Origin of the sequence: Halolactibacillus alkaliphilus (assembly GCF_900115465.1) — a bacterium.
GTDB classification, from domain to species: Bacteria; Bacillota; Bacilli; order Bacillales; family Amphibacillaceae; genus Halolactibacillus; species Halolactibacillus alkaliphilus.
In genome coordinates, this window is the sequence record NZ_FOWN01000007.1 from 1 (window position 1) to 57,671 (window position 57,671).

General features: G+C 37.4%; 61 protein-coding genes, 6 tRNA genes and 3 pseudogenes. 15 read left to right on the plus strand and 55 right to left on the minus strand.

Annotated features, from left to right (window positions below):
* Together BM163_RS04410 and BM163_RS04415 are read right to left on the minus strand one after the other, a co-directional pair.
* The coding region (locus tag BM163_RS04410; protein WP_177200251.1) for an RRXRR domain-containing protein at positions 1–299 on the minus strand (299 nt) is incomplete at its 3' end.
* Between the two features lie 242 nt (positions 300–541).
* A complete protein-coding gene (locus BM163_RS04415) occupies positions 542–1,660 on the minus strand; it encodes a M20/M25/M40 family metallo-hydrolase (protein ID WP_089800652.1) in 1,119 nt (372 codons plus the stop codon).
* 275 nt (positions 1,661–1,935) lie between these two features.
* Between BM163_RS04415 and BM163_RS04420 the strand changes: the two genes are divergently transcribed.
* Positions 1,936–2,073: a DUF4044 domain-containing protein gene (locus BM163_RS04420; RefSeq protein WP_089800654.1), complete on the plus strand. Its 138-nt coding sequence runs from the start codon at positions 1,936–1,938 to the stop codon at positions 2,071–2,073.
* Between the two features lie 843 nt (positions 2,074–2,916).
* On the opposite strand, the gene BM163_RS04425 is transcribed toward BM163_RS04420, so the two are convergent.
* The 31 genes from BM163_RS04425 to BM163_RS04575 form a co-directional block, all read right to left on the minus strand.
* A complete protein-coding gene (locus BM163_RS04425; protein WP_089800656.1) occupies positions 2,917–3,870 on the minus strand; it encodes an aromatic acid exporter family protein in 954 nt (317 codons plus the stop codon).
* Positions 3,871–4,014: 144 nt separating this feature from the next.
* Complete coding sequence (locus BM163_RS04430) at positions 4,015–6,033, minus strand: methyl-accepting chemotaxis protein (protein WP_089800659.1); 2,019 nt, start codon at positions 6,031–6,033, stop codon at positions 4,015–4,017.
* A gap of 201 nt (positions 6,034–6,234) precedes the next feature.
* The gene (locus tag BM163_RS04435; RefSeq protein ID WP_089800661.1) at positions 6,235–7,479 is read right to left on the minus strand and encodes a dihydrolipoamide acetyltransferase family protein; all 1,245 of its coding nucleotides are present in this window, start codon (positions 7,477–7,479) and stop codon (positions 6,235–6,237) included.
* 21 nt (positions 7,480–7,500) lie between these two features.
* Positions 7,501–8,484 (minus strand): alpha-ketoacid dehydrogenase subunit beta, encoded by a 984-nt coding sequence (locus BM163_RS04440; RefSeq protein WP_089800663.1) that lies wholly within the window; start codon positions 8,482–8,484, stop codon positions 7,501–7,503.
* Positions 8,485–8,496: 12 nt separating this feature from the next.
* Entirely contained in the window at positions 8,497–9,480 is a 984-nt protein-coding gene (locus tag BM163_RS04445; RefSeq protein ID WP_089800664.1) for a thiamine pyrophosphate-dependent dehydrogenase E1 component subunit alpha, read from the minus strand.
* A gap of 21 nt (positions 9,481–9,501) precedes the next feature.
* A complete protein-coding gene (gene lpdA / locus BM163_RS04450; RefSeq protein ID WP_089800666.1) occupies positions 9,502–10,917 on the minus strand; it encodes a dihydrolipoyl dehydrogenase in 1,416 nt (471 codons plus the stop codon).
* Positions 10,918–11,121: 204 nt separating this feature from the next.
* Positions 11,122–12,474, minus strand: coding sequence for an aspartate kinase (locus tag BM163_RS04455; protein ID WP_089800668.1), 1,353 nt, complete (start codon positions 12,472–12,474; stop codon positions 11,122–11,124).
* A 108-nt stretch (positions 12,475–12,582) separates the two neighbouring features.
* Positions 12,583–13,362 (minus strand): sporulation transcription factor Spo0A, encoded by a 780-nt coding sequence (spo0A, locus tag BM163_RS04460; RefSeq protein WP_089800670.1) that lies wholly within the window; start codon positions 13,360–13,362, stop codon positions 12,583–12,585.
* A 153-nt stretch (positions 13,363–13,515) separates the two neighbouring features.
* Positions 13,516–14,676, minus strand: coding sequence for a SpoIVB peptidase (spoIVB, locus tag BM163_RS04465; RefSeq protein ID WP_089800672.1), 1,161 nt, complete (start codon positions 14,674–14,676; stop codon positions 13,516–13,518).
* 342 nt (positions 14,677–15,018) lie between these two features.
* Positions 15,019–16,740 carry a DNA repair protein RecN gene (gene recN / locus BM163_RS04470; RefSeq protein ID WP_089800674.1) on the minus strand — a complete coding sequence of 574 codons (1,722 nt, stop codon included), beginning with the start codon at positions 16,738–16,740 and terminating at the stop codon, positions 15,019–15,021.
* A gap of 24 nt (positions 16,741–16,764) precedes the next feature.
* A complete protein-coding gene (gene ahrC / locus BM163_RS04475; RefSeq protein ID WP_089800676.1) occupies positions 16,765–17,214 on the minus strand; it encodes a transcriptional regulator AhrC/ArgR in 450 nt (149 codons plus the stop codon).
* Positions 17,215–17,233: 19 nt separating this feature from the next.
* The gene (locus tag BM163_RS04480) at positions 17,234–18,055 is read right to left on the minus strand and encodes a TlyA family RNA methyltransferase (RefSeq protein ID WP_089800678.1); all 822 of its coding nucleotides are present in this window, start codon (positions 18,053–18,055) and stop codon (positions 17,234–17,236) included.
* Positions 18,056–18,086: 31 nt separating this feature from the next.
* Positions 18,087–18,668, minus strand: coding sequence for a hypothetical protein (locus tag BM163_RS04485; RefSeq protein WP_089800680.1), 582 nt, complete (start codon positions 18,666–18,668; stop codon positions 18,087–18,089).
* Positions 18,669–19,371: 703 nt separating this feature from the next.
* The gene (locus BM163_RS04490; RefSeq protein WP_229675505.1) at positions 19,372–20,253 is read right to left on the minus strand and encodes a polyprenyl synthetase family protein; all 882 of its coding nucleotides are present in this window, start codon (positions 20,251–20,253) and stop codon (positions 19,372–19,374) included.
* Positions 20,250–20,477 (minus strand): exodeoxyribonuclease VII small subunit, encoded by a 228-nt coding sequence (gene xseB, locus BM163_RS04495; protein ID WP_089800682.1) that lies wholly within the window; start codon positions 20,475–20,477, stop codon positions 20,250–20,252. The genes BM163_RS04490 and xseB overlap by 4 nt, the downstream gene beginning before the upstream one ends.
* A gap of 23 nt (positions 20,478–20,500) precedes the next feature.
* Positions 20,501–21,838, minus strand: coding sequence for an exodeoxyribonuclease VII large subunit (xseA, locus tag BM163_RS04500; protein ID WP_089800685.1), 1,338 nt, complete (start codon positions 21,836–21,838; stop codon positions 20,501–20,503).
* Positions 21,839–21,847: 9 nt separating this feature from the next.
* A complete protein-coding gene (folD, locus tag BM163_RS04505; RefSeq protein WP_089800687.1) occupies positions 21,848–22,705 on the minus strand; it encodes a bifunctional methylenetetrahydrofolate dehydrogenase/methenyltetrahydrofolate cyclohydrolase FolD in 858 nt (285 codons plus the stop codon).
* Between the two features lie 17 nt (positions 22,706–22,722).
* Positions 22,723–23,103 carry a transcription antitermination factor NusB gene (nusB, locus tag BM163_RS04510; protein ID WP_089800689.1) on the minus strand — a complete coding sequence of 127 codons (381 nt, stop codon included), beginning with the start codon at positions 23,101–23,103 and terminating at the stop codon, positions 22,723–22,725.
* 198 nt (positions 23,104–23,301) lie between these two features.
* Positions 23,302–23,694, minus strand: a complete 393-nt coding sequence (locus BM163_RS04515; protein WP_089800691.1) for an Asp23/Gls24 family envelope stress response protein — start codon at positions 23,692–23,694, stop codon at positions 23,302–23,304.
* A 41-nt stretch (positions 23,695–23,735) separates the two neighbouring features.
* A complete protein-coding gene (gene accC, locus BM163_RS04520) occupies positions 23,736–25,100 on the minus strand; it encodes an acetyl-CoA carboxylase biotin carboxylase subunit (protein WP_089800834.1) in 1,365 nt (454 codons plus the stop codon).
* Positions 25,101–25,116: 16 nt separating this feature from the next.
* Positions 25,117–25,593 carry an acetyl-CoA carboxylase biotin carboxyl carrier protein gene (gene accB / locus BM163_RS04525; RefSeq protein WP_089800693.1) on the minus strand — a complete coding sequence of 159 codons (477 nt, stop codon included), beginning with the start codon at positions 25,591–25,593 and terminating at the stop codon, positions 25,117–25,119.
* Between the two features lie 305 nt (positions 25,594–25,898).
* On the minus strand, positions 25,899–26,462 hold the full coding sequence (locus BM163_RS04530; RefSeq protein ID WP_089800695.1) for a SpoIIIAH-like family protein: 564 nt from the start codon (positions 26,460–26,462) through the stop codon (positions 25,899–25,901).
* A complete protein-coding gene (locus BM163_RS04535) occupies positions 26,459–27,052 on the minus strand; it encodes a SpoIIIAG-related protein (RefSeq protein ID WP_089800697.1) in 594 nt (197 codons plus the stop codon). Before BM163_RS04535 ends, BM163_RS04530 begins: the two co-directional genes overlap by 4 nt.
* Positions 27,045–27,551 (minus strand): hypothetical protein, encoded by a 507-nt coding sequence (locus tag BM163_RS04540; RefSeq protein ID WP_089800699.1) that lies wholly within the window; start codon positions 27,549–27,551, stop codon positions 27,045–27,047. Before BM163_RS04540 ends, BM163_RS04535 begins: the two co-directional genes overlap by 8 nt.
* A gap of 18 nt (positions 27,552–27,569) precedes the next feature.
* Complete coding sequence (locus BM163_RS04545; RefSeq protein WP_170243705.1) at positions 27,570–28,703, minus strand: stage III sporulation protein AE; 1,134 nt, start codon at positions 28,701–28,703, stop codon at positions 27,570–27,572.
* Positions 28,704–28,713: 10 nt separating this feature from the next.
* Positions 28,714–29,103, minus strand: a complete 390-nt coding sequence (locus BM163_RS04550; protein WP_143088182.1) for a SpoIIIAC/SpoIIIAD family protein — start codon at positions 29,101–29,103, stop codon at positions 28,714–28,716.
* A gap of 3 nt (positions 29,104–29,106) precedes the next feature.
* Positions 29,107–29,304: a stage III sporulation protein AC gene (gene spoIIIAC / locus BM163_RS04555; protein WP_062319188.1), complete on the minus strand. Its 198-nt coding sequence runs from the start codon at positions 29,302–29,304 to the stop codon at positions 29,107–29,109.
* Positions 29,305–29,361: 57 nt separating this feature from the next.
* Positions 29,362–29,862, minus strand: a complete 501-nt coding sequence (locus BM163_RS04560) for a stage III sporulation protein AB (protein ID WP_143088183.1) — start codon at positions 29,860–29,862, stop codon at positions 29,362–29,364.
* Positions 29,863–29,867: 5 nt separating this feature from the next.
* A complete protein-coding gene (locus BM163_RS04565; RefSeq protein ID WP_089800708.1) occupies positions 29,868–30,752 on the minus strand; it encodes an ATPase, T2SS/T4P/T4SS family in 885 nt (294 codons plus the stop codon).
* 121 nt (positions 30,753–30,873) lie between these two features.
* Complete coding sequence (efp, locus tag BM163_RS04570; protein ID WP_089800710.1) at positions 30,874–31,431, minus strand: elongation factor P; 558 nt, start codon at positions 31,429–31,431, stop codon at positions 30,874–30,876.
* 33 nt (positions 31,432–31,464) lie between these two features.
* Positions 31,465–32,526, minus strand: coding sequence for a M24 family metallopeptidase (locus BM163_RS04575; RefSeq protein WP_089800712.1), 1,062 nt, complete (start codon positions 32,524–32,526; stop codon positions 31,465–31,467).
* A gap of 179 nt (positions 32,527–32,705) precedes the next feature.
* Here BM163_RS04575 and BM163_RS04580 point away from each other — a divergent pair, with 179 nt between their 5' ends.
* On the plus strand, positions 32,706–33,068 hold the full coding sequence (locus BM163_RS04580; RefSeq protein WP_089800714.1) for an SA1362 family protein: 363 nt from the start codon (positions 32,706–32,708) through the stop codon (positions 33,066–33,068).
* Between the two features lie 74 nt (positions 33,069–33,142).
* Here BM163_RS04580 and mntR read toward each other — a convergent pair whose 3' ends face one another.
* Entirely contained in the window at positions 33,143–33,568 is a 426-nt protein-coding gene (mntR, locus tag BM163_RS04585; protein WP_089800715.1) for a transcriptional regulator MntR, read from the minus strand.
* Positions 33,569–33,771: 203 nt separating this feature from the next.
* On the opposite strand from mntR, the gene BM163_RS04590 reads away from it, so the two are divergent.
* The gene (locus BM163_RS04590; protein WP_089800717.1) at positions 33,772–34,179 is read left to right on the plus strand and encodes a rhodanese-like domain-containing protein; all 408 of its coding nucleotides are present in this window, start codon (positions 33,772–33,774) and stop codon (positions 34,177–34,179) included.
* 38 nt (positions 34,180–34,217) lie between these two features.
* Here BM163_RS04590 and BM163_RS04595 read toward each other — a convergent pair whose 3' ends face one another.
* Entirely contained in the window at positions 34,218–34,712 is a 495-nt protein-coding gene (locus BM163_RS04595; protein ID WP_089800719.1) for a shikimate kinase, read from the minus strand.
* A 207-nt stretch (positions 34,713–34,919) separates the two neighbouring features.
* Here BM163_RS04595 and comGA point away from each other — a divergent pair, with 207 nt between their 5' ends.
* From comGA to BM163_RS04630, 7 genes are read left to right on the plus strand one after another with little or no spacing between them, the layout of a single operon-like run.
* Positions 34,920–35,897 carry a competence type IV pilus ATPase ComGA gene (comGA, locus tag BM163_RS04600; RefSeq protein ID WP_089800721.1) on the plus strand — a complete coding sequence of 326 codons (978 nt, stop codon included), beginning with the start codon at positions 34,920–34,922 and terminating at the stop codon, positions 35,895–35,897.
* Positions 35,884–36,921 (plus strand): type II secretion system F family protein, encoded by a 1,038-nt coding sequence (locus tag BM163_RS04605; RefSeq protein WP_170243707.1) that lies wholly within the window; start codon positions 35,884–35,886, stop codon positions 36,919–36,921. Before comGA ends, BM163_RS04605 begins: the two co-directional genes overlap by 14 nt.
* A gap of 12 nt (positions 36,922–36,933) precedes the next feature.
* Positions 36,934–37,248, plus strand: a complete 315-nt coding sequence (comGC, locus tag BM163_RS04610; protein ID WP_089800725.1) for a competence type IV pilus major pilin ComGC — start codon at positions 36,934–36,936, stop codon at positions 37,246–37,248.
* The gene (gene comGD, locus BM163_RS04615) at positions 37,241–37,693 is read left to right on the plus strand and encodes a competence type IV pilus minor pilin ComGD (protein WP_089800727.1); all 453 of its coding nucleotides are present in this window, start codon (positions 37,241–37,243) and stop codon (positions 37,691–37,693) included. The genes comGC and comGD overlap by 8 nt, the downstream gene beginning before the upstream one ends.
* The gene (locus tag BM163_RS04620; RefSeq protein WP_089800729.1) at positions 37,671–37,997 is read left to right on the plus strand and encodes a hypothetical protein; all 327 of its coding nucleotides are present in this window, start codon (positions 37,671–37,673) and stop codon (positions 37,995–37,997) included. The genes comGD and BM163_RS04620 overlap by 23 nt, the downstream gene beginning before the upstream one ends.
* Positions 37,981–38,394, plus strand: coding sequence for a competence type IV pilus minor pilin ComGF (locus tag BM163_RS04625; RefSeq protein WP_089800731.1), 414 nt, complete (start codon positions 37,981–37,983; stop codon positions 38,392–38,394). Before BM163_RS04620 ends, BM163_RS04625 begins: the two co-directional genes overlap by 17 nt.
* Positions 38,395–38,404: 10 nt before the next feature.
* Complete coding sequence (locus BM163_RS04630; protein ID WP_089800733.1) at positions 38,405–38,743, plus strand: competence type IV pilus minor pilin ComGG; 339 nt, start codon at positions 38,405–38,407, stop codon at positions 38,741–38,743.
* A gap of 24 nt (positions 38,744–38,767) precedes the next feature.
* Here the strand turns inward: BM163_RS04630 and BM163_RS04635 are convergent, their stop codons facing one another.
* The 6 genes from BM163_RS04635 to rpmG form a co-directional block, all read right to left on the minus strand.
* Positions 38,768–39,385: an MBL fold metallo-hydrolase gene (locus BM163_RS04635; RefSeq protein WP_089800735.1), complete on the minus strand. Its 618-nt coding sequence runs from the start codon at positions 39,383–39,385 to the stop codon at positions 38,768–38,770.
* Positions 39,386–39,474: 89 nt separating this feature from the next.
* On the minus strand, positions 39,475–41,337 hold the full coding sequence (locus BM163_RS04640) for an LTA synthase family protein (protein WP_089800737.1): 1,863 nt from the start codon (positions 41,335–41,337) through the stop codon (positions 39,475–39,477).
* 131 nt (positions 41,338–41,468) lie between these two features.
* Positions 41,469–42,428 (minus strand): ROK family glucokinase, encoded by a 960-nt coding sequence (locus tag BM163_RS04645; protein WP_089800739.1) that lies wholly within the window; start codon positions 42,426–42,428, stop codon positions 41,469–41,471.
* Positions 42,425–42,637 (minus strand): YqgQ family protein, encoded by a 213-nt coding sequence (locus tag BM163_RS04650; RefSeq protein ID WP_089800741.1) that lies wholly within the window; start codon positions 42,635–42,637, stop codon positions 42,425–42,427. The genes BM163_RS04645 and BM163_RS04650 overlap by 4 nt, the downstream gene beginning before the upstream one ends.
* A 332-nt stretch (positions 42,638–42,969) precedes the next feature.
* On the minus strand, positions 42,970–43,518 hold the full coding sequence (locus BM163_RS04655; protein WP_089800743.1) for a 5-formyltetrahydrofolate cyclo-ligase: 549 nt from the start codon (positions 43,516–43,518) through the stop codon (positions 42,970–42,972).
* 105 nt (positions 43,519–43,623) lie between these two features.
* On the minus strand, positions 43,624–43,773 hold the full coding sequence (gene rpmG / locus BM163_RS04660) for a 50S ribosomal protein L33 (protein WP_089800746.1): 150 nt from the start codon (positions 43,771–43,773) through the stop codon (positions 43,624–43,626).
* 366 nt (positions 43,774–44,139) lie between these two features.
* Here rpmG and BM163_RS04665 point away from each other — a divergent pair, with 366 nt between their 5' ends.
* Complete coding sequence (locus BM163_RS04665; protein WP_089800748.1) at positions 44,140–45,858, plus strand: IS1634 family transposase; 1,719 nt, start codon at positions 44,140–44,142, stop codon at positions 45,856–45,858.
* Positions 45,859–45,924: 66 nt separating this feature from the next.
* Here BM163_RS04665 and BM163_RS14190 read toward each other — a convergent pair.
* From BM163_RS14190 to BM163_RS04680, 5 genes and pseudogenes are all read right to left on the minus strand, one after another.
* Positions 45,925–46,443, minus strand: a pseudogene (locus BM163_RS14190) (IS3 family transposase); the annotation flags it as partial.
* Between the two features lie 123 nt (positions 46,444–46,566).
* Positions 46,567–46,752: a hypothetical protein gene (locus BM163_RS14195; protein WP_371859498.1), complete on the minus strand. Its 186-nt coding sequence runs from the start codon at positions 46,750–46,752 to the stop codon at positions 46,567–46,569.
* Positions 46,753–46,969: 217 nt separating this feature from the next.
* Positions 46,970–47,161 carry an HTH domain-containing protein gene (locus BM163_RS14200; protein WP_371859499.1) on the minus strand — a complete coding sequence of 64 codons (192 nt, stop codon included), beginning with the start codon at positions 47,159–47,161 and terminating at the stop codon, positions 46,970–46,972.
* 343 nt (positions 47,162–47,504) lie between these two features.
* Positions 47,505–48,035 (minus strand): putative periplasmic lipoprotein, encoded by a 531-nt coding sequence (locus BM163_RS04675; protein ID WP_089800750.1) that lies wholly within the window; start codon positions 48,033–48,035, stop codon positions 47,505–47,507.
* Positions 48,036–48,050: 15 nt separating this feature from the next.
* The gene (locus BM163_RS04680; protein WP_089800752.1) at positions 48,051–48,785 is read right to left on the minus strand and encodes a hypothetical protein; all 735 of its coding nucleotides are present in this window, start codon (positions 48,783–48,785) and stop codon (positions 48,051–48,053) included.
* Between the two features lie 436 nt (positions 48,786–49,221).
* Here BM163_RS04680 and BM163_RS14235 point away from each other — a divergent pair.
* The 4 genes and pseudogenes from BM163_RS14235 (at position 49,222) to BM163_RS04695 (ending at position 51,905) form a co-directional block, all read left to right on the plus strand.
* Positions 49,222–50,173: pseudogene (locus BM163_RS14235) on the plus strand (IS1634 family transposase).
* Between the two features lie 335 nt (positions 50,174–50,508).
* A pseudogene (locus BM163_RS13990) lies at positions 50,509–50,613 on the plus strand (IS200/IS605 family transposase); the annotation flags it as partial.
* Positions 50,614–51,038: 425 nt separating this feature from the next.
* A complete protein-coding gene (locus tag BM163_RS04690; protein WP_089800754.1) occupies positions 51,039–51,374 on the plus strand; it encodes a hypothetical protein in 336 nt (111 codons plus the stop codon).
* Between the two features lie 21 nt (positions 51,375–51,395).
* Positions 51,396–51,905, plus strand: coding sequence for a hypothetical protein (locus tag BM163_RS04695; RefSeq protein WP_089800757.1), 510 nt, complete (start codon positions 51,396–51,398; stop codon positions 51,903–51,905).
* A gap of 69 nt (positions 51,906–51,974) precedes the next feature.
* Here the strand turns inward: BM163_RS04695 and BM163_RS04700 are convergent, their stop codons facing one another.
* From BM163_RS04700 to BM163_RS04740, 9 genes are all read right to left on the minus strand, one after another.
* Positions 51,975–54,053, minus strand: a complete 2,079-nt coding sequence (locus tag BM163_RS04700) for a peptidoglycan D,D-transpeptidase FtsI family protein (RefSeq protein WP_307725330.1) — start codon at positions 54,051–54,053, stop codon at positions 51,975–51,977.
* 113 nt (positions 54,054–54,166) lie between these two features.
* On the minus strand, positions 54,167–54,778 hold the full coding sequence (locus BM163_RS04705; RefSeq protein ID WP_089800759.1) for a superoxide dismutase: 612 nt from the start codon (positions 54,776–54,778) through the stop codon (positions 54,167–54,169).
* Positions 54,779–55,070: 292 nt separating this feature from the next.
* Positions 55,071–55,143, minus strand: a tRNA-Phe gene (locus tag BM163_RS04710).
* A gap of 15 nt (positions 55,144–55,158) precedes the next feature.
* Positions 55,159–55,251, minus strand: a tRNA-Ser gene (locus tag BM163_RS04715).
* Positions 55,252–55,275: 24 nt separating this feature from the next.
* Positions 55,276–55,352 (minus strand) — tRNA-Ile (locus tag BM163_RS04720).
* 4 nt (positions 55,353–55,356) lie between these two features.
* Positions 55,357–55,432: transfer RNA gene (locus tag BM163_RS04725), tRNA-His, on the minus strand.
* A 24-nt stretch (positions 55,433–55,456) separates the two neighbouring features.
* Positions 55,457–55,533, minus strand: a tRNA-Met gene (locus BM163_RS04730).
* Positions 55,534–55,537: 4 nt separating this feature from the next.
* A tRNA-Asn gene (locus BM163_RS04735) sits at positions 55,538–55,612 on the minus strand.
* A 204-nt stretch (positions 55,613–55,816) separates the two neighbouring features.
* Positions 55,817–57,463, minus strand: a complete 1,647-nt coding sequence (locus BM163_RS04740) for a Na/Pi cotransporter family protein (protein ID WP_089800761.1) — start codon at positions 57,461–57,463, stop codon at positions 55,817–55,819.
* Positions 57,464–57,671: the final 208 nt, after the last annotated feature.

Below are 57,671 nucleotides of genomic sequence, written 5' to 3' on the forward strand. Positions count from 1 at the left end.
CTGCTTCTTCGGTAGATTTTTTTAGTTTCAAGTAGTCCCTTTACATCTTGGCGACATTCAATGTTGCCTTTTGCTAAGACTCTGTCTTCTTGTGTTATCGCAACACCTGTGTACTTAGCACCTAAATCAATACCGACATGTGATTCATGTGTTGTCTCACCCGTCGGAACTAACATTTGAATCGTAAAAGGTTTGTAACTTATAATTTTTGCTTTCTTTTCTTTGAGTAATTTTCTTGCTTTTTGGTTTTTACAAGGGTCCAAATTGGACCCCCGCATTGATTTGACGAATACTCTCAAGATTCGCCCTCCTTTTAGAGTTAGTTTCCCTTCGCCAATGTTAGAAAAGCTTCGTGCAACAGGTTGACCACTCCTACCTCTCAGAGTTGTTACAGCGCCTGAACGACAAAATGTACTAGGGAATCATACAAAGTCGTATTCACTTTTCTAACGTAGTCCTCGAAAGACTTAGGCTAGACAATTAGGGCTTTTACAAGCCCCCACTTCAAAACGCATTAGCATTTAAGTGGTGGGTAATTGACTTATAAAAGGGCAACTGTTTTGATAATCTCAACAACAAGTTCCGTCACCTTAACGAGTTCCTTCATCGGCATCTTTTCGTTGGTCGTGTGAATATCTTGATACCCTACAGCCAAATTCACAGTTGGTATACCAAAACCTGAAATAATGTTTGCATCACTTCCACCACCACTTGTTTTCAACTCGAACTTTCGGCCAATCGACTCAACAGCCGTTTTGGCTATCTGAACAACTTGATCTGATTCTAGACGCTTAAATCCAGGATACATATACTCCGATTCTACTTCTACCTCTCCGCCCATTTCACTAGCAACAGATTCAAATGCTTCAACCATTGCTTCCACTTGCTGATCAACTTTCTCACGTACCAGTGAACGCGCTTCTGCGAGCACCTCAGCATAATCACAAACAATATTCGTTTTATCACCACCAGAGAAGCGACCGATATTCGCCGTCGTTTCCTCGTCAATGCGGCCAAGGGGCATTTTACTAATGGCTTTTGCTGCTATCGTAATGGCAGATACGCCTTTTTCGGGCGCTACACCTGCATGCGCTGTCTTGCCATGTATTTTAGCAAAAACCTTTACTTGTGTCGGTGCAGCAACAACAACATCACCTACAGGACCATCACTATCTAGGGCATAACCAAAATCAGCTGTAATCATCGTTTCATCTAACGCTTTTGCACCTACTAAGCCGGATTCCTCACCAACAGTAATGACGAACTGGATATCACCATGCGCAATATCTTGCTCCTTTAACACGCGAATCGTTTCAAAAATGGCCGCGAGGCCTGTTTTATCATCGGCACCTAAAATAGTCGTGCCATCTGTTTTAATTATATCGTCTTCTATAACCGGTGTAACACCTTTTCCAGGGACAACCGTATCCATATGTGACGTAAAATAAATAGTCGGTACTTCTTTTGTACCTTTTAATGTACAAATAAGATTATTTGCACCAAAACCCGTTTTTTCTTTAGCATCGTCTTCTTGTACTTCAACACCTAATGACTCAAACATCGCTTTTAACCGTGACTGAATCACACCTTCATGTCCCGTCTCTGAGTCGATTTGAACAAGCGTTAAAAATTCATCTACTAGTCTCTCTTTATTTACCATTCATTCCATTCCCTTCATTGGTCATTTGTCTCTTTCTACGTTACTCTATCTGTTTACCTTTTGTCAATTATACCTTATCCCTCATTAACTTCGCACTTCATTTACATTAACGATGACAGTGAGTTTTAAGTTTATCGTTAAGAACTTTTACTTGTATCTTCTCATCTTTCACGCTAAAATGTAAGTATTAGTGTATTGGTTTACATCATCCCTTACATGCAAGGCAACACGCTGTTTAAACAGATGACATTCACATAACGCTTGGAGGTTTAATAATGACAAAACAAACAAAGCAACACGAAACGACGAGAAAACCGTCAAAACGCGAACGTCGTAATAAACTGATTGTTTATATTATGATTCTTACGATGGTTAGCTCACTCTTGTTTACTGGTCTAGCTTACATTTTATAAAAGGCAAATAAAACGGCGGGTTCTCCTTTTAATCTGCCGTTTTTTGGTTGCATCATACTTGGTGTTGGTAAAGGGATTTTTAGCAAAAGAAAAATGACTCAACGCCATTTTATAGTATGCCAACGTAAAACCATTTACTTTATTTAAACAAAGTTGATATACCTTCTTTATTTTTATATAATTGGTATAATTTACACAAATTAAACCTATTGAATTTAAATAAAAGAAATGTGGTTATGTGACTTGGTTATATGTCGTTTTTGGTATTATTTTGTTAGCGTCGGGTCTCTGGGGATGGATGGCTAGATTAAAGTGGATGGAGAAAAAGCTTAATAAAATAAAAGATTAAGTTTAGATCAATTATTTATTAGGACAATTAAATTAAAGAGGTATACCATGGAATTTAAGTGGAAATTTATAAATCCGGTCATTATTATGTCATTACTAATAACCTTATTTGTAGTATTAACTAAAGACCCTATCGTCTATGTTAACCCCCTTTAGATACCGTATCGATCAACGGTAGTTTAGAAGTAGTTAACTTAAGTGAAAACAAAATCGTCTTATTTAGTCCTGACGTGAACTCAGGTAATTATGGCGATTTAATTGTTTTAGAATTCGATGAAGTATCTAATTCATTTGAAAAAATTACTAGTCAAAACATATATCTAGATAAATTTCTCGATTAATTTGACCAAACATTTAAGTTTCTGATGATTCATGGTGTCAAAGGTTGCAATCACCTCCAGTATTCTCCTTATTCCCAGCCACATCACTAATAACCAGGCAATCTTCTCCGTCGCCTGGTTATTCTTTGCGTTTTAACGATTAACGTCGCCTTACTTAATCTAGAATATCCTTAACGGTTTGATTCTTAATCGTTAAATAATGATCAATTTCATTTAATAACTGGAACAGATCTGCCCGAATTTCAAACTCTTCTCGTGTTTTCGGTAAATCTTGTTTTTCAAAACGATCGAGGAGGTCATTAACTGAATGAATATGATAATCTACGGGGTTTTCCGGGTAAATCGCATCGGCTAAATCATCCAATAAATCAGCAATTAACTTTGCTTGTTTGACCGACACCATTTGTGGCCGGATCACTTTTAACATCCGCTCCAATGAGTGTAGTTGGATTTCACGCATAGAAAAATAACTTCGGCGATAGCTTGTACTTTTTGAAAACGTATTTTCTAAGTCCCGTTGAACGAGGATATCCGCTTCTTTTAAGGCTTTTTTCGTAGCGATCAGCATTTCCCCATTAATAGTGACCACTTCTCCCCTTAAATACTTCGCAACATTTCTGAAGAAACTTTGATAATTTGACTCCACTTGTATACGTAAATCAGCAAATTTGTTGTCTAAATTGGGCATGTATAAGTTAAGTATTAGTGCGACACCAATACCAATAAACATTATCAATGCTTCGTTAATGATAATATCAATGTCCACACGTCGTGCTGCATAAAAATGAAATAAAATAACTAAACTCGTAACAATTCCTGGGGTAATATTTAATTTATCTGTTACGGGGATAAATAACAAAAGTAATAAACCAATTGTTAGTGGTGAGTAACCTATCCATTCAAATATGACATAAGCATAAACCATCGATAACAGCCCAGCGGCAATTCGGTGCCAAGCTGTCAAAAACGATTGCTTCCGAGTCGGTTGAATACATAAGACCGCGATAATTCCTGCTGACCCATAACTATCCAGTTGCATTAACTCAGCAATCCAGACAGCCGCTGGTGCAGCAATAGCTGTTTTTAATGTTCTATAACCAATTTGCATAACGTCACCTCAATTTCTCTCTTTTAAAGCCTTAATTATAACGTATTTTCTAATATTGTGCATCTATACACATGCCAATCAACAAACATCCTCGCTTTCATAAGAAAAACGGCCTGAGACAATGCTCAGACCGAATTATGATGCTTACACTTTAAAACGATACAATTGTTGTTTTAATCGGTCGGATAATAATTGTAGTGTGGATGCTTGTTGATCAAGTTCTTCTACTGCACGTTTTTGTTCCTCAATTGTTGCAGTAGTTTCTTCAATACCCGCAGAACTTTCCTCACTAATGTTCGCCACTTTTTTAACATTTTGATGGATGGATAAACTGTTCTGATCAATAGCACCTAATTGTCTTTTCATCGTTTCGATAACGTTGCTTAATTGATTAATTTGATGATTGATTGTGGTAAAGTTTTCTTTGGACTGACTAAGCTCCTTCATCCCTTGTTCTGTTTCTTTTGCCGTTTCTTTAAGTGATGTATTAACATAACCAGATTCATTGTTCATTTCAACTATGACCGTTTCAATATCGACCGCCGCTTTTGAGACTTGGTCAGCTAATTTTCTAATTTCATCAGCTACGACAGCAAACCCCTTACCCGCTTCACCAGCACGAGTAGCTTCGATTGCGGCATTTAATGCCAGTAAGTTAGTTTGCTTGGTAATATCATTAATGACCGACGTTAAATCAACGACCGCTTGTGTTTTTATTTCTAATTCACCCATGCGATTATTCGCTTTCTCAACATCTACATTAATTTTTTTCATCTGTTTAAAAGCATGATCCATTTGCGACAGCCCATCCAACGATGATTGTTTCACTTCAGATGAAAATGCACTTAATTGATTCGCTTTTTCAGACATGTCTCTTGTTTCACGCGTGAGTACTTCAGTATATATCGAGATGTCTCCAGTTAATTGAGCTTGCTCTTCAGCACCCTCAGCGATGGTGGTCATCACATCATTTAATTGTGTTGTTCCCTCAGTTAACGCACGACTCTCAATTGATAACTGTATCGATTCATCATCAAGTGTTTTCGCCTCATGCGTCGTTGTTCGAACAAATTCAGATAAATTATCAACCATCACTTTAATACTATTAGCTAATGTGTTTACTTCTCCCGTCGCTTTCACATTCACTTGCTGATTTAATTCACCTTGTGCGATTGCTGCGGCAGTTTTAGATAAATATATAATTGGTTTAGCAATGGAGTTAGAAATGATTACCGCTGTTAATATAACCGCAAGAAGTGTTAATGTCGCAACAACGATAACAATTTGTCTTAGTTGTCTCACCGGCTTTAAAGCGTAATCTGTAGCTTCACTGACAATTAACACCCAATCATTTCCTTTATATGATTGATAGCCATCACTCATACTAAACCCAATCAAACTATCAACACCGTCACTAGATGCTGTTTGAATATTGCCGACTTCACCTCTATTTAACCTTTCAACCGTCTTAAAAAGTTCTGATGTTTGATCAAGACCCGTATCTTCTTCCTCATCCGAAACAGATGCTTGTGTCGTCGTATCAGCTAATTTCTCACCTGATTGATTCACAAGTTCAACAGTCACATGTTCAGTCGCAATACGATTGACTTCATCCCAAATATGCCGAATTGGAAAAGCCCCACGCAAAACACCACCGCCACTACTCGTTAAAGGTTGATAAATATAGATTACTTGTTCACCTAATACTTCATCATACACGGTATCTGAGACAACCAACTCACCTTGTCCAATGGCAGCAGCATCAGAGAGAGCCATCTTACCATTTCCTGTATCAGTAATCGTGTCATTCTCTAGATCCACTACCGTTAAACGCTCAAAATACACTTCTCGCGTTAATGCATCGTTTAATTGCTGTTGATCTACCTCTTCAACACGTAATATTTGTTGTAAATTAGCTAAGTCATATGTTCGTTCATACATAAATCGGTCCAGCTTTTCCATATGTATTTGTGCCGTTGATTCTACTTTTTGATTGACTTCATGTGTTAACGAACGAGCAGCAATGACGTACACAAGCCCTCCAATGATAAACATAGCTAATAATGAAACACTACTAAATGCGATAATAATTTTTCGTCTAATCCCCCACTTTGACGTTTGATTCCCCTTTTTCTCCAACTTACTCCCTTGTTTAATCAGCATAAATATCCCCTCTCTTGTGAATCGCTACACAATTATACAATAGAGACTAAAAAGAATAAATAGTTTTCAAACATTTTAATTTTTAGCCCGTTTGTATATGACGATAGTCACTCGATATAGCAATTTACCGAGCAAAAATACCCTCTTTCGTAGATATTATCTACGATAAGAGGGTATTACTGCCTTTAAATGTTTAAGCGGTTAATAAATCGGTGTTGTATCACCTGAAATATTTTCTAAAATGTCTTTCACATGAGACATAAATCGACCACAGATGACACCATCTAACACACGATGATCCAATGATAAACAAAGATTCACCATATCTCTTGCGGCGAACATATCATTAATAATGACTGGACGTTTAACGATTGATTCTACTTGAAGAATCGCTGCCTGAGGATAGTTAATAACCCCCATAGACTGAACCGAACCAAACGTCCCTGTGTTGTTAACTGTAAACGTTCCACCGGCCATATCTTCTTTTGTTAATTGACCATGTCGTGCTTTATGAGCTAAAACATGCACATCTTTTGCGATCCCTTTAATACTTTTCTCATCGACATTCTTAATGACTGGGACATACAATTCCGTTTCGTTCCCAACTGCGATGGAAAGATTAATATCTTTGTGTTGAACAATTTTATCTCCTTGCCAAGAACTATTGAGTTCTGGGAATTTCTTAAGAGCTTTTGCGACAGCATTTAAGAAAAATGAAAAGTAGGAAAGGTTATACCCTTCTTGTTCTTTAAATTTAGCCTTTTCTTCATTTCGATAATTGACAAGGTTTGTCACATCAACTTCAATCATCATCCAAGCATGTGGAATCTCAGATGTTGCCCGTACCATGTTTTCAGCGATAGACTTACGAATGCCTGTGACAGGAATTTCTCGGTCACCTTTAAATGCAGGCATGGTGTCTTTCTTTTTAACAGCTTTTGTTGACGGTTCCGCCGCAACCTTAGTGTCTATGCGGCGACTTGATTCAGACCGGCTCGCAAGGTGAGCTTCCACATCCTTGCGTGTAATCCGGCCATGTAAACCTGTACCTAAAACCTCGCTTAAATCAACGTTATGCTGGTTTGCTAACATTAATACTTTAGGTGAATAGCGTTCACGCATTGATTGCTTTTCATTCACTAAATCAGCTGCTTCATTGATAGCTATAGGAGAATGCTTCTTTAGTTCATCTTCTGTATCAGCTGAAGGTACTTCTATATGGCATAAAGGCGTGCCTACAGCGACTGTTTCTCCTTCATCAACTAAACATGCTGTCACTGTACCTGAAAAGCTTGATGGTACTTCAGCATTGACCTTATCTGTCATGACATCAACGAGCGGCTGATAAAGTTCCACTTCATCACCAGGTTTAACAAGCCAACTGCTGATGGTTCCCTCCGTCACACTTTCTCCTAACTGAGGCATCGTCATTGTTTTAATCGCCACGTTCATTCCTCCTCTCACGATTTAATATTGGGCTACTTCCAACATTTTTTCGTATACTTTATCTTCAGTGACCATAAACGCTTGTTCGAGTGGCGGTGCATAAGGCATCGCTGGCACATTTGGTGCCGCTAAGCGCGCAATAGGTGCATCAAGGTCAAATAAACAATGTTCGGCAATAATAGCGGATACTTCACTTATGATGCTGCCTTCTTTATTATCTTCTGTAATTAATAGCACTTTTCCGGTCTTTTTGGCAGCGGCAATAATCGCTTGTTCATCGAGTGGATAGACTGTTCGTAAATCGACTAGTTCCGTTGTGAAACCTGATTTTTCAAGTTTATCTGCTGCTTTTTTACTAAACTCTACACATAATCCATACGTAATAACCGTTAAATCTTCACCTTCTCTAACCGTATTAGCTTTACCAATGTCAATAATGATTTCTTCATCTGGAATCTCCTCTTTTAGTAAGCGGTAAGCTTTTTTGTGCTCAAAGTAAAGAACAGGATCCGGATCACGAATGGCTGCTTTTAGTAGACCCAATGCATCTTTTGGTGATGATGGCATAACGATTTTCAGTCCAGGCTGTGATGCAAACAATGACTCAAGTGATTGAGAGTGATACAGCGCACCATGAACCCCACCACCGTAAGGTGCCCGAATAGTTATTGGACAACTCCAGTCATTATTTGAACGGTAACGCATTTTAGCTGCCTCCGAAATAATCTGGTTGACTGCTGGAAGGATAAAATCGACAAACTGAATTTCCGCAATTGGTCTCATCCCGTACATACTTGCCCCAATGCCGACACCGACAATGGCTGATTCGGCTAAGGGGGTATCTATGACACGCTCTTTACCAAACGTTTCATATAACCCTTCGCTTGCGCGAAAAACCCCACCGCGTTTACCGACATCTTCTCCTAGAAGAAAGACGTTATCATCCCGATGCATCTCTTCTTTCATTGCCCGATTAATTGCTTCTATATAAGACATCACTGCCATAAAAAATCCCTCCTATTGATGATAAACCCCGTCAAATAATGTACTGACATCTGCATATGGTGCTTCATCTGCATACGTGGTTGCTTCATCGATTAATGCTTTTATTTTAGCTTCATAAGCTTGCTCAATATCAGCTGTTAATATTCCTTGATCCTTTAGTGTACGCTTAAATATAATTAACCCGTCTTTTTCTTTTGCAAGGTCCACTTCTTCTTTCGTACGATAGGTTAAATCATTGTCATCACTAGAGTGTGGAGTTAAGCGATAAGCAACCGCCTCAATTAAAGTTGGTCCCATACCAGCTAATGCGCGCTTTCGCGCATTGCTAATGGCTTGATAGACAGCAACAGGATCATTACCATCCACCGTCTCACCATGAATCCCATAGCCAATGGCACGATCAGATATATGTTTACAATTTACTTGTTGCTCGATGCCACAAGAAATAGCATATTGATTGTTTTCAACCATTACAATAACTGGCAAGTCATGTACACTCGCAAAGTTTAACCCTTCATGGAAATCACCTTGATTACTAGAGCCTTCTCCAAGTGTCACAAAACTCACCGCTTCTTCTTGTTTCATCTTAAGCGCTAACGCTATCCCAACCGCATGTGGTACTTGCGTGGTTACCGGTGATGAACCCGAAAGCATATTCAAGCGACGATGACCAAAGTGCCCCGGCATTTGTCTGCCACCTGAATTAGGGTCTTCTGCTTTTGCGAAGGCTTGAAGGAATAATTCTTTTACTGTCATGCCCATCGTTAGAACAACGCCTACGTCACGGTAATACGGCGCGGTATAGTCCACACCTTTATGAAGTGCAAAACTGCTTCCAACTTGCATCGCTTCTTGCCCTTGACATGAGACGACAAACGGTATTTTCCCCGAACGGTTTAACAACCACATCCGTTCATCACTGCGTCTTGATAACAACATATAGTAAAACATATCTAATAATTGATCATTTGATAATCCACTATCTTTTAGTGTCATGTATATCTACCTCCTTCATATTTACACGTGTACCGGTCGATCGATAGCTAATAAGCTTACTTCTTCAATCACTTCAGACATCGATGGATGCGGGTGAATCGTTTCTCCAAACTCTTCAATAGAAGCATTAAGCACCATACCTAGTCCGACTTCTGATATAAGTTCTGTTGCTTTATCGCCAATAATGGATACACCTAATACGTCGCGGGTGTCGTCATTAATGACGACTTTGACAAACCCATCACACGCGTCATTAACGATGGCTTTACCGATAGCTTGAAATGGGTATTTAGCTGTTTTCACATGAGTAAATAAAGCTTTAGCTTCACTTTCAGTGAGACCAACTGTCGCAACTTCTGGTGTTGAATAGACACAGCTTGGGATAAACTGAAGCGGCGTTAAATCAATCGGTTGATCAAACATATGATTGACAGCTGCTTTCCCCTCAAAACTCGCCACATGCGCTAATTGCTTTCCACCTATTACATCACCCACCGCATAAATATGCGCTTCCTTTGTTTGAAAGTTCTCGTTTACTTTAATAAACCCGTAATCATCTGTTTCTATTTGCGTATTATTTAGACCTAATTGATCTGTTTCAGCTATTCGTCCTGCACTCACAAGTACATGACTTGTTATAATTGGCGTCGGCTCATTGGCTAATGTAAGTTCAATTAAATCCTCATCATCTCGTACACGAGAACCCATGACAGTTGTATTCACATACACCTTCAGGCCTCTTTTTTTGAGTTGTGTTAATATTTCCTTTTGAACATCTGGTTCAAATCCGGGTAGTAGATGTTTTTGTTGTTCAACGAGTGTGACCTGAACACCAAAATCAAGCATCATAGAAGCCCACTCCACCCCAATGACACCACCACCTACGATTGTTAAAGAGGTAGGTAGTTCTTCCAGCGCGAGGATACTATCTGAAGATAGAATACGCTGATGGTCGAACGGCAATGACTCAAGACTTCTTGGCTTAGCACCTGTCGCAATGAGTACCTGCTTACCAATTAACGTTTCTGTCTCTTCCGTTGTTTCGACTGACACAGCACCGGCAAGTGGTGAAAAAATCGATGGTCCTAGCAGGCGGGCAACCCCATAATACATATCTACACGGTGTTTTTTCATTAGTTGATTCACACCTTGATAAAGCTTGTCAACGACGGTATTTTTGCGTTGGAAGGCCTCTAAATAATTAAAGGCTAGATCCTTCACTTTCACACCGAATAACCCGCATTTTTTAACTGTTTGAAAGACTTCGGCACTTTTAAGTAGTGCCTTTGTTGGGATGCATCCTTTATGAAGGCATGTACCACCTAACCTGTCCTTTTCAACAATGGCAACTGTTTTACCTAACTGACGGGCGCGGATGGCAGAAATATAGCCGCCCATACCACCACCCAGTATGACTAGGTCATAATTTTTAGACATAAAAAGACTCCTTTTAATAGAAGATATATAACAAAACGTTCATGTTTATCATAGCGCTTCGATGATATATTTTCAAGCAATAATTATAATTAGATATTAGAACCTGGTTATATTTTATTTTTTTATGCTGATTCCAGAAATAAGACAAAAAAAACTACTAGCTAATCTATCCATAGATTAGCTAGTAGTTAGAGTAATCATCATTTAATTCTCCTCAAAAAACACTCTATAAAGCGATTGAACAGCACGCTTTACACCTTCTTCTTTAATGCCAAACATCATAGACACTTCAGAAGAACCTTGATTAATCATTTCTAAGTTAACATCAGCTTCTTCAAACGCTTTTGTTGCCTTAGCTGCTGTACCAACAAAACTATGCATGCCTTCACCAACAATCATAATAAGCGCCAGACGTCGATCAATATAAACCGTATCAGGCTTTAATTCTTTGTTTATACGATTTATAACGATGGCCTCTTTTTCTTCTGTTAATTGGTTTTCTCGAATAATGACGGATAAGTCATCGATACCAGAAGGTGTATGTTCGAATGAGATACCTTCATCTTCTAGTATGTTTAATAAGCGTCGCCCAAAACCAATTTCGCGATTCATTAAATACTTACTAACATAAAGACTGACAAAACCGGTGTCACTCGCAATACCAACAACCGCTTGATTAGTCTCAGCTTTTTCATTAACAATCATCGTCCCTTTAGCACCTGGATTATTAGTATTTTTAATACAGACTGGGATGCGCTCTTTAAAGGCTGGAATTAGTGCTTCGGCATGAAAGACTGAAAATCCGGCGTAGGATAGTTCCCGCATTTCTTTATAGGTTAATGAGGTAATTTCCTTCGGATTTTTAACAATCTGTGGGTTCACACAGTAGACAGAATCAACATCCGTAAAGTTTTCGTATAAATCTGCTTTTACCCCGGCAGCAACAATTGACCCAGTAATATCACTCCCACCACGAGAAAATGTTACCAACTTACCTTCTTTTGTGTAACCAAAGAAACCTGGAATAACCATGATTTCATCGTGTTTCGTCAATTGATGAATAAGTTTAAAGCTCTCATCCAAAATTTGCGCACTGCCTGGTTGATCACTTAAAATTAACCCAGCTTCTTTTGGATTAACATAACGAGCATGCATACCTAGCGATACAAGGTATTCACTCAAGATTTTTGCTAGTGAATCTTCACCGATGGCTTTAATAGCGTCAAGTTTTGTTGCTAAATCGTTCCCGTCATTGAATATTTTTCTAACGCGGGTTTGAATATCATGTAAAACATCCTTAGACAAATGAAGTTCTTCTAGAATGGCCTCAAATCTGTCTACAACACGCTGAAGCTCTTGTTCATGTGATTGACCAAGACGGTACGCTTCTCCTAGATCAATAAGTAGATCTGTTACTTTAATGTCATCACTGTTTCTCTTCCCCGGTGCAGACACAACAATAATTTTTCTGTCCGCATCACTTTGAATAATATTGGCTACTTTTTTTAGTTGTTCAGCATTTGCGACTGAACTTCCCCCGAATTTAGCTACTTTCATCTCTTTAACATCTCCAATAATCTTTATAATAGTATAAATACTATCATAAAAATGCGAAAATTGTTATAGTAAAATTCAGATTATTTCATTTTTTATGTATAAGGCATTTTAACTCGCTTTATACTTTAATCTTAAATGATCTGCAACCATAGCGATGAATTCTGAGTTTGTCGGTTTGGCTTTATGCGCATTAACTGTATACCCAAATAAGTCAGTAATAGAATCAATATTTCCTCTTGCCCAAGCAACTTCAATAGCATGCCTAATGGCGCGTTCCACGCGTGAAGGGGTAGTATTAAACTTCTTTGCGATATCAGGATAAAGGATTTTTGTAATCGAGCCTAATAATTCTATATCATGAAAAATCATGGTGATTGCTTCTCTTAAGTACATATAGCCCTTAATGTGAGCTGGTACACCGACCTCATGAATGATATTTGTAATGCTGGCCTCTAAATCAAATGTCTTTCTATTGTGATCGGGTAATTTACTCGTATTACGTTTTGATTCTGTAAACCCTTGTACCGCTTGGATTTTATGCTCAAGTTGTTCAAAATCGAAAGGTTTTAAAATAAAGTAACTCGCTCCTAATTCACTAGCCCGTTTCATCACATCCTCCTGCCCAAACGCTGTTAACATGATGATTTGCGGCTTCTTTTTTAAACGCATCGATTGGATAGTTTCAAGTACACTGATCCCGTCCATTTGAGGCATGATAATATCTAACAAGACAACATCTGGTTCGACATCCTTTATAATCTCTACACCTTCTTTTCCATTGTTAGCTACGCCTAAGACGTCATATGCCGGCTTATTTGAAAAATACTCCTCCAACATATCCGTTAAAGCGATGTTATCATCAATAAAGACAAGTTCTGTTTGTTTCATATATATTTCCTCCTTTTTATGATGTAAATCTCAAGTTAATTTCGACATTGGTTTGAGTTCTCCTGCACAATTCATTAAATTTCATAAATTATGTTAAAACTAGTGGCGATTCGACAAAAACAGACAAGCTCATGAGAGCTTGTCTGTTTCATCTTATGCCGCTTTTTGATTCTCTGTCTGATTTTGAGTATCCAACATCCATTGCAAATATACACCATAACCTTTGAGTGGATCATCTACAAATACATGTGTCACCGCTCCAACAAACTTGCCTTGTTGAATAATGGGACTTCCACTCATTCCTTGGACAATTCCACCCGTCTCGCTAATTAAACGGGTATCTGTTACTTTCATGACGAAGCTTTTGATTTCAGGTGACGTTTGGTGATTTACTTCAATAATTTCACAATCAAACCTTTCCACTTTTTCGCCTTTTAGCACTGTCAATAATTGAGCTGGACCGACTTCAACATCTTCCGGCTTTGCTACGACAATAGGTTCATCATAAAGGCTATGTTGCGGTATTTCTGTCAGTTCTCCAAACACACCAAAAATCGAATGTTGCCTTATAGCACCAAGAATTCCACGTTCAGTCATAAAATGCGCTTGTTTATCACCAGGTTTGTGTTTCTCACTTTTATTGATTTGATCAACATAGGAATAAAACAAGACACCATTTTCAATAGTCTCAACCGGTTGATCTAGTGCATATATATTATGCCCTAATCCTCCATATAGCCTTGTTTTAGGGTCATAATACGTGAGTGTACCGACACCAGATAATTGATCTTGAATAAGCACACCTATTCGAAATATTTCCCTCTCTGTTTCTATTGGTTTTATTTTAACCTTTACCTTATCTCCTTTACGCAGTAAATCGACCATTATCGTTTCTTGACCGTTTTCTGCTAAAAAAGATGTGACATCACTCATTTTCCGTATAAGTTGGTCATTAATGGCTACAATAATATCACCTACTTCACAACCAGCTTCTTTTCCGGGTGATGTGCGTTCATTATTTTGTTCAACTTCTTCAAATCCGACAATCACCACGCCTTCACCTTCTAACTGCATACCAATGGATTGACCTGACGGTATGAGTAGTGTGTTAGCTTGAACCAATCTGTTCCTCCCCACCTCGAGACTCGATTGGTCATGTTCGTTTCGGTTAAAATTTTTGTGCATACCGGAAACTTCAGATGATACGAGCTGAGCACGAGGTAAATTTTCTGCATAAAGATGATGCTTAGTTGGTACAAAAACTAAAAAAAATAACACCATCAAACACATGCTCTGTTTAATTAATTGCGACATAGCTTCCTCTCCTTTCAATTTGATACGAGTAGCTTATGTCAAAATTGATGCAATTACTCATTGTAATGATAAGTAAAGCTAGCAGCATTTACTAATCAAGTTTACGTATAAAAAGATCGAGTAGGAGGTAGGTGATTATTTTACCTACCAACCTCTCACACCATCGTAAGTGTGCGTCTGTATAAAGCTGTTTAATAATTTAAGTATTTTTTAATTTATAAGCGATCATTTGAAAGTACTTGGTGAAGGTCAGGGCTCATCAAGCTATTCCAACACTTTTTTCCATGCCGGTCGCACGTAAAAAAGCCACCTTACATGATGTAAGGTGACCGTCGTCATTTATTATATTTTTTTAAATTCCTCTGCATATTCAATTAATGAGAGCGCATGTGCCCGGGATGTTTCTGTTATCTCTTTTCCTGTCATCATGCGGGCTAATTCATCCGTCCTTGTATCGATAGTTAACTCGTTTACTGTCGTATGGGTATGATTATCCGTTTGCTTTTTCTCAATCAAAACATGGGTGTCAGCCATAGCAGCCACTTGTGGTAAATGTGTAATACAGAGCACCTGTGAACCACTCGCAATTGAGGCGATTTTTTCTGCGATAGCTTGTGCTACACGGCCACTAACTCCCGTATCAACTTCATCAAAAATAACACTGGTTATTCCTTGATGCTTAGCAAATATTTTTTTTAATGCTAACATGATTCGTGAGAGCTCTCCACCTGAGGCTACTTTATTTAAAGGTTTAATGGGTTCTCCTGGATTAGTTGATAACAAAAATTGCACGTGATCATTACCATTAGAACTTAATTTAATGTGATCAACATGATCTTTTACTTGGTTCATATTTTGCTTTAGTTTAATTTCCACTTGAAATTTCGCTTTTTCTAAATATAAATCTGCCAGTTCGTTTCGCATAGCAATTTCTAACGCCTCTTTTGCTTTCATTCTTAAATGGTGTAACTGTTCAGCTTCAAGAGCAGCATCGTGCACTTTATTTTCTACTTGTTCTTTCAAACGTGATAATGAACCATCTCTGTCTTCTAGTTGTTCAATTTCATCACTGATTTTCGCTTGATATTCAATCATCTCATCCACGCTTGTGCCATATTTTCGCATTAAACGCGATAATTCATTTAAACGAGACTCAATCATGTTTAATCGATCCGGATTAAATTCAAACGCATCCAAATAATCTCTTAGACGATAAGTGACATCTTCAATCATATAAAAAGCTTCCAGGTACGTATTTTTCACGTCACCTAAACTTGCATCATAATCACTTGCATCAACCAAGGCTGTTTGAGCAAGTGTAAGCCAGTCATTGGCACGTTGTTCTTCTGTGATTGCCTGATAGGCTTCTGTTACCCCAGCAAAGATTTTTTCTGCATGACTTAATTTATCTCGCTCAAGGTTGAGTTCTACGTCTTCGTTCGGTACAAGTTCGGCTGATTGCAATTCATTTAGTTGGAACTTTAATAGATCTAAACGTTGAATAATATCTTGTTCATTCGTTTGTAATTTAAGCAGGCGATCTTTTAGCTTTTTCCACTGTCGATACACATCTTGGTAATCTTCTAAAGCCTGGCCGATGCCTTGTTGGTCAAAAAGATCTAATAATTCAATATGTACTTCCTGATTCATAAGTGATTGCGTTTCATGTTGCGTGTGAATGTCAATTAAGATACGACCAAATTCTTTTAAAATGCCTAATGTGACGAGTGTCCCATTGACGCGGCAAATACTTTTGCCTGAATCAGAAATCGTTCGGTGAAGAATGATTACAGCCTCATCAATTTCTACACCGTAATTTTCTGCAATTTTATAAGCGGGATGCTTAAGATCATCCAGCGCAAATAAGCCTTCTAAAGAAGCTTTCTTAGCGCCATGTTTAACAAACTCAACTGAACCACGGCCGCCAGCCAATAACTGAATGGCATCAATAATAATCGATTTTCCTGCGCCCGTCTCCCCAGTTAAAACTGTTAAACCTTCTTTAAATTGCAGTTGTAAATGATCAATAATCGCGAAATCCCTAATTGATAGCTCTGTTAACATGTTGGTCTCTCCCGTCTACAAAATCTACAGCATCGCTAAAAAGCGTTGTTCTATCTCATCAGTCACAGCAACATCACGGCAAATAACCAATATTGTATCATCACCACAAATAGAGCCAAGAACTTCTGGCCAGTCTAAGTTGTCTATTAAAGCACCGAGAGCATTGGCATTTCCAGGAAGTGTTTTTATGACCAAAAAGTGCGTTGCTTTGTCAATGCGGACAAAGGCATCACGCATTAATCTTTTTAATTTTTCTAACGGATTGAAACGTTGATCAGCCGGTAAGCTATATTTATAGCGTCCTTCTGATGTGGGTACTTTCACTAAGTGCAGCTCTTTAATATCTCGTGAAATTGTTGCTTGTGTGACAGGGTACCCTTCTTCTCTTAGCGCATCGACAAGTTCATCTTGTGTTTCTATCTCATTACTTGTAATAAATTCTCGAATTTTAATATGACGCTGTCCTTTATTCATTGTTCGCCAACCTCTCTGTTTACTTACTTAACGATTGATGTGCATCGACGATTGTCTTCTCAATAAGCTCAGGCCAATCAGCGATTGTCTCGTTTTTTTCTGTACGTTTAATATGAACTAAAAATTCGATATTACCGTCACCACCGGTAATAGGTGAATACGTTAAATCAAGTATTGAAAAACCTTCAGCCATCATGAAAGTAAGCGTTCTCTCAAGAACATCCCTGTGTACTGCCATGTCTCTTACAATCCCTTTTTTACCCACTTGACTCTTTCCAGCTTCAAATTGCGGCTTAATTAGCACGATAGCATCGCCATTCATCACTAAAATATCTTTTAGAGGTGGCATAATTAAACGCAAGGAGATAAACGACACATCAATTGTCACAAAGTCTGGTAAGCCCTTTATAAACAATGCCGGTGTTGCATGTCTAAAGTTGGTTCTTTCCATCACAATCACACGCGGATCATTTCGAAGCTTCCATGCCAGTTGATTATACCCTACGTCTAAAGCATAACTTAGCTTTATGCCGTTCATCAGAGCACAATCCGTAAAGCCTCCTGTTGATGATCCGATATCCAGCATCGTACGTCCGGTAATATCTAAATTAAAATAGGCTAACGCCTTTTCTAATTTTAGTCCACCACGACCAACGTAGGGCATCACATTACCTTTTACAGTTAAAGGTATATCGTCATTTACTTTAACCCCTGGTTTATCTAGTCTTAACGTCTCTGAGTAGACAAGTCCTGCCATCACCGCTCGCTTTGCTTTTTCTCTTGTTTCACATAGGCCTCGCTCCACTAGTAATATATCTAGTCTTACTTTATTTACTTTCATGACATCGTTCCTTTTCTGTAATATAATCATATTATTTCTTAATCAGTTTAATTTTAAACCGATGATCTAAGAAGGCTAAAATCTTCCCAGCGACTAAAATAATATTGGTCGCGTATGTCATTGCAATCGACTTCCCTATCGCTTTTCCGCCTACTGTTAAAGCGGCAACAACACTGGTGAGAAAGACATTAATAGTTATTTGAATGAAACTACCTTCCCCATAGCCAAAAAGTCGCGCTAATTGAAGGACCACAATTGCTGACGCTGTACCACTGATAATACCAGAAATATCTCCAACAACATCATTACAAAAACTCGCAAACCTATCAGCGTTTCTCACAATAACTACAGCCTCTTTTGCTCCATAAACTTTTTCAGCTGCCATCGCATGAAACGGTGTTTCAATTGCCGCAGTAGAAGCAACGCCTAGTGTATCAAACAATACACCTAATAACACAATGATAAAAACAATAAACAAGCCAATAAGCCATCCTACTCCACCTAGTACGGAGGATGAGATAACTGAAAAAATTGCCGCTAACACAAAGGTGATAACGGCAATACTTATACTAAACTTGAGCGTTTTTTTTATTTGAGATGTTGCTTTCGCCATAAATATTCTACCTCATTTATATTCTATATGTAGTGGAATGGTCATTTATTAAGTAAAAACTGCGGCTTAGGTCCAGTAGGTTTTCCCAAGCACAAACCAGATGTTGCCATCTTGGCGGTTCCCCTTTAATTGCACCTTAGCTACGTCACCGTACGCTAGACTGGATTGCCACTTAGCCCGCACTATAATCCCTAATAAATGTCTATTGAACAGTCTAGGAGTTTTCCTCAACAACTCTTAACCGCTTCCTAGCCTCTTTTGCAACACCAATTTCATACAGACAACTAACCCTATTTAGTGGCCACCTAAATACAGGCTAGCTAAAAGCTGTAATCCCCTCAGTCATCACTCAAGGCAGGCTACGCTGTCAGTTGGTATCCCAATTGACCCACTTAACAGGTTCATACCCCATTCCGCCATGCTTCTTAGCTAAAAAGGCACGACAGAGATGGGCCTCCGCGGAAGTAGGGTCAACGCCCACATGCCATTGTGGATCGCCCTACAACCTTAACTTCCAGCACCGACCCAAGGCTGGGCGCCTCAAGCCGCCACAAGAAACTTCATCGATGTGCCCTTTGGCAGATTTTTAGCCCTGCCTTCAGAAACGGAGAGCCGACTAGAATACTGCACCATTCCAACTGATTACAGTATAACAAAAATAATAATATTTGACCATTAATTGAAGTTTATCGGTGGCGTAAAATTAATGCTCTCTTTGACTCAATTTTAAGACGTAATCGCGTAACGGCGCATCCATAATACCAGCCAGTGCTAACTGTTTCTTAGTCTCTTCGACAAAGATATTTTTTTCATTTTTAGCCCCACTTAAACCTAACAATTTAGGGTAAGTGCTTTTCTCGTTTAACTCATCACTGCCTACTTTTTTTCCCAATACTTGTTCATCACCAATCACATCTAAAATATCATCTTGAATTTGAAAAGTGAGTCCAATAGCCTTAGCTGCACGCTTTAACGCTTGAATAACGTGGTCAGACTGTCCACTTAAATACGCTCCCATCTCTAAGGCGTAAATTAATAGTTGACCTGTTTTTAAGTCATGCACTTCTTCTAGCTGTTCAAGAGAAATAGTCTTGTTCTCATAAGTTAAGTCATACATTTGTCCACCGACCATCCCACCGGGACCACTCACTTGACTTAGACGTTTCATCGCATGTACCTTTTCCTCATCTGTCAAAAGTTCTGCTTCACTAATAAGCTGAAAGCCGTATGTCAATAGAGCATCACCAGCGAGGATTGCTGTTGCTTCGTCAAATTTTTTATGATTAGTTAACTGTCCTCGACGATAATCATCATCATCCATCGCTGGTAAATCATCGTGAATCAAGGAATAGGTATGTACACACTCAAGCGCAAGACAAACAGGCATTACCTTTTCTGTAGATGTACCGAATGCTTCTGCCGTTAGTAACATGAGCAGCGGGCGCACACGTTTTCCACCAACATTTAACGAATACGCCATCGCTTCTTTAATTTTAAGATTCATAGTTACTTGGTCAAACAACGTCGCCAATTGACTGTCTATCATTGCTTTATAGTCATTTACGATAGCATCAACTGTCATCATTCGCTATCCTCACTATCAAACGCCCTTACTTGGTCATTTTCGTCAATTAAGTCAACAACTTGTCTTTCAACAGACTTTAATCGATCGTCACACCATTTAGAAAGCTCAATTCCCTTTTGATAGTAATTGAGGGCATCTTCTAATGGGACGTCTGCTTCTTCAAGCTTTGTTACAATCGTTTCTAATTCTTTTAATACATCGTCAAATTTACGTTCTTCCGCCATAATTCAACCTCTTTCTGTTTCATTTACTCTTCTTCACTTTCAACGAGACAGTTAAGTGATCCTTTTGAAAGTTTGACACGTATACGCTCACCAACACTTACATCTTTTGCTGTTTTTATCAGTGTTGAATCTTCACGATAAACTAAACTGTAACCGCGTTGCATTGTTTTTAAAGGACTGATTAAATCCAACGCTTCAACAACTTTATCAAAAGCAAATTGTTTCTTGTTGATTTGCTCAAGCATAGCTTTATCTAGCAATGTTTTTTGTTTATTAAAAGCCACTCGTTCTTGTTTTAACCGCTGTTGGAATGCCGTTACTTTTAATCGCTGTGACAAAAAGCCAAGGCTTACTCGCTCATTTTCCAAGCGCTGTTCTATTTTCCTTGATAAGCGCTCTAATAATTGATCGAGTTTCTGTTCTTTTTCCATCACAAGTCTTTTAGGATATTTAAAGGCATAACTCGCCTTTAGCCTTACTAAAGCGTCTGTTCTTACCGTAAGCATTTGTTTCATGCGTTGATCCATTTTAGCTTTGTTGTTAACTAAAGCCTGCTTCACTTGAGAAAGTTCCGGAACAACCGCTACGGCAGCCCCTGTTGGCGTTGGGGCGCGATAATCACTAACGAAATCCGTAATAGTAACGTCTGTTTCATGACCCACACCTGAAATAACTGGAATAACAGACGCTGCAATCGCTCGCGCGACTGCTTCTTCGTTAAAAGGCCAAAGGTCTTCTATTGAACCACCACCACGACCAAGAATAATCACATCTGCTTCCTCAGCCGCATTCACTTGGTTCAACCGTTTCACAATATCTTCTTTAGCTTGATTTCCTTGTACAAGCGTTTGATAGACTGTAACTTTAGCTACGGGATAGCGTGCTTCTAGTGTCGATAATATATCTCTAACAGCAGCCCCTGTTCTCGCAGTCAGAACAGCAATATGTTTTGGGAACTTTGGTAAAGGCTTCTTACGTGAGGCATCAAATAAACCCTCTTTTTCAAGTTTTTCTTTAAGTTGTTCATAAGCCAAATGAAGAGCACCTACACCGTCAGGTATCATTTCGTGGATATATAGCTGATATTTACCTTGAGGCTCATAGACACTTATCTCTCCTCGAACAAGAACGTCCATACCATTTTCAGGTGTGAACGCTAATTGTCGATTATAGCCTTGAAACATAACTGCTTGTATTTGTGCGCCTTGGTCTTTTAAGGTTAAATACATATGACCTCGATTATGGTGTTTAAAATTTGAAATTTCTCCTTTTAACCAAAAGGCACGCAAATGTTGATCTGTTTCGAATTTATGTTTAATATAACGGGTGAGAGCAGTCACCGTTAGCATTTTTTCGGTCATCTAAACACCTTACTTCTTTTTATTATGTGCTTTAGCCGCTTGAATCGTATTCTTCATTAACATCGTAATCGTCATAGGCCCAACACCTTTAGGTACTGGCGTAATATAGGATGAAACTGCTTTAGCAGATTCAAAGTCAACATCACCCGTTAATGTCCCCTCGTTTGTTCGGTTAACACCCACATCAATCACAACAGCCCCTGGTTTAATAAATGATGCATCAATCATTTTTTCTCGACCAACAGCAACAATTAAAATGTCCGCTTGTTTTGTTATGGCAGATAAGTCTTTCGTTCTTGAGTGACAATACGATACTGTCGCGTGTTCATTCAACAGCAATTGGCCTACAGGCTTTCCTACAATATTACTGCGACCAACAATGACCGCATGTTTCCCTGCAATGTCGATGTTTTTTGATTGTAACATCGTAACAATTCCGTAAGGCGTACAAGGCAAAAATGTCTCTTGTTGTGTCAACATACGACCGATACTGATCGGATGAAAGCCATCAACATCTTTACTAGGATCAATCGCTTCGATGATTGCTTGCTCGTTAATTTGTTTAGGTAATGGTAATTGAACTAAAATACCGTGAACGCTTTGGTCATTATTTAATCGCTCAATCAATTCAAGTAAACTTTTTTCTTCTGTTGTACTTGGCAAGCTGATTAATTCAGAATCAATCCCAATAAAATCTGCTGCTTTTTGTTTACCAGAAACGTAAGATTTTGAGGCTGGGTCATCGCCAATTAAGACAACAACAAGTTTAGGACTAATCCCCGATGCCTTTAACTTTGTCACTTCCTCTTTCATTTCTTCACGTAAAGATGCTGCTAATTGATCTCCATAAATAACCTCTGCTACCAAACCGTCATCCCCTTTGTCTATTTATATAATTTAGATAACACACCATTGACGAATTTTCCGGATTTTTCATCTCCGTAAACTTTGGCAAGTTCGACCGATTCATTAATTGCCACACCTACAGGTGTAGCTAAAGCAGAATCAATCTCATGCGTGGCAATACGTAACAATGTTTTTTCTACCATCGCCAAGCGTTTAAATGACCAATGCTCTAATACCTTATCAATCTTTTCGTCAATAATTTGTTTGTTCTCAACAACACCATAGATAAGTGCTGATAAAAATGCATCCATTTCTTCATCTTCCATACTTAATGCAATAGCTTCCTCTACATTAAAATCTTCATTATCTAATGAAAATAGTACTTGAAATGCTTTTTCTCTCGCTAATCGTCGTTTCATTTATATTCTCCTCGTTCAAAAACAAATTCTTCTCCACTAAGTTTTTATCTTATCACACATCCTCAATGTTGATAAGCAGAATTAATGATAAAACAACAATTAATTACTAAAAGTCATTAACACATAACCAAACCACTTAGAATGAATGGGTAGAGAAAAGGAACATGTCAACAAACACATGCTCCTTTTCTTAAGTTCTTATTCCTTTACTTGATCGTCTTGCTCTTTATCCATTTGCACTCCGACAACATGTACGTTGACTTCTTGAATATCTAGAGCAGTCATATTTTTTAGCGTCTCTCGGATATTCGTTTGTACTTTTTGAGCAACGACTGGAATTGTCACACCATAATCGAGAACAACGAACACATCAATAGCAACACCGGCATCCGTTAATTCAACTTTAATGCCTTTACTGTGTGATTTTAATCCGAACTTTTCCGCTACACCTACAGCAAAATTCCCACGTGTTGAATAAACACCTTTAATTTCGTTTGTAGCAATACCGGCGATGACTTCGATGACATCAGGCGCGATTTCAACTTTACCTAATTTTAAATCTTCACTTACTTTCAATGATTGTTCACTCATTTGAATCGACCCCTTTAATGTTAATCGAGTTGTTCTTCCGCTTAGTCGTCGCTTCGTTCGTCCATAATTGGATAATCTTCCAAAAATTTAGTGTTAAAATCTCCCGACAAAAAGACAGGATGTTGCATCACCCGCTGGTGAAATGGCACGGTCGTTTTTATACCTTCGATGAAATACTCATCTAGTGCACGCTTCATTCGGTTGATTGCCTCAATACGGGTCTTTCCGTGGACAATCAATTTCGCTACCATCGAATCATAGAAAGGCGGAATCTTATACCCTGGATAAACAAAGGAATCAATTCTTACACCTAATCCACCAGGCGCCAAATATGATTCAATTTGTCCCGGCGTTGGCATAAACGACCTGAATGGGTCTTCTGCATTAATACGGCATTCTATCGCCCATCCGTTAAAAACCACTTCTTCCTGAGTAAGGGATAATTTTTCACCACTTGCAATCAAAATCTGCTCTTTTATTAAATCGACGCCTGTAACCATTTCTGTTACGGGATGCTCTACTTGGATCCGCGTATTCATCTCCATAAAGTAAAACGTCTGTTTTGCTTTATCAAAGATAAACTCCACCGTACCAGCACCTGCATAATCAACTGCTTTTGCAGCATTAACTGCTGCTAGCCCCATTTCTTCACGCGTCTTTTCATTAATAGCTGGTGATGGTGTCTCTTCAATTAATTTTTGCATTCGACGTTGGATAGAACAATCTCTCTCACCTAAGTGTATCACATTTCCAAAGTTATCGGCTAGTACTTGTATCTCTACATGTGAAAAATCTTCTATAAACTTTTCAATATAAACGCCAGGATTACCAAAAGACTTCTCTGCCTCTTGTTCGGTTACACGAATCGCTTTAAGCAAACCTTCTGGTTCACGCACGATGCGAATGCCTTTACCACCACCACCAGCTGTAGCTTTAATAATAACAGGAAAGCCGATGCGATTAGCGACAGTGATTGCTTCTTCCTCTGAATGTATGATGCCCTCAGAACCAGGAACAACTGGAACACCAGCTTGCTTCATTGTTTCACGCGCCACATCTTTTGTCCCCATTTGTTGAATGGCATGAACACTTGGACCAATAAAGGTAATATGGCACTTCTCACAAATTTCTGCAAAATCTGCATTCTCTGCTAAAAAACCATAACCAGGATGAATTGCGTCAACTTCCGTTAAATTTGCTACACTCATAATGGCCGTAAAATTTAAATAACTGTCTTGACTATTGGCTGGGCCAATACAATATGCTTCGTCTGCTAATTGAACATGTAGTGATTCACGGTCGGCTTCAGAGAAGACGGCAACAGATTTAATCCCCAATTCTTTACACGCGCGAATAATTCTTACCGCAATTTCACCACGATTAGCAATGAGTACTTTTTGTATCATCATTTAGTCTCCCCCTCTACTTTGTTTTTATGCCAAATAGAGGTTGATTGTATTCAACAAGTTCGCCATTTTCCGCTAAAATTTCTACAATTTCACCGTCAACCTCTGCCTCTATCTCATTAAATAATTTCATAGCCTCAATTGTACAAAGGGTTGTATTTTGTCCAATAACATCACCGACGCGCACATATGGTTCACTTTCAGGTGAGGCTTGTAAGTAGAATGTACCTACCATCGGTGATTTAAGCACATGGTCATATGCTGGTTCTGATATGTTTAGATCAGTTGCTTCTTCCTCTTGTTGTGTTTGGATTGGAACTGACTGTGGCTCTGGTGATGCCTGATATACTAGGGGGTGTTGTGAAGGCGCCATAGATGACGTCATCTGTTTTTTAAGTTTTAACTTTTGTCCTTCTTGTTCTAGTGACAATTCATTAACCGTTGATTGATCTAATGCTTCAATAAGCTGTTTTAATTCTGATATAGTAAACATTGTTTTGACACTCCTTATTAGTTTCGTTTCGAATTTATTACTTATTTTTAATAACAGGTACTAAATCTTACTCTTAACATTTTAGTCTATGTTCACAAAAAGTTCAACACGCGATTGAAAATTCTATAATGAACAGCCTACATCCTTTATATACATTTTATCATGTAGCTCATACTTTTTTATAGTGAAAACTGTCAAAAACATAAGTAAATGAGCTTTTGACAGTTAGATATAACAGATTATTAAGTATTCTTTTTAATATTCAACACTCGATGCCTACTATAGAAAGTTACGGTAATATTCTATTAATTATTCTCGTCAGATTCAGGAGGATAATGTTTAATTTCTACTCTGATTGGACCAACCTCATCATAAATATCTCGCATCACTTGATTGGCTGTTGTTTTCGTTAATACTTCGGTTCTTATTGAAACAACAACAGCTTCATCTAGTGTTCTTACTAACACATCATTAAATTCGTAGCGATTTTTCAAGGTCTCTTCTAGAATGATTTCATTCGTTTCAAGTTGGTTAATGCGATCAATCTCTTCAAAAGCTTGCCACTTTTCATTTGATGAGATATCAGACTGTGCAAGAACAGTCTCCAACTGTTCTAAACGTTCCCCGCGTTCAGCACTCATCTCTAATCGAATAAACGAGAATAAATCATCTTCCATCGCACTCGGAACTAAGTCTTTTGAACCTTCTTGTGTTATTGTTTCTTGTGGGTCATTTGGAACCAATGACAGTTCATCTTGATGAGGAGTCAATGATAAGAAACTATCGTCTGTTGATTGGTTTAAATAATATACACTTAAAACAACCATTAAACTAAATAGCGTCAATAACCAAACCGTTTGTTTTTTCATTTCGATCTTCCTCCTTTAAATTGAACCGCTACGCGGTGGGGGCTGACTGATAAATATTTACTCGCTATATCTGTATAGCTCTTTTTCAAAGCGTTGCTATAAGGACCTTCAATAACTATAAGAACACCTTGCACTTTCGGTTTCGTCGTTTCAAATTCCACGGGTGATCGACTTCTATCTTTCTCTTCCATGACCACAGTCGATTTATCATTTTTTGTTGATTGCTTATCTTGACTATCATCATGAGTAGTAGTACGTGTCTCAGAATAGGTCACGTCCATATTCATTAAATAATGTGTTATTTCCGTACCGTCAAAATTGATGAGGACATCCACAACAGTTTCATCCCCAAATACACTTAACGCTTCCTTTAAGCGTGTTTCATAGTATGTCTCTAACGTATAAAACGGTTGAACATTCCATGATTGATCACTATGTTCTGTCTGAGTCGTCGTACTTAGCGGGAGAAATCGATTTAACATGAACATTATTATGATAACAACTAACAAAAAGACTATTTTTTTTATTTGTTCGTCCGGCGATTGTTGAATAAACTGTTTCACATAAGCAAAAATGGACACTTTATTCACCTTTCTCACTCCCTTGCAGTTGAAACGATACGTCAACCGTCAGCATGTGATAACGTTCCATCAGATAAGTCTGTAGCCTGGTCTCATAGATCTGTTGATCCGTCACTTCTCCATCAACTGTTATTAGCATGTTAAGCGAATGGGTATTATCTTGAAGTGTCATCTCAATATGAAGAATGTTTAATGGTAATTGTTCTGTGAGAAAGGCACGAGTATCTAATTCAATTTGAGCGAGTGATGATTGAACAAGTAAATCCTCTCCTAGCTGTTGGTATTTGTCGTGTATGTAATCATCAGCAACTACAGATTGCAACGACTTTGTAACATCTATTGATACATAACCGATCCACTCGGATAAAGAGAAAGCGATCGTTAAAATGAAGATCATGTAGAGTGTGTGTTCAATTATGGATTTGTATCGATGATTTGGTATCATTGCCCTGATAAGCGCGATAAATAGCGCAAGAATCACCCATTGCATCAGTTGTTCTTTAAGCACAAATAATCCCTTCTTTGATCAGGTTTTAAAAAATTGGGCAAAAAGAATAATAACTAAAATGTTACCCACAAACAAAAAACTAAAAGTCATCAGCGCGTGCAAAAACAGCTTTATAGTTCTAATCAACACAGTTAATGCCATTGATATTTCAGAACGGTTAAACGCCTGAATTAAACTATCAAAGAGGAGTAAAACGAGATAAATGCTCACTATTTTTATCAAAGGGATTGCCACTAAAATAAGCAGTGTCATCACACCATAAACACTTAAAGCATCTCGTAAAATATTTAAAGTTAAGAAAGCCACTTCCGCTGTCTCTTTAAACCAATGTTGGGTCATCGAATACACTTGACTTAGCAAATGCTTTCCTTGCATGAAGGATAGGCGCGTCTGAAAGAAGCGAAAACTACTGCTTAGCATGAGAAAAGAAAAATAAATTTTTAAGCACAAGGAAAGGATTAGTTTTAAACCGTGCGTCATTTTTTCACCTACGTATTCTAAGGCCTCTAATTTAGATAATTGACCTAAAACAGAAGCTAAAAACTGCCATTGAATAACGGGTAAGATGACGTGCTTTAGAAAGTTTAAAGCCAAAGGCAACAACAATATCTGTTGCGGTTTTAACGAACTAACCATCGACAATGGTTGGGTTGTCACAGCTAAACCGTTTATAGATGAGAGTAAGACGATAACAAAACCATACATTGTGTCTATCGTCTCAATAACAGTAGCAGATACATAAGATTCAATTGTCACTAATTCCTTTACTATTAATAATTTTAAAGCCAATACACTCACCGACTTAACAAGCGGCGGTAATCCTTCTGAAAAATAGCCGCTGAAAATCAAGCCACATAATAAATAGACGATAATGGTTTGCATTGATTGAAAACTTTTGACTGTTTCATCAAAAAACATGTGAACAAGTGATTGTATATAGTGACTTAATGAAAACGTTGTATTACCAGCAAGGTACTCACTTAACGACCATGGCTGATCAGTTGATACCGTTAAATCATGTGTGAGTTCTTCAATTAAACTTTGATAAGATGACGCATCTAATGGCTCACTTGCAAGAACGACGGGCATAAAGCTTATAAATACCATTAGACACATTAACAGCAACATCAAGGACCTTTTTTTTTGCGACATGTTATCTCCTTCAATCCAGCAAAGCAACGATAAATACAAGGACATCTTCAATGACAGGCACAGCAATGACTAAGAGCATCACCATCCCTACGAGTTCCACAAGTAATCCAAGTGCTTCAGAGCCCGTATCTTTAAGTAGTAACTGAAAAAAGTGAACAATATAACTGATACTCATCATTTTTATAATCGTGACCAAATACGTTGTTTTAACTCCGGACATGACAATAAACTGATGTAACAGATTAAACACATGTGCAAGTGGCTCGATTATGTATAGATAAACAAAGATAAATACGACAATGCCAATCGCAAAACTAAATAACGGGGCCTGGTCCTTTAATAAGAGTCGAAATAAATGTCCTACAACGATGAGTAAAATGAGGCGTAGCCATTCCATCATCACTTAAAAAAGAAACACTTGTTGGATCCGGTTGAATAACTGCAACAATTGGTTAATCACCATCATCAGGACAATGATGAAACCAACCAGTGTAATAAATTGCGCATATTCTTCTTTACCCAACTGTTTTAAAATAGTATGAATCATGGCTACAATAATACCAATACCGGCAATTTGAAATATGATAGTTGTGTCCCCCATCACTGGCCTCCCTTCTGTTATAAACCTACCTTTCTTTCAGCAAAAAGCGGTTTTCGCTTACCACAATAAAATGACACACATGCCGCCGATTAAAATACCTGTTAGAACATATAGATGTAATTTCTGATCAACTTTTTTTAAGAGTGTTTGATATTCAATCTCAAAGTAATCGATTAGAAATTTTAAGTGTGCCATTTGAATATCCATGCTTACTGTTCCTACCGTCCGACTAAATTCCTCCAATATAACAAAATCACTGCGTGTCAAAGCTAATACTCCTTGATATTGATGTAGTGTCTCACTAAATCGGTGAGCAAATGTCCCTTCTTGACGAATAACATCGGCTATAAAGGTCGAAAACCTTCCCCGATAGTGACGACTATATTCAAGCAAGTAATCATCAATAAGCTTTTGATGGTAAGACATTTCTCTGTGTAGCAAACGGAAAAAGTGTTGGCAATCTTTTAACGTATGTTGTCTCGTGTTTAATTGAGCGGCTTTAAGGCAACCTAGTAGCGTCGTGCAAGTAAAAACTAGCACCAAGAGGATGACAGACATGTCTTTCACACACTTTCTTTAAGATTGATTAGTTGAAGTTCTCCCTTTTTTGTCGAAGAAAGAACGATAACACGATCAAACAATCGTTCTGAGAGTAAGACTTTAAAAAACATACGAGAAGCCAGGTCTTGATAACTTGATGCATGCGCTGTACAAATAAGGCTGATTCCTGCCTTCATGCCATCTAAAAGAGCGGTGACATCATGATTAGTTGCTATTTCATCTACGATGATAATATCTGGTGACATGGAGCGAATCATCAATGGAATAGCAAGATGTTTCGGACAACCAGAGAGGTGATCGACTCGTGCACAGGCATTTGGTTTACTAAGGAGTGGAGGCATTATTTCTTTTCGTTCATCGATGACACAAATCTTTTTAGAAAAGGGCGAAACATCTTGACTAATTGATTGAACCAACATTCTTAATAATGAGGTTTTACCCGCGTTAGGCGGACCGATAATAAGCGTACTAGCATACTGTGAATCGACAAATAGCTGGCGATGAGAGATGTTAAAAGATATACGCTGCAATTGATGAATACGTATGTTTAAAGAAGTGATAATCTCAAGGTGGTCAATTCCTTGATTATTCATAATGATATCTCCCGCTAGTCCGACACGATGCCCCCCAGGTAAAGTAATAAAACATTCTTTTAATTCTCTAGCATAACGATACCGCGAAGATACAAACAAGTTATCCAGCAGCTCTTTAAACACGTGCTGATGCATCTCATATGGCAATAATTGATACCCCCGTTTATACATACATTCCAGTGGTTGATTAAGACGTGCGCGAATCTCTTCGATGGCTCCTAATGGCTTCTCATATTTTTCGATTAAATCAATGACATCCTTTTGAAATAAAACGTGCACATCTTTTGGTAGCATGACATCCTCCCCTATAAACCATATCCTATCGATATAGCTTATGCGAGGAAGTCTTTAAACATGAAAAAACACATCAAACAATTGTTAGTGTCCTCACAATTGTTTGATGTGTTATGTTGTTTTAAGCTCTAGAAACGTATTTACCGTCCGTTGTGCTGACAATTAAGCGATCCCCTTGGTTAACAAAGAAAGGCACTTGAACTGTTAGTCCTGTTTCCATAATGGCTGGCTTCGAACCTCCACTTGCCGTATCACCTTTGATTCCTGGTTCTGTTTCAGCTACTTCAAGTTCTACGTTATTTGGTAAGGATACTCCTAATATTTCTCCTCCATAAGAGATAACGTTCACTTCCATATTCTCTTTTAAAAACTTTAATTCATATTCAATTTGCTTTTCGCTGAGTTCTAATTGCTCATAAGATTCCATATCCATAAATGTGTGAATTTCACCAGCTGCATATAGATATTGCATTTTTCTATTGTCAATATGTGCCTTGGCTACTTTTTCCCCGCCACGAAATGTTTTGTCTTGGATGTTACCAGAACGTAAACTGCGCAATTTCGAACGTACAAAAGCTGCGCCTTTTCCTGGTTTCACGTGTTGAAACTCAAGTACTTGCCAAATATCATTATCAACTTCAATTGTTAAACCCGTCTTAAAATCATTCACTGAAATCATTTAAATCCTCCTAAATATCTCTTTTATTTCTAACTATACTATAATAAGCTCTTTCGGTGCTTTATTCAAGCTACGATTACCATCTTTCGTCATCACAATATCATCCTCAATACGACAGCCACCAACGTCGGGCACATAAATACCTGGTTCTACAGTGACAACCATATTTTCTTCCAAGACTATATCCCCTAGCGGTGATAAGCGAGGACCTTCGTGCACTTCCATGCCTAATCCGTGTCCCGTCCCATGTCCAAAGTATTCACCATATCCTTGTTCTTTAATATAATCACGCGTTAATGCGTCCGCTTCTTTCCCAGTCATACCAGGTTTCGTTCCTTTAATACCTCGTAAGTGAGCTTCTAAGACCGTATCGTAAATGTTCTTTAGCTCATCTGAAATTTCCCCGACAGCAAAGGTGCGCGTCATATCAGAACAATAACCCTGGTAAAGTGCACCAAAATCCAGCGTCACAAGTTCTCCTGTCTTAATCTGTTTATCCGTTGCAACACCATGAGGTAAGGCAGAGCGTTTCCCAGATGCAACAATAATGTCAAAGCTTGAAGACGTTGCTCCTTGTTGTCGCATGAAAAATTCTAATTCATTTGAGACCTCAATTTCTGTCATGCCTGGTTTTACAAAGGTTAGAATGTGTTCATAAGCACGATCAGAAATGGCAGCTGCTTGCTCCATAATCTTCAGTTCATCTTCCGTTTTTATCATGCGTATCGTCGCAATAATACCTGAAGTAGGAATAAGATCCACACCAATTTCATCCGCATAAGTTTTATACGTTTGATACGTCATATCATCTTCTTCAAAACCAACATTGTTTATGTTTAATGCTTCAATAATTTCCGCTATTTTTTTTATTAACGATTGTTTATGCTCTATTACGTCATAACCAACTGCTTGCGCTGTTGCTTGTTCCATATATCGAAAATCCGTAATAAATAGTTGTTTATCTTGTGTAATCAAAACCACACCCGCGGTACCAGTAAAGCCACTTATGTATCGGCGATTGAAAGGATTTGTTACGATTAAACCATCGATTTCACGCTGCTTGAGCGTATCACGCAGTCTTTTTATTTTTTCCATTTTGTCACTTCCCTTTTATTAATTAACCTATATAGTGTATCATATTATATGCTGTTTTTATAGTTTCATATCCGATCGCGACAGGATAAGTTTTTTGAAAATATTAAAGGTTTAAGGATTAAAAACAGTGTAACTTGGGAAAAGTAGTAATACATATACTAGACAAGGAGAGGGTTAATATGAAGCGACATCAACCAATTTGGATGTACATCCTATTTGGACTTGCTGTAGTAGGTTTAGTTTCCACATTCCTAACGGATTTTAACAGCTTAATTAGAAATATTATAATAACCGCTATAACCATCGGAATTATTTATGCTATTGTCCATACTTTCTTTTTAAAGCGCCACAACTCAAATGAAATAAAAAAGTACCGTAAAGCAGTGAAGCAATCAAAGAAAAAGTATGCGCAAAAACCGACTGGAAGTTATGCACAAGCAAAGAAAAGACCCGTAAGCAAACATAAAAAAAGACATAAAAAAACTTCTCACTTACGCGTGATTGATGGGAATAAAGATACTCATAAAAAAATGACATTATAAACTATAATAAATGCCGGTGAAGTTTAGTCACAAAGTACGTTTTACTTTGCGACTATGAACTTGACCGACATTTTTTATTCTTTCGATAGTTGTTTTTCTCTTAATTCTTTTAATGCTTGCTCCCGCTTTTTATCTGCTTCAAAGTATTGCACCAAATCACCAATACGATCGATAGAATTCCAACTTAAATGATGCTCAATCCCCTCTACATCATCATAAATATTTTCCTTATCGACACCGATAATTTCTAAAAATTGTTCTAACAAATCATGTCGATAAACAAGACGTTTACCTATTTTTTTACCTTTTGCGGTTAAGATTAATCCGCGGTATTTCTCATAATTCAAGTATTCGTCTTTATCTAATTTTTTTACCATCTTAGTTACAGAGGAAGGATGAACAGATAGAGCATCAGCGATATCAGAGACTCGCGCATAGCCTTTCGATTCAATTAATAAATAGATTTGTTCAATATAATCTTCCATACTAGGTGTTGGCATCATCATCCCTCACTTTCTATTATACATCTTAATTTTAAACAGCACATTCAAGCTTACCATTTTATTTTATCATAAGTAAAGCTTCGTTTGCAGAATTAATCAATTAGTCACATGAAATGTACATTTCACTTAAAAGAAAACGGTTCACTTTTTCGGTGAAAAGTCGTATAATAGACGCAGACTGAAAAAAAGGGGATTTTACTATGAATTATACACTTGCGCTTGCCTGGGATTGGATTGCACTTCTTGTCCTTGCTTTAGCCTACATCGGTTATACACTCTATCGATACTTTAAAACAAGAAAAATACTCACAACACTCTCAGAAGAAAATTTTAGAGAAGGCTATCGTAAAGCCCAATTGATTGATGTACGCGAACAAAAAGAATTTGATGGCGGACACATTTGGGGCGCGCGAAATATTCCTGTTACACAATTAAAACAACGCATGAAAGAGCTGCGCAAAGATATGCCTATTTACCTTTACTGTCAATCTGGTTCACGATCTCAGCGTGCTGCTTGGTTACTTTACAAAAATGGTTACACCGAACTTTATGACCTAAAAGGTGGCTATAAAGATTGGAAAGGTAAAATTAAAAAAACATCGAAATGACCAACAAGACAAGCTCATCCTATTTGGATGAGCTTGTCTTATTTATGAATATTTTCTAATATAGCTTGTGCGATATTTTCAGGCGAGCGATAAGTCGTATTAATGACAAATTGACTGACTTCTTTATAAAGTACTTGCCTATGATCAAATAGTTGCTTTTTCACTTCTAAGTCTTGATGCCATAATGGACGTTCTTGATCATCTTTTAAGCGTTCAACAATTTCCGTCCACGCCGTTTCAAGAAAAACGACATACTGTTGTGATAGAATATTGCGATTGTCTTCTCTTTCAACAATCCCGCCTCCCGTTGAGATGATGCCGGTTTGTTTTGTAGTTTCTAATAGCGCATCATGTTCAAGTTTTCTGAAAAATGCCTCCCCATGTGCGTAGAAAATGTCAGAAATACGTTGTCCCGCTTTTTGTTCGATAACCTTATCTAAATCAAACATTGACATCTTTGACACTTTTGCTAATGCCTTAGCTACAGTTGATTTTCCACTTCCCATAAATCCTACCAAATAAATTCGTTGCATACAGCTCCCCCTTTTTAAATTTAATGCATTTAAATATTATCTGAATAATTATACATTTTTTCAGGAAATAATACTACCTGCCTGAAATTGTCGCTAGAAACTTCGTCAATTTCAAAATAATACTTCATGAAACAGCTCTCACACGCTTGCCGTCTGTGGTTTTTTCACCTATTATCGTAACCAACAATAGATTATAGAGGTGAAGGCATGTATAGTTCAGATCGTTTCTTAAATAATGTTATTTTATTTGCGCTCAAAGAAAATGTTACCGATATTCATTTTGTCCCCTGTGACACATCAACACATGTTTATTTACGCGTACACGGACAGCGTCATATATATAAAACGCTTTTATTACCTCACTATAAAGCACTACTAAACCATTTGAAATTCCAAGCGCAAATGGATGTTGGTGAAACTAGATTACCACAAGATGGTGTCGTAACATTGAATGTCGAAGATACGAAACTCGACTTAAGACTTTCTACACTACCCGTAAGACAAGAAGAGTCTTTAGCTATAAGAATATTACCTCATAATGATATACTACCACTAAATAAACTACTTTTATTTAATTATCAAGTAACAAGACTGAAATCTTTGATTCAAAAACCTTCTGGTATTGTCCTGCTAACAGGTCCAACTGGGTCGGGAAAAACAACCCTCTTATACAGTCTAATTGAAACGCTTTTAAAAGAGCAATCTTACCAAACCATCACACTTGAAGATCCCATAGAAAAAGATTTAAACCATTTTGTACAAGTGCAAATAAATGAAAAAAGTGGCATGACATATCAAACCGGCTTAAAAGCAGCCCTAAGACACGATCCCGATATATTAATGGTAGGAGAAATTAGAGATCATAAAACAGCTGCTTTTGTTTTTCACGCTGCTTATACAGGGCATCTTGTTTTTTCGACTTTACATGCAAAAGATGCCAAAGGCACAATTCATCGTTTAATAGAAATGGGCATCAAGCCCGTTGATCTTACGCAAAACCTTTTAGCGATTTGCGCTACTGAGCTCATTTCAATTAATCATAAAGAACATCCCCGGGCTGCTATAATTGAGTTTTTAACTGGGGCATCTCTGCTTCAATATTGCGAGTCTCAACACACATCTCTTGCGAGTGATGTGACTTTCGGGCAGCTAAAACGAAAGGCTTATGCTTATGGTTTTGTTTAAAACTAAACATAAAGATATAACAATCCAAAATCAACTCTTAATGATGACGCGGCTTTGCACATTATTAGATGCACATTATTCGTTAAAAGAGGCGTTAATTATTATGCGTTTTAATACAAGTCATAAAAAAACAATTGATTATATCCTTCAATCATTAAGTAATGGTCACACATTAGACAGCACATTAAAACGACTAAGCTTCCACCCTCAAATCGTGAGCCATACCTACTATGGATTATTGCACGGGGAACTAGCTAGTGGCATCCATCAAGCTCTTGAACTCATTAAAAAAAAGCACCAGTTAAAACAACAACTCATCAAAACTATTCGGTACCCACTTGTTTTAATTTCAGGTTTTCTTCTTATGCTATATTTTATCCAACACTACATTTACCCAAACTTTTTACAACTCTTTAGTACAGGTCAGTCAGAACCAACAATAATCACATTGGCATTATTTCTTGTGTCAAAGTTATTTGTCATTTTACGCTTCAGCTTAATTTTTCTACTACTTTTGTCCATAATCTCTTTTATCGTCTACCGACAAACATCGGTAAAACAGCAAATGTATTTAATACGTTGCATGCCACGATTATTAAGAATATGCGCTTACTACAACAGTGTGACTTTTGCTATGCATTATAAAAGTTTATTAGCTGCACATTTTTCAGCGAAAGAAGCACTAGGTCATTTAATAGATTCAAACAACAACAGCTATTTTTCTCAATCTGTCTCAGAACTAGCTGATTCACTTGCAGGTGGTTCTACCCTGTATAATAGTTTAATTCAGCATGATTTTTTCAATGAAAAACTGAGTTACTTATTTATGACCAATGAAGCACACCAATTACTTACTACATCTCTTAATATCTTTGTGAAGGAGGCGATTGATGATACAACATTTATGATTGAAAAAACGCTTCAGTATATCCAACCCATTATCTTTTCCTTGATCGCTGTCAGCATTGTGCTCATTTACTTATCCTTACTATTGCCAATGATTGACATGATGCAAACTATTTAGGAGGACGTTATTATGTATAAGAATGAAAATGGATTTACTTTAATTGAAATGCTTATTGTCATGAGTATTATTGCGTTATTGCTAATACTGATTACGCCAAAACTAGCCGATCACCAAGAAAATATTACCCGGCGTTCAGACGAAGCCGTTGTTGGTTTTGTAAATACACAGATCCAATCTTATTATCTCGACCACCACTATTTCCCAGCTGATTTTGATGCACTCATTTCCGGTCAATATATTGAAGAAGAATTAATGAGCAGTACAACGACTCCGCTTATTTTTACAGACACAACAAACAAAAAAGTTAAACTTACTAGTGAATAGAAAAAACTGGTCAGGTGGATTTACATTAGTCGAAGTGCTCATTGTATTGAGTATCATTCAAGTGTTTACCTATTTTGGTATCAATCACTTAGACAAAACACAAGACAAACAAACCTTTGAGCGTTGGTATAAACAATTTGAAATTGATGTACTATATTTACAAAAACAAAGTTTAGTGTCTAGTCAATTACCTTATATCCAATTTTACACCTCTGATTATTTATACACGGTAAGTGAAACGACCTCCAAAAAACACTTATTTAAAAGGACCTACCCTAATGAGTGGGACGTTCGCTTCCCTACAACTAAAAGCAAACTGACTTTTTCAAATAATGGTCAAGTGCAGCATCCGGGTACAATGACTATTCTAACAAAGCACTACTTATTCACCATTACATTTCCATTTGGAAAAGGGCGATGCTATGTCAATTATACAGAACGATAAAGGTTTTTTCTTATTAGAAAGCTTATTTATCTTATCTTTATTGTCCATTATGATTATGGTGCATTTACCTCTTCAACAAATCATCAAGTTAAATCAGCGGACAGAAGCAGATCATATCCGCATACATCACGCTTTATATGATTACGCCCTAAAAAGCGGCACGAGTGGAAATGTAACACTGCTAACGTATGATACAGTGGTTACCGTCTCCCACCATCCCCACTTCACTGAAGTAACAGCAACATACACAAATATCCAACATAGCGAAGAGGTGGCCCGCATATATTATGTACCAAAACACTAAAGGCTTTACTTTAATTGAGCTGTTAATTAGTATGCAGATAACCATTCTTTCTGGATTGATATTATTCATGATTGTTCCTCATATAACATTGACGACAACTTATCATTCATTTCAAGTATATCAATTTTTCGGACTATTGGAACGAGAAATTCAAACAAGTACTGCGGTGAATATTACAAACGATAAGTTGGAACTGACGACGATTTCGGGAGATCGTGTGACAATTGAGAAATATAAGCAGTCAATTAGACGTCGGGTAAATAACAGCGGTCATGAGGTTCTATTACAAAATGTGAAGGATTTTAATGTCTTTAGAAGTGATATTATTCACATAGTCATCCTATCAGAAGCAGGTGAGGTGTTTGAGGATAAAATTAAACCGTTTTATCAGGAATGAAGCTGGGTCGATGACATTGCTTACGTTAATTATAATTCAAGGACTATTATGTACTTTATCATTAACGATGATATTATATGATACAGAAAAGCAGTTTAGCTCATTAGAGCTCACCCAACTGACACATCACTCATTACATCAAATGACTTACCAAACTGTTATAAATCATTTGACTATGCATGAGGCTATCAGTGAATTGCCAAACCCTCTTCACTTTCCTCATGGACATGCCACATATGCCATTCACACTATCGAGGATCAGCATCTACTTTATATTGAGAGTTCAACCGAACCTCATTATAGAGTTAGGCGTTATTACCCAGTCAACAAGGCCTTACTTGCTTATTAGAAAGCAAGTAAGGCCTTGTTCATGTTAAACAAACGGATTCGACATTTTCTCTTCTTTAATTGTCGTCTCAGGACCATGCCCTGGATAAATGCTGTATGCATCAGGTAAATTGTATAATTTTTCTTTAATAGATGTAATCAATGTATCATAATCTCCTAACGGCAAATCCGTTCGTCCGATTCCTGATTTAAATAAACTATCCCCTGAAACCGCTGTTTTTATGTCAGCAAAAATAAAAGCTACCCCACCAGGTGAATGGCCTGGCGTTTCTATAACATCGAAGTTAAATGACCCTATTTTTAGTGGTCCAGCTTTTAAAACCCTATCAGCAGGCTGACAAATTACTTCCTCCACGGGGAAATACTTTGATCCATTCAATGCCGGATTACTCAGCCAGTCATGCTCGCTTTCATGTAAATATACTGGGACGCCGTATCTACTTCTCACTTGGTCCAGGGCTCCGATATGATCAAAATGTGCATGCGTTAATAGAATCGCGACTGGTTGTTTTTCTAATACATCAATTTCAGCCATTAAACGTTGAGGTTCTCCTGCTGGATCAATAATGAGTAGTTCGTGCGCGTTTTCTAGCAAATAACTATTTGTTCCTAATTGTCCTAATGATAACTTTTTAATTTTCACTATAATTCCCCTCACTTTCATGTCACTTTCCAGAATAGCACAACAAAACCACCTGAGACAACCAAGGAATCAGATGGTTTGTAGAATGTCTATTGATTTAAATCATGGAAACGTAATAAATCACCATAAATAAGTTGATCAGAGTAAGTTAATTCTTGTTGGGCGCGCTCTTTTAATTCCAAAAGTACATCCGTTTCTTCGATTAATTCACCTGATACACGATCATAAAATAATCCTTTTGTATAGATAACATCTTCTGTGATGAAACTACCATCACGTAAAGCAATAAAATCTTTTCGATTCTCTCCAAACATGTTCGTACCAAAACCAAGTTCGTTGTCGTCTTCAATGCCGAGAAGATGAAGTAACGTTGGCTTAATATCGACCTGGCCGCTGACAGTCGAAATAACTTCACCTTTTTCGCCTGGAATATGGATATATAACGGCACACGCTGTAACTGAATATGATCGTAAGGTGTAATCTCTTCTTTATCTAAATACATTGCCATTGCACGGTCATGAAAATCACTGATACCATAGTGATCTCCCATTAAAACAATTATCGCGTCGTCATATTCACCCGCTGCTTTTAATTCATCAAAAAACAGTTCTAGCGATTCATCCAAATAACGTACTGTTTGGAAATACTGGTTTAACGTTCTTGAGTTTGAATCAAACGGCATAAGTGTCGCATCTTCCTCATCTAGACTAAATGGATGGTGATTAGTTAGTGTAATCATTCGTGTATAATAAGGTTCTTGTAAACTGGTCAAATACTTCATTGATTGCTCAAAGAAGTCCTTATCTTTTAATCCCCAACCTACCGTATTATCATCAGTAACATTATAAGCATTAATATCATAAAAGTGATCAATTCCCAAGGTACCATACATGACATTTCTATTCCAAAAACTTCCGTTATTTGCGTGGAATACAGAAGTAGAATAGCCGCTTTCTCCTAGCATTTGTGGCAATGATTGATACGTATTATCTCCATGTGTGAAGTAAACTGCTCCACTCGGCAAGGGATATAATGACGTTTCACTAACAAACTCTGAATCCGCTGTTTTTCCTTGTTCAGTCTGGTGATAGAAATTCTCAAAGTAATAGCTGTCATCAATTAAGCTATTTAAAAACGGTGTGATTTCTTCACCATGTAACTCATTATTAATAACGAACGTTTGTAATGATTCCAACCAAACAAAAATGACATTTTTACCTTCGGCAATACCGGCCAAATCAGTTGTTGAGCGATCTGTTGCCTCTTCATCAATGTAGGTTAAAATTTCGGACAATTCGTTTCCATCAGCTAGTACACGCTGGGCCTTCGAACGAGACTGTTGGACAATGTCATATAAATGAAAATTAAATAAACCAATATTTTTGACTAAGTACTCCCGATCAAATCCTCTTTGTAACAATTGAGGTCTTTCAATCTCAGCAAGCACATAGTTACCAATTAAAAATACGATCGACAAACTTAAAATCAATTTTCTACCCTTTGGACGTGTCTTTTCAGCGACTTCTCCGATATTAACCGATGGCTTTGCTAAATAGAAAATCAGAGCAACATCAGCAAATAACAAGACATCATACCATTCAAGCAAACTAATGACACTTGAACCTAAATCTTTTGCATTACTTCCTTGAAATAGTATGGGAATCGTTAAAAAATCACCAAAGTTACGATAAAATATCAAATTAAGATACAAAATCACAGAACCTAAAATCGTTACCGTTTTTATATAGCCTGTTTGATGCTTTGGTTTGAACCATACTGATAATGCATAGACAAAAAATGCCGTAACAAATGGGTTAATGAATAGAATAAACTCTTGCATTGTATTTTCTAAATTAATATTAAATAAAAAGCGATAAATCACATATGTTTTTGCTCCAAATAAAATACTCGCAATTACAAAAAGTTGATTTATATTTTGTTTTTTAAACATAATTATATTGTCCTCCTCAACGTCTAATTTCCCGATATTTATCTGTTTAAAACACAAGTTAACCCTCTGTAAACAGATCGTAAACTTTATGTGTCATCAAGTTAGACGTCGTTCCTCACTTAAAAGTTACATTACGACTGATGCTGCTTAACTAAATAGGCGCCGCCAATGATCCCTGCGTCGTTACCTAGTTTCGCAATTTCAAATGTACTACCTTCCACTATCCGAGGTAGTGCATAACGTTTAAAGGCTTCTTTTAGCGGTTCAAGTAATGCATCACCCGCTTTTGATACCCCTCCACCAATAACAATTTTTGAGGGGTTTACAATGGTCGTTATGTTAGAAATAGCCAAACCTAATGTGTCTGTTATTTCATAAATAATCTCTTTAGCTACTTGATCATCATTTTTAACCGCATCAAAAACGTCCTTAGCTGTTAGACGTCCTTTTTTCTTATAAAGCGCCATGAGTTCAGTCTCAGGATTCCCCTCCACACGCGTCTCGGAAATACGCCCAATACCAGTAGCAGATGCAATTGTCTCCAAACAGCCAATGCGACCACAGTTACATTGTACACCGTGAACATCCACTGTCATATGACCAATTTCTCCAGCCATACCATTCGTACCACTGACAATTTTTCCACTAACAATAATCCCACCACCAACGCCTGTACCAAGTGTGATCATAACGAGATTTTCAGCTAACCCACCAGAACCTAACCAATTTTCACCAAGCGCAGCAATATTGGCATCATTTTCAACATAGACAGGTAAACCGGATAAATCATGTAAAATATCACCTAGAGGGAAATCTTTCCACCCTAAATTGACAGCCTGCGCAATATCACCTGTATCTGCCACGACAAAACCTGGCGCCCCCACACCAATACCTAAACAACTCTTTTTATCAATATTATCAGCTTCCAATTGTGCTGTTATAGATGCCCAAATATCATGAGGAATCTGATCGGATTGATTACCTGTTTGAGTGGTAATCTCCCATTTTTTTAGAATATCACCTGTTTCTGTAATAATGCCAAGTTTAACCGTTGTACCTCCGATATCAACACCTAATAAATATCTTGTCACTGTTTTCCGCTCCTTTTCTCAATCGCCATTTCTTTTTCATAACTTAATACACCTAAACACTGATAGTAATCTTCATCTGAAATAACCCCTTCTTGTTTAAGGGACTGTAATTCAATCAAGCTAAGTTCAATTTCAGCCTCGCGATTTCCTATATACGTAATAATCCCAAAACGTCTAAAAAACTTTTGTACATCATAGTATGTTTTCATAACGTCACCTCTCCAATTATAACAAATATCACCTTAAATGAATACTCCCACACTTAATTTATAACGATATTTTGATGTGGAAGTTTCTTAAATAGCGTCCTTTACGTTAGCGTTGAACTATTTGTTAATCTGACTTCTCCAACAACTCAAGCAATGAGTTTCCTTCGACGGCATTCAGTGACAGGGTTATTTTACGATGATTCCCCCATTCCAATTATCCGCCACTCCTTTTATGGAAGTATTATCTTCTTTTGCGCAAACTCCATAATCAAAGTGGTTGCTGAACGATTCACACCGTCCTCATTTAAAAAACTAGCCGATTCTTCATCACCTTAGTTTCTTGCAATAATATAGGTTTGAACTGGCACATCATATGATTCTACAGGCAAAGAAGTAAATAACTGTGACTCATGTAACAAAGCCAATGTTTTGCCTGAATATTCAACTAGAAAGCGGTCATAATAGCCTCCACCATGACCGATACGATATTGTTTTGTGTCGAACGCTACACCCGGAACGACTAACAAATCAATTTTTTGATGATCAATTCTTTGCATCACCTTCGGGTTTGGTTCCATCAAACCAAAATGCCCTTTTACTAAATCATCTAGTGTATCTAATTTATAAAACGACATTGTTTTCGTGTCTGTGTGACAAAGCGGAACAGTCACCGTTTTCCCCTCCGCTAATGCTCGTTTAATAATTGTACGCGTTTCCCACTCATGACCGTGACTCATTGTTATACCAATAACACGACTGAAATGATACTCATCAGAATGAATAAACTGCTCATACAGATTTTCTTCTATTAATCGCCGTTGATCTATAGGCAAGTCTAGAAGCATTTGTATAACATTTTTTCTGATATCTTGTTTCTTCATTAAAAGAGCCCCTCCTTCGGCAGCATTTCTTTATGTATTTACCTTATATGTATAGCTAAAGAAAAAACCCTTATCATAAAAGTAAGATAAGAGTTTTCACAAGACTTATTTTGTTTCGCGGTGAAGCGTATGTTTTTTAAGACGTGGGCTATACTTCTTAAGCTCGATACGCTCAGGGTTTTCACGTTTATTTTTTGTCGTAATGTAATTACGATCACCAGTTTCAGTACACGCTAATGTGATGTTTACACGCATGATTATCCCTCCAAACTTTTCAACTATCTTTTCATAAATTATCATTTTCAGACCTTATCATTTTAACAAGTTCAATCATAAATATCAAGCATTTGTTTACACTTTCTTAAAAGGATTCATATTTTTTAAGAAAGGGTCTAGGCAAAAGTCGTCCCATCATCTATAGATGGGCGATGAATACCATTGGGAGTAACGATAACCTTTAGTAATTCGAAAACCGCTCAGGAATTTGACACTTCTTTTCATTAATAATGCTCTTAAGCCTTTATACGACTTATTTTTTTGTCAGATTTCCGCATTAACTATTAAATACTATTTAGTACTATAATATAATTGGGTTAACTACCATAGAAACGAGGATTGATTATGCGCATAAAAAAGAGTGTTTCTAAACATTCTATCTCTTACTCTATCATTGAAAACGTTCGAGATATCAACGGCACGTCCACCACACGCGTTGTAGAAGCCTTAGGAAATGAACAAGAGATTCGTGACAAACACCCAGGCATTGAACCAGAAGAATGGGCACGTCAATATGCAAAAAAACTTACAAATGAAAAGAAAAGCCAACAAAAGCTCAGTATCATTAAATTTAATACGGAGAAACTGATTGAGTCGGATGAGCAGCGTACATTCAATGTAGGCTATCTCTTTTTACAGTCGCTTTATTATCAACTCGGTCTCTCTAAAATCACACAAGATATTCAATCTAAATATAAATTTGAATATGATTTAAATGAGGTATTATCTAAATTAATCTATATGCGCATTTTACACCCGAACTCCAAACGGAGTTCCTTCGAACAAGCCAAACAATTACTTGAAGGGATACATGGCGAGCCACATCACATGTATCGTGCTCTAGATATACTCAAGAAAGAATCAGATGCGATTCAATCAGCTGTATACAGGAACAGTCAAAAAATTGTTACGCGTCATGAGAAAATCTTGTATTATGACTGTACGAATTTCTATTTTGAAATGGAACAAGAAGGCGGATTAAAGCAGTGTGGTGTATCAAAAGAACATCACCCTAACCCGATTGTTCAAATGGGTTTATTCATGGATGGCTCAGGTCTTCCCCTTGCCTTTTCAACCTTTCCAAGGAATGAAAATGAACAAACCTCTCTTAATCCTTTAGAAAAGAAAATCCTGAAGGATTTTGAGTTGTCTGAGATTGTCGTCTGTACAGATGCCGGCTTATCTTCTAAAAACAATCGTTTATATAATACGCTAGGCAGCCGGGGATTCATCACCACACAATCTATTAAAAAACTAAAAAAGCACCTCAAGGCATGGGCACTAGACCCCTCTGGATGGCGCACAACAACAAGCAGTCAACCGATTCATTTAGGGGAGATTGAAGACATGCCAAACAACACAGAAACATACTACAAAGAAAGATGGATTAAAGAAAATGATTTAGAACAACGCCTGCTTGTCACCTTCTCCCCAAAATACAAAAGTTACCAAGAAACGATTCGTAAGCGGCAGATCGAATGTGCATTGAAAAAAGTTGACAAACCTTCCACCCTAAAAAAGAAGTGTGCCAATGATCCCTTACGCTTTATTAAAGTTAGCCATGCCACAACAGATGGTGACATCGCAGAAAAGGGGCAGATTACGCTCGATGGATCAGTGATAGAGAAAGAAGCCCAATACGATGGATTTTACGGCATTTGTACGAATTTAACATCAGACCCTTCAGAGTTGATTCGCGTGAATCATCAACGATGGGAAATTGAGGAGAGCTTTAGAATCATGAAAACAGAGCTGAAATCATGTCCCGTTTATGTGAGAAATGATGATCGAATTGAAGCCCATTTCTTGACCTGTTTTCTCTCTTTATTAATTTACCGTCTCTTAGAACAAAAGTTAGATCATAAATTCTCTTGTCAGAAAACCATTAAAACTTTGAAGGAAATGAATGTGATGAAAACTTCAGGAGATGGCTATATACCGCTCTATGAGCACACGCATTTAACGGATCAACTACATGAAATATTCGGTTTTCGTACAGATTTCGAAATCAACACAATTAAACACATGAAAAATATTTTAAAACTATCTAAAAAAGCTAAATAGTACTCACTTTTCCGACAAAATAAAAACTAATGTGGACCCTTTGTCAAGGACATTTAAAAAAGACTCTCATGAAACATCTAATAAATATTGCTCTTTGTAACTAACAGGGGGCAATTTTTTTAAGTTCCATTGACCGCGCTCATGATTATAATAATCAATATAATCATCAACGACAGCACGCAATTCATGAATATTTTTACAGTGATGATAGTTCATATCATCTTTTAAGTGGCCAAAGAATGATTCCTGAGGTGCATTATCCCAACAGTTACCTCTTCTTAACATAGATTGCCCAAGGTTATTAGCGGCTAATTTCTTATGGAATCTTGGACTCGTGTAATGAACGCCTTGATCTGAATGGACAAAGGCTTCCTCATGTAAGGCGCGGCCATGGGTATGCATGAGCTGATCAATCGTATTTAGTGAAATATCTATTTTCAAATTATCTGAAACATAGTAAGCGAGAATTTCCTTTGTTGCGCCATTTTTTATCGTCGGCAAATAACCTATAAACCCGTTGGCTCCGGGTAAATACGTGATATCTGTCAATAGAACTTTCTTACTGACACCTTGATTGAATTGACGCTTTAGTTTGTTTTAAACAGTAGAATGTTCTTTGTTTGCTTTCACCATGCGTTTATACGGATTCGCTTTGCGAATCGGACAAACAATTGAATATTTCCGCATAAGTCTTTGAACCTTTTACTGTTAACGATAATCTTTTTTGCGGTAATGATAAGCTTGTTCAATTTGCTTTTTCCACATGAGATCCATCGTTTCATTTGTTTCTCTTTGATCAGCGCTGTTGAGGTAATTGTAGTAGCCAGAACGCGACACACCTAATAGATCACACGCATCAATAATCGTTCCTGTATAGGATCCAGTTGTTTTCATGTGATGGATACATCACTTGGACGTTCGCTTCTTTCTTGCCTCCTTTCGCTCCATTCTGATTTTTTAACAGATTATTCTCCTCTTCCAAAAGCATGATCTTCGATTATAAATTCTCAATCTGTTGTTTCGGCGTTAAGAAAGATTTTCTAGGGCGACCTAACTTTTCGACCCGCGTATCTTTTAGAGCGGACACCCCATGATCACGATATTTATTTCGCTATTTCTTGGCGAATAATTTCATTCTATAATCGCCCAGTATCTCTGGATCAAATCCTGATTCAGAGCAGATTTCTTTCATTGTTAAACCGTTGAGCGATTCTGACACAAATTGTTGTTTAAACTCATCCGTGTAAGTAATACTTTTATCTGATACTCTTTTGATATAAGGATTAGATGCCAGTATTTGTATCTATTCATGTGTAAATGTTCATTCCGTCATAAGTAGCACCCTTTCTGCATAACGTGAACGTGAAGTATGGAATGGGCTTGATGAAGTTGGCGAATAGCGTGACGCAGTGTGTATTGACTGTCCATTCTTTAGGGTCCATTTTAGTATCATAAGGTGTCCTTTTTGTGTGCGAAAAAATGTGTAAAAATTATAAAAAGTGACATTTCATATTTTTATATGAAATGCCGCTTTTATCTAGTTATTTAGAGTTTTTTCCTAGACTCATTTTTCCAAGTTAACTAGCGCTTCGTTCCAGCCTCTATATGTTTATAGAGCAAAATGAAACATTAATTATTACGTCTTGTTAGTTAATATGAGCCAAACCATCACTAAGCGTTAATTCATGATAAAAAATGTCACCATCTATTTCGAAGGCAAAATATATCTTTTCGCCTTCAGACGCAAGGTAATCCCTTGCCTCATCTTGCAGATTTTCTGGATGTTGAACGAGGATTGAGGCTGTGTGTTCCCATTCAAAGTCTTTTTCGAAAATTCTTTCATCTGATTCGAAGCTATTACGGCTCAGATAATACCTTTCTAACTCATCAGGAAAAAAACCTATATATTTAAAATTCATATCCTGATTAGTTAAATTCTTTATTAGAAAGGTGAACTCTAATCTCCTCTCTAAATCATTTTCTTCTTCAACATGATAATCCTTCATTTCTATGCGTATCTTTTCAAACAACGGATTATCTTCTCCTTCAAGTTCCTCGATTCCTGCATTAACTTGCGTATAAGATAAATCCTCAAATTCAATACCACTTGTACTTATATTTGAGCAAGCAGAAAGTAACCATATAAATCCTATTAGTAAATACCATTTTCTATACATATTGACCTCCCGCAATCAATAATTCTCCCAATACTTCCCCGTTCCATTTCTCCACCGACCTTGAATAATCTCGGCCAATCTCTTTTTATTCATGTAGTTAGGAGCCTTGGAAATTTTGTTAGGACTATTTTTTAACATTGAATAATCATAGTCGGCGACCTTAACTTTATCAGTTCCGCTAGGAATAAAAGTTACCACCACATGTTTATACCAATAGCGACTAAGGCTGTACCCGTAATCTTGCCAGCGGCCTCCATCATAGACATATAGCCAGTGGTAGAAATATCGATCTGAATATTGAGTGTTAATAGTTACATTTTTACCCGTGCCACTACCTATATCGCTCTTTATATTTTTAAGTGAATTCCAAATTGAATTTCCAGTTTCAATCCAAGTTCCAACAACGGGTATTTTTGTTGCAATAGTAATTGATGCACTTTTAAATGTCTCCATTGACTTAAAGTCTCTTGTTCTTCTATCTCTCAATCCATTGAGTTTAGAAAGCTCATCACTAATCTTTGTAGTTCCATTACCCGGATCTACTGCAAACGGTCTAACAAGTCCTTCTTCTAATTCTGGAAACATCATTTCGGTATTTATAACTGTTGTCTCAGAAGGAGAATGTGGTGGCTCTATATATGGGAAAAGATCAATATTGTTTCCTCCTGCTGATGCGACAGTTGATAAACTAAAGAATAACAAAAAGACGACTAAAACAATCAAAACTGATATTTTTTTAAACCTGTGCATCGAAATCACCCCTGTAAATTTTGATTTTCATAAAAATAAATTGCTAGAATATAGTTATTGATATACATATATTAACACAATACAAAGAAATCCTATGATTTTTTGTAATTTTTTCGAATTAAATGTTAATAATTAAAAAGTGCATCTATTTCATTCAATATTTATATATGTATGTATATATGCAGCTGCAAATGCTAGGGTTTGATTATGCATTTTTAATAAGTTGAGAGCGCATATGCATCTTCTGGTTCAAGCTTTTTTTCGCGGCTAACTCAGCTTCAAGTTGAACATAGCAAATCATGTGGGAGTTTGACACTTCTTTTCATTAATAATGCTCTTAAGCCTTGATACGGCTTATTTTTTTGTCGAATTTTCGTATTAATTATTGAGTACTATAATATAATTAGGTTAACTACCATAGAAACGAGGATTGATTATGCGCATAAAAAAGAGTGTTTCTAAACATTCTATCTCTTACTCTATCATTGAAAACGTTCGAGATATCAACGGCAAATCCACTACACGCGTTGTAGAAACCTTAGGAAATGAACAAGAGATTCGTGACAAACACCCAGGCATTGAACCAGAAGAATGGGTACGTCAATACGCAAAAAAACTTACGAATGAAAAGAAAAGCCAACAAAAGCCCAGTATCATTAAATTTAATACGGAGAAACCGATTGAGTCGGATGAGCAGCTTGCATTCAATGTAGGCTATCTCTTTTTACAGTCGCTCTATTATCAACTCGGTCTCTCCAAAATATAAAAGTTACCAAGAAACGATTCGTAAGCGGCAGATCGAGCGTGCATTGAAAAAAGTTGACAAGCCTTCCACCCTAAAAAAGAAGTGTGCCAATGATCCCTTACGCTTTATTAAAGTTAGCCATGCCACAACAGATGGTGACATCGCAGAAAAGGGGCAGATTACGCTCGATGGATCAGTGATAGAGAAAGAAGCCCAATACGATGGATTTTACGGCATTTGTACGAATTTAACATCAGACCCTTCAGAGTTGATTCGCGTGAATCATCAACGATGGGAAATTGAGGAGCGCTTTAGAATCATGAAAACAGAGCTGAAATCACGTCCCGTTTATGTGAGAAATGATGATCGAATTGAAGCCCATTTCTTGACCTGTTTTCTCTCTTTATTAATTTACCGTCTCTTAGAACAAAAGTTAGATCATAAATTCTCTTGTCAGAAAACCATTAAAACTTTGAAAGAAATGAATGTGATGAGAACTTCAGGAGATGGCTATATACCGCTCTATGAGCGCACGCATTTAACGGATCAACTACATGAAATATTCGGTTTTCGTACGGATTTCGAAATCAACACAATTAAACACATGAAAAATATTTTAAAACTATCTAAAAAAGCTAAATAGTACTCACTTTTCCGACAAAATACAAACCTCTCCAAATCCTATAAAAACAGGGGGTTGGAGAGGCCTTATTTAAATTAAGTGTCAAACTCGAGACTTTAACAAGTTCAATCGTAAATATCAAGCATTTGTTTACACTTTCTTAAAAGGATTCATATTTTTTAATAAAGGGTCTAGGCAGAAGTCGTCCCATCATCTATAGATGGGCAATGAATGCCATCGGGAGTAAAGGTCACCTTTAGTAATTCGAAAACCGCTATGTAAGGCAGATTGCCTTTCCTTTCGACTTATTTTATCATTAGTCTGTAATAAGAAATGAGTTGACATAACGACGGCACTTAGATACAAATAATCATTTTGTATTTCTTCTCTATTATCAGCTTGTCTTAGCATCAAAGTATCGTCGACAAGTGATGTATAATGCAATATCTGATTATGGTCAACACCCCTAACTAAAGTCACGAGTGTTCTCGACTACTCCCTAAAGCTAATTTAAAAAAAGTCTTATAATCGCATCACATGACTTTAGATAATTGGGATGATGATAAAAACTCCATGTCTATTATGTTAAAAGCCCAAATCAAAAACGGATTGATACTTAAAAAATCATTGTGTCCGAAAAAGCATACTTTAGTGAACCTCTCGTCACTAAAGTAACAAGCTTCTAGGGAGCTCAACTCGTTTACTAGCTTTTGGTATTTCCCTAGTTCTAAGGTGCGGACCCTCCACGATATATTTCGATTAGTGCCACATAAGGAGAACTCTATATTGGTGGTGGAACAGGACATCTTTAGCTGTAGGAAAAGTCAGCTTTACTGTCTTACTTGTTTATGCTATAAATGATAGAGTATGAAAGGGGGCAATTTACTTGATTGAACTAATTATCGTTTTACTTGCTGTAAGTATTATCATCATCCTTCTATCATTCTTTATGAATGATCGCTTTAAACAACTAGAGCAACAAATTGAACAACTCTCACTATCACAGATACAAGAGAGTTATCAATTAAATAAAAAGGTGAAGATCCTTGAAGAAGAACTTTTACCACGTACAGAAGATTTCGATTTTACATCTCACGAAAAATCAGCACTGACAAAACGGATTGAAACATTATTTAATAATGGTCATTCGATTAAAGATATTAGTCGAATGACAAATATTAACGAATATGATGTTGAACAGGTCCTTCACTCGTTACGATAAATAGAGGAATAGGAGACAATTATGAAACACACTCTACGAGCTTTTGCTCTTGGTATCTTAATCACAACACTCATCATCGGTGGCTACTTTGTGTTTATTGAAACAGACAATATAACCGATATAGCAGAAACAGACATGATCTCTTCTCTTAATCACAAAGGCTATCATGTATTCACAAATGAGGAATTAAGCCATTATATTGACACTCAAATAAACCTTTCTTTAGCAAACCACACAGCTAATGAAGATACTACTGAAGAAAATATAGATGATAACGACGCAGATGATCCCCAAACCGAACAACACGTTAATGGTGACACCTCATCATTCATTCTAACAATTGAACCTGGCATGACAGTATCAGAAGTATCTAACTACCTTATTATCGCAAACCTCATTGAATCACGTGAACAATTCGTTAACTACTTATCTGAAAATGGTTATGCAACTAATATTCAAGTCGGATCATTTGAACTTCACCGGGACATGTCGATGGAAGAAGTTGTGAACGTTATTGCAACCAAACGATAAAAAACTTAAGTAAAGGAGAACCTTTACTTAAGTTTTTTTAGTATGATTTTTAACGCGCTTATATATGCACTAGTTATTGGTTGCTTTTTGTTCTTTAATATCAAAATAGGCGTCGATTAATCGGTTACCGATATTATGATGAATCCCATTTTGATCATTACCTACTCCAGCTCTTGGCACTATAATTGCAAAAGCCAGTTCTGGTTCCTCATAAGGCGCGTAACCTACAAGTGTTAAATTATTTGTGTATTGTTTTTCTCCATCCACAAAAAATTCATTTTGGGCCGTTCCAGTCTTAATAGCTACATTATAAGGGTTATTAGCCCAATGACCTCGACCTGTACCACTGGTTGCTGCAAGTCGAAAACCTTGCTGAACACGTTCAATGTAACGCTCATCCATATCGATTTTATTTAGCAACTGTGGTGATTGGCTATTCACAATAGGTCCTAATGTTGCTTTATCACCATTGGCTTGCCTTTGCTCTTTTACAATATGTGGCGCTAAACGATAACCGTCATTAGCAATGGTTGAGACATACTGAGCCAATTGAAGGGTAGTATACGTATCATATTGACCAATTGCAAAGTCAAGTAACAAACCGCCATCAATAATGTTTGTTCCAACATACCCAGTAGCTTCAAACGGTAAGTCAATCCCTGTTTTTGAGCCTAATCCAAATTGTTGGAAGTAATTACGCATTGTCTGAAAGCTTGATGTATCAAATGAACGTAGCGGCTCATTGTAACTGTAACGAGCCGTCGCAATTCTCATAGCGATTTCAAACATATACACGTTGGAAGATTGTTCTAACGCTCTTAAATCATTAATTAATCCAAAAGTCCGCCAAGATTTCTTTAACGGTGTCCCTGCTATTTTTATAGGGCGATCATTTAACACTGTCCCAATATCGATTACGCCCGTTTGATAACCAGTAAGAACTGTAGCACCTTTTACTGATGATCCCGGGATGTGCGCATCATACACTACTCGGTGCGGCTGATTAGTGTACGTATTCTCTTCACGGTCATAATGGGCCGCTGTCATCCCTAAAACTTCACCCGTTTGAGGATCAAGTACAGCCACAAGCGCATCTTCCATATGACGATTGCGATAGGGATCTTGTGCAATGTATTTCTCTAATTCATCTTTTACTATTTCATCAAGCGCTTGTTGAAAGTCCATATCAATAGTAAGCACTAAATCGCTACCTGCTTGTCCTTGTTGAACTGTTTTCGTTCCAACAATATCGCCTTCATTATTAATGGTATATTGAATAACTTCTTTTTGTCCTCTCAGCACATCTTCATACTGTGCTTCTAGACCACTTTCTCCAACCCGATCATTCCAGCTATAACCTAAATTTAGGTAATAGTCTTGGTTTTCACGCGGAATCCCCTTGTCAGCATCGCTAACATTACCAATAAATGATCTAAAAGTATCATTAAACGGGTATACTCTGTTCCAATCAATTTTCGCATCAATTCCTGGTAATTGACTTAAATTCTCAGAAACCCTGGCATATTCTTCATCAGTCACATTTTCATTCTTTATAATATGCGGTGATAACTCCATTGCTTGGTCTAGTTCTTTTTTAATAATTGCGACATTGAGCCGGTAAGGATCGTTCCAATCAAAGTAATTATAATCTTCCGGTTCAATTAAATCTAATTGTAGTTGATATAACTCACTTGCACTCAATTCCTCATCTGTCTCGGGTAGTCTCTCTTCAATAAGCTTTCGATTATCTGCATCATACACGTACCAAAACTCTTTCTTATCTCGTTCATTAACTAAAGCCTTTAATTCATCAAGGTTTGGGGCCATTTCCATCATTTGCGCCAACGATTCTGCTAATTCAATTTTTGTTCGATGTGAGTCACCGTTTTTAGGGGGAGTATAAGTAATTGACCTAACAGGCTCATTATCCACCACTAAATTATAATCCGCATCATAAATTAGCCCTCGCGGCACAGCAACTGATGCTTTAGCATTCTCAGTTTGATTCAACCTCTCACGCGCTTCTTCTCCGTTTAATATTTGTACAACACCTAGTTGTAAAATTAGCATTGAAAAGAGTAAAAAAACAAATAAAAATAGTATATTTAAACGCATCGTCGTTTGAGCACGTTTCTTCTTTTTCTTCACCACAATAATCACCTTTTTCTATAGTACTTCTTTGGTATTATAGCATTAAATGATTAAACTCTCAAAAAAAGAATCACACCTTTAGCGGTATGATTCTTTTAAAAGTTATTTAATTATTTTGCAGCTTGATAATATTCTTCGACTTTATCCCAATTCACAACATGCCAGAAAGCATCAATGTAATCCGGGCGACGATTTTGATAATTTAAGTAATAGGCATGCTCCCAAACATCAAGTCCCAAGATAGGTGTTTTACCTTCCATCACTGGTGTATCTTGATTTGGTGTACTTAATATTTCCAATTTGCCATCCGCTACAACAAGCCATGCCCAGCCAGAACCGAAGCGTGTCGCTGCCGTATTCGCAAACGTTTCTTTAAATGAATCAACGCTACCAAATGTTTGATCAATCGCTGTTTTCAAGTCGCCAACAGGCTCTTTTGCACCTTCAAGACTTAAAATCGTCCAGAATAAACTGTGGTTCGCATGACCACCACCATTATTTCTAACAGCCGTACGAATATCTTCTGGTACTTTGTCTAGGTCTGCTAAGATTTCCTCAACAGTCATATCATCAAATGCAGTGTGACCTTCTAATGCTGCGTTTAACTTCGTCACATAAGCATTGTGATGCTTCGTGTGGTGAATGTTCATTGTTTCCTTGTCAATGTGTGGTTCTAATGCATCGTATGCATACGATAGTTCTGGTAATTCGAATTTCGCCATAATAAATTGCCTCCTTAGATTTTAGTGATTCTAATAGTTCACAAAATGTTCACTTTTATATATTCATACTTTATCAAATTTGTATAAATTAAGCAAACATTTTGATTTGTGAATGTTCACTATAGTGTATTCACCATTTCAATGCACGTTAAACATATTTTAGTTAATTAGTCATTTTTCAATTGGACTATTGCTTTTACTTCCTATTCGTTCATATTAACCACTATCTAAGTTAGAGTCTATTTTAAGCCATTAAAAAAAGCCTAAACATATGTTTAGACTTTTAGAAAAGTGGCTCGGGACGGAATCGAACCGCCGACACACGGAGCTTCAATCCGTTGCTCTACCAACTGAGCTACCGAGCCGTACGAAGGAAAAAATGGCGGAGGAAGAGGGATTCGAACCCCCGCGAGCCGTGAAGCCCCTGTCGGTTTTCAAGACCGATCCCTTCAGCCGGACTTGGGTATTCCTCCGAATAATAAATATTTGCATCTCAATGGTGGACCCTGCAGGACTCGAACCTGCGACCGATCGGTTATGAGCCGATAGCTCTAACCAGCTGAGCTAAGGGTCCTTAATGGGGCGACCGGTGGGGATCGAACCCACGAATGTCGGAACCACAATCCGATGTGTTAACCACTTCACCACGACCGCCAAGATGCTATTTAATTGTAAATATGGTAGCGGCGGAGGGAGTCGAACCCACGACCTCACGGGTATGAACCGTACGCTCTAGCCAGCTGAGCTACACCGCCATATTGGCTCCACAGGTAAGATTCGAACTTACGACCGATCGGTTAACAGCCGATTGCTCTACCACTGAGCTACTGTGGAATAACAACGTCGTTTGAGTTTTTGTAACTCAGCGACGTTTAATAATATATCATGATTCAGATTAACCGTCAATAGTTTTAGGAAAAAATATCTTAAATTTCTTTTGTTGTCCAAAAAATATGGAGAACATGGGTATATCCATGTTCTCATATCTTTTTAAAAATACGTTTGTTTAAGATAAAGTTAACAAGTTACCTAAAAATTTTAATGTACTGTCTCAGGAATCTTCTCACCTAATACATCTTCTGCAATATTTAGAGCATGGTCACCAATACGCTCTAAGTTACTTAAAATATCAACATAAACAATACCCGATTGTCCAGAACATGCACCTTCATTTAAGCGAATAATATGTTTCTTACGGAATTTTTTCTCCAACCGGTCAATTTGATTCTCTAACTTCACAACATCAAGTGCTTTTTCACGGTCCATCTCTGAAATGGCTTCAATTGCTTCTTGCACAATATTTTTTGTCTTATCAAACATTTCATTAAGGTCACCACGTGCGTCATCTGATATCTCGATCTTGTTCTTAATCTTATATTCAATCAATTCTACAATATTTTCGAAATGATCACCAATACGTTCAATATCTCTAACGGAATCAATTAAAGCTGTATGCTTTTCACTGTCTAAGTCAGATAACGGTGCCGACGCTAACGCAATAAGATATTCTGTAATTTGTTGATCAAGTTTATTTAATGCATTCTCAATTTGCAACGCATTATCGGCATGTTTTTGTTCATGACTGTTCAAGAAATTAGCACTTTCTTCTAACCCCTTATAAGCGTACTCACCCATGCGAATAATTTCTTCTTTTGCTTGCTCTAAAGCAACACCTGGCGCTTGTTGAATAAAGATAGGATCCAAGTGCGTTGGCCTAAATTCAATGACAGAATCTTCTCCTGGTACAATGCGCTGAACCAACTTAGCTAATAACGCAATGAATGGGAAGAATATAATTAAATTGGCCACGTTAAACACACCATGAGCAAAAGCAATCGACATTTTCGGCGAAAGTGAGAAAACATTCGTTAAGTATTCGATAAACACTTGATAAAATGGTAAGAACAGCATAATTATCAGTGCACCCATCAAGTTAAATATAACGTGAGTTACGGCCGCACGACGCGCTGCAATTGAGGCACCAATTGAAGCAATAACCGCCGTAATGGTAGTCCCAACGTTATTACCAAATAATACTGGAAGCGCAGCATCTAAACCCATCATACCCTCTTCTACCAAGCTCTGCAAAATACCAATTGTTGCACTGGAGCTTTGAACGACGAATGTAAAGACCATACCAATAACTAATCCCAAAATGGGAACCTCGGACATTTCTACTGTTAAATCTTGAAACGCTTGTACATAACGAAGCGGATATAAACCATCGCCCATCAATTCTAAACCGAAGAATAATGCACCGAAACCAAAGGTTGCTTGACCATAGTTTTGTAGTTTTTGATTTTTAGCAAAATACATAAGCAATGCCCCAACCGAAACAATTGGAAGTGCATAGGCACCAATATCAATACCGATGATAAAGGCCGTAACCGTTGTACCGACATTCGCCCCCATAATAACACCGATTGATTGGCGGAAAGTCATAAATCCTGCATTGACTAAACCAATAGCTAAAACGGTTGTTCCTGTGCTTGTTTGTAATAAAATTGTAACAACAATACCTGCAAGTACACCCATCAATGGGTTACTTGTAAATTTGTCTAAAATATCTTTCAGACGATCTCCAGCAGTTTTTTGTAACCCTTCTCCCATGTACTTAATACCGAGAAGGAAGATACCTAATCCACCAAAGAATTCAAATAACATTTGTTGAATATTAATTTCCACGGATTTCAATCCCTTCATGACTATTATTTGTCGTTTTAAAACAATCCCTGTCCATTATCACGATTTATAAATGAAATGTAAAGATATATCGACGAAACTTTACACTAAATTTACATTGAGAAAAAAAAGCCCTAGACTTTAGAAAGGCGCACACGTAAAAAGATTGTGGTGAAACTTATACTCATCTTACACGACAAATATCACAAAG

Bases quoted from the DNA above. Each gene is read 5' to 3' on its own strand.
- accC (WP_089800834.1), bottom strand. From the start codon at position 25,100: ATGATACAAAAAGTACTCATTGCTAATCGTGGTGAAATTGCGGTAAGA.
- BM163_RS04545 (WP_170243705.1), bottom strand. From the start codon at position 28,703: ATGTCGCAAAAAAAAAGGTCCTTGATGTTGCTGTTAATGTGTCTAATG.
- BM163_RS04480 (WP_089800678.1), bottom strand. From the start codon at position 18,055: ATGAAAGTAAATAAAGTAAGACTAGATATATTACTAGTGGAGCGAGGC.
- BM163_RS04650 (WP_089800741.1), bottom strand. From the start codon at position 42,637: ATGAAAACATACTATGATGTACAAAAGTTTTTTAGACGTTTTGGGATT.
- spoIVB (WP_089800672.1), bottom strand. From the start codon at position 14,676: ATGTCGCAATTAATTAAACAGAGCATGTGTTTGATGGTGTTATTTTTT.
- BM163_RS04655 (WP_089800743.1), bottom strand. From the start codon at position 43,518: ATGAAGAAACAAGATATCAGAAAAAATGTTATACAAATGCTTCTAGAC.
- BM163_RS04560 (WP_143088183.1), bottom strand. From the start codon at position 29,862: ATGTCTGTCATCCTCTTGGTGCTAGTTTTTACTTGCACGACGCTACTA.
- BM163_RS04665 (WP_089800748.1), top strand. From the start codon at position 44,140: ATGCGCATAAAAAAGAGTGTTTCTAAACATTCTATCTCTTACTCTATC.
- nusB (WP_089800689.1), bottom strand. From the start codon at position 23,103: ATGAAACGACGATTAGCGAGAGAAAAAGCATTTCAAGTACTATTTTCA.
- ahrC (WP_089800676.1), bottom strand. From the start codon at position 17,214: ATGAATAAAGGACAGCGTCATATTAAAATTCGAGAATTTATTACAAGT.
- BM163_RS04565 (WP_089800708.1), bottom strand. From the start codon at position 30,752: ATGCTACCAAAAGATGTGCACGTTTTATTTCAAAAGGATGTCATTGAT.
- BM163_RS04515 (WP_089800691.1), bottom strand. From the start codon at position 23,694: ATGAGTGAACAATCATTGAAAGTAAGTGAAGATTTAAAATTAGGTAAA.
- BM163_RS04595 (WP_089800719.1), bottom strand. From the start codon at position 34,712: ATGCAACGAATTTATTTGGTAGGATTTATGGGAAGTGGAAAATCAACT.
- BM163_RS04705 (WP_089800759.1), bottom strand. From the start codon at position 54,778: ATGGCGAAATTCGAATTACCAGAACTATCGTATGCATACGATGCATTA.
- mntR (WP_089800715.1), bottom strand. From the start codon at position 33,568: ATGCCAACACCTAGTATGGAAGATTATATTGAACAAATCTATTTATTA.
- comGA (WP_089800721.1), top strand. From the start codon at position 34,920: ATGTATAGTTCAGATCGTTTCTTAAATAATGTTATTTTATTTGCGCTC.
- BM163_RS04590 (WP_089800717.1), top strand. From the start codon at position 33,772: ATGAATTATACACTTGCGCTTGCCTGGGATTGGATTGCACTTCTTGTC.
- BM163_RS04530 (WP_089800695.1), bottom strand. From the start codon at position 26,462: ATGAAAAAACAAACGGTTTGGTTATTGACGCTATTTAGTTTAATGGTT.
- lpdA (WP_089800666.1), bottom strand. From the start codon at position 10,917: ATGTCTAAAAATTATGACCTAGTCATACTGGGTGGTGGTATGGGCGGC.
- comGC (WP_089800725.1), top strand. From the start codon at position 36,934: ATGTATAAGAATGAAAATGGATTTACTTTAATTGAAATGCTTATTGTC.
- BM163_RS04580 (WP_089800714.1), top strand. From the start codon at position 32,706: ATGAAGCGACATCAACCAATTTGGATGTACATCCTATTTGGACTTGCT.
- BM163_RS04695 (WP_089800757.1), top strand. From the start codon at position 51,396: ATGAAACACACTCTACGAGCTTTTGCTCTTGGTATCTTAATCACAACA.
- spo0A (WP_089800670.1), bottom strand. From the start codon at position 13,362: ATGAAACAAACAGAACTTGTCTTTATTGATGATAACATCGCTTTAACG.
- BM163_RS04630 (WP_089800733.1), top strand. From the start codon at position 38,405: ATGACATTGCTTACGTTAATTATAATTCAAGGACTATTATGTACTTTA.
- BM163_RS04445 (WP_089800664.1), bottom strand. From the start codon at position 9,480: ATGACACTAAAAGATAGTGGATTATCAAATGATCAATTATTAGATATG.
- BM163_RS14195 (WP_371859498.1), bottom strand. From the start codon at position 46,752: ATGAAAACAACTGGATCCTATACAGGAACGATTATTGATGCGTGTGAT.
- recN (WP_089800674.1), bottom strand. From the start codon at position 16,740: ATGTTAACAGAGCTATCAATTAGGGATTTCGCGATTATTGATCATTTA.
- accB (WP_089800693.1), bottom strand. From the start codon at position 25,593: ATGTTTACTATATCAGAATTAAAACAGCTTATTGAAGCATTAGATCAA.
- efp (WP_089800710.1), bottom strand. From the start codon at position 31,431: ATGATTTCAGTGAATGATTTTAAGACGGGTTTAACAATTGAAGTTGAT.
- BM163_RS04430 (WP_089800659.1), bottom strand. From the start codon at position 6,033: ATGCTGATTAAACAAGGGAGTAAGTTGGAGAAAAAGGGGAATCAAACG.
- BM163_RS04680 (WP_089800752.1), bottom strand. From the start codon at position 48,785: ATGCACAGGTTTAAAAAAATATCAGTTTTGATTGTTTTAGTCGTCTTT.
- BM163_RS04640 (WP_089800737.1), bottom strand. From the start codon at position 41,337: ATGTTTAAAAAACAAAATATAAATCAACTTTTTGTAATTGCGAGTATT.
- BM163_RS04625 (WP_089800731.1), top strand. From the start codon at position 37,981: ATGTACCAAAACACTAAAGGCTTTACTTTAATTGAGCTGTTAATTAGT.
- BM163_RS04425 (WP_089800656.1), bottom strand. From the start codon at position 3,870: ATGCAAATTGGTTATAGAACATTAAAAACAGCTATTGCTGCACCAGCG.
- BM163_RS04455 (WP_089800668.1), bottom strand. From the start codon at position 12,474: ATGAAAGTAGCTAAATTCGGGGGAAGTTCAGTCGCAAATGCTGAACAA.
- BM163_RS04440 (WP_089800663.1), bottom strand. From the start codon at position 8,484: ATGGCAGTGATGTCTTATATAGAAGCAATTAATCGGGCAATGAAAGAA.
- BM163_RS04420 (WP_089800654.1), top strand. From the start codon at position 1,936: ATGACAAAACAAACAAAGCAACACGAAACGACGAGAAAACCGTCAAAA.
- BM163_RS04490 (WP_229675505.1), bottom strand. From the start codon at position 20,253: ATGATGACAGTTGATGCTATCGTAAATGACTATAAAGCAATGATAGAC.
- xseA (WP_089800685.1), bottom strand. From the start codon at position 21,838: ATGACCGAAAAAATGCTAACGGTGACTGCTCTCACCCGTTATATTAAA.
- BM163_RS04605 (WP_170243707.1), top strand. From the start codon at position 35,884: ATGGTTTTGTTTAAAACTAAACATAAAGATATAACAATCCAAAATCAA.
- BM163_RS04620 (WP_089800729.1), top strand. From the start codon at position 37,671: ATGTCAATTATACAGAACGATAAAGGTTTTTTCTTATTAGAAAGCTTA.
- xseB (WP_089800682.1), bottom strand. From the start codon at position 20,477: ATGGCGGAAGAACGTAAATTTGACGATGTATTAAAAGAATTAGAAACG.
- BM163_RS04575 (WP_089800712.1), bottom strand. From the start codon at position 32,526: ATGGAAAAAATAAAAAGACTGCGTGATACGCTCAAGCAGCGTGAAATC.
- BM163_RS04675 (WP_089800750.1), bottom strand. From the start codon at position 48,035: ATGTATAGAAAATGGTATTTACTAATAGGATTTATATGGTTACTTTCT.
- spoIIIAC (WP_062319188.1), bottom strand. From the start codon at position 29,304: ATGGGGGACACAACTATCATATTTCAAATTGCCGGTATTGGTATTATT.
- rpmG (WP_089800746.1), bottom strand. From the start codon at position 43,773: ATGCGTGTAAACATCACATTAGCGTGTACTGAAACTGGTGATCGTAAT.
- BM163_RS04415 (WP_089800652.1), bottom strand. From the start codon at position 1,660: ATGGTAAATAAAGAGAGACTAGTAGATGAATTTTTAACGCTTGTTCAA.
- BM163_RS04485 (WP_089800680.1), bottom strand. From the start codon at position 18,668: ATGGCGAAAGCAACATCTCAAATAAAAAAAACGCTCAAGTTTAGTATA.
- BM163_RS04550 (WP_143088182.1), bottom strand. From the start codon at position 29,103: ATGATGGAATGGCTACGCCTCATTTTACTCATCGTTGTAGGACATTTA.